The sequence below is a fragment of the Vibrio sonorensis genome (assembly GCF_001854765.1).
Taxonomy (GTDB): Bacteria; Pseudomonadota; Gammaproteobacteria; order Enterobacterales; family Vibrionaceae; genus Vibrio; species Vibrio sonorensis.
The window spans coordinates 57,672-115,342 of the sequence record NZ_LJJE01000124.1 but is presented as its reverse complement, the minus strand read 5'-3'; the positions used below and the strand labels follow the sequence as shown (position 1 = coordinate 115,342).

General features: G+C 43.6%; 54 protein-coding genes and 6 pseudogenes (2 of these 60 cut by a window edge). 24 read left to right on the top strand and 36 right to left on the bottom strand.

Annotated elements, in window-relative coordinates; all coding sequences use genetic code 11:
- The 7 genes from BLO31_RS22290 to BLO31_RS22260 all read left to right on the top strand — a co-directional run.
- Window positions 1-358, top strand: the final stretch of a protein-coding gene (locus BLO31_RS22290; protein WP_070972200.1) for an MFS transporter. The gene continues 806 nt to the left of window position 1, outside the view; the window shows 358 of its 1,164 coding nt (coding positions 807-1,164); its start codon lies beyond the left edge, outside the window; the stop codon is at window positions 356-358.
- Window positions 359-1,073: 715 nt separating this feature from the next.
- The gene (locus tag BLO31_RS22285) at window positions 1,074-2,339 is read left to right on the top strand and encodes a Rid family hydrolase (protein ID WP_070972125.1); all 1,266 of its coding nucleotides are present in this window, start codon (window positions 1,074-1,076) and stop codon (window positions 2,337-2,339) included.
- A 166-nt stretch (window positions 2,340-2,505) separates the two neighbouring features.
- Window positions 2,506-3,114, top strand: a complete 609-nt coding sequence (locus tag BLO31_RS22280) for a CPBP family intramembrane glutamic endopeptidase (RefSeq protein ID WP_070972122.1) — start codon at window positions 2,506-2,508, stop codon at window positions 3,112-3,114.
- Between the two features lie 33 nt (window positions 3,115-3,147).
- Window positions 3,148-3,612 carry a GNAT family N-acetyltransferase gene (locus tag BLO31_RS22275; protein WP_245688558.1) on the top strand — a complete coding sequence of 155 codons (465 nt, stop codon included), beginning with the start codon at window positions 3,148-3,150 and terminating at the stop codon, window positions 3,610-3,612.
- A 362-nt stretch (window positions 3,613-3,974) separates the two neighbouring features.
- Window positions 3,975-5,315, top strand: a complete 1,341-nt coding sequence (locus BLO31_RS22270; RefSeq protein WP_070972119.1) for a methyl-accepting chemotaxis protein — start codon at window positions 3,975-3,977, stop codon at window positions 5,313-5,315.
- Between the two features lie 41 nt (window positions 5,316-5,356).
- Complete coding sequence (locus BLO31_RS22265) at window positions 5,357-5,926, top strand: methyl-accepting chemotaxis protein (RefSeq protein ID WP_175443277.1); 570 nt, start codon at window positions 5,357-5,359, stop codon at window positions 5,924-5,926.
- A gap of 337 nt (window positions 5,927-6,263) precedes the next feature.
- Window positions 6,264-6,680 (top strand): GNAT family N-acetyltransferase, encoded by a 417-nt coding sequence (locus BLO31_RS22260; protein ID WP_070972113.1) that lies wholly within the window; start codon window positions 6,264-6,266, stop codon window positions 6,678-6,680.
- A 31-nt stretch (window positions 6,681-6,711) separates the two neighbouring features.
- On the opposite strand, the gene BLO31_RS22255 is transcribed toward BLO31_RS22260, so the two are convergent.
- From BLO31_RS22255 to BLO31_RS22215, 11 genes and pseudogenes are all read right to left on the bottom strand, one after another.
- Window positions 6,712-7,011 (bottom strand): type II toxin-antitoxin system RelE/ParE family toxin, encoded by a 300-nt coding sequence (locus tag BLO31_RS22255; RefSeq protein WP_070972197.1) that lies wholly within the window; start codon window positions 7,009-7,011, stop codon window positions 6,712-6,714.
- Window positions 7,012-7,018: 7 nt separating this feature from the next.
- Window positions 7,019-7,261, bottom strand: coding sequence for a type II toxin-antitoxin system Phd/YefM family antitoxin (locus BLO31_RS22250; protein ID WP_070972111.1), 243 nt, complete (start codon window positions 7,259-7,261; stop codon window positions 7,019-7,021).
- A 154-nt stretch (window positions 7,262-7,415) separates the two neighbouring features.
- Window positions 7,416-7,988, bottom strand: a pseudogene (locus tag BLO31_RS22245) (methyl-accepting chemotaxis protein); the annotation flags it as partial.
- A gap of 47 nt (window positions 7,989-8,035) precedes the next feature.
- On the bottom strand, window positions 8,036-8,593 hold the full coding sequence (locus BLO31_RS22240) for a HAMP domain-containing protein (protein ID WP_070972105.1): 558 nt from the start codon (window positions 8,591-8,593) through the stop codon (window positions 8,036-8,038).
- Window positions 8,594-8,637: 44 nt separating this feature from the next.
- Window positions 8,638-9,063: a type IV pili methyl-accepting chemotaxis transducer N-terminal domain-containing protein gene (locus BLO31_RS22235; protein WP_070972102.1), complete on the bottom strand. Its 426-nt coding sequence runs from the start codon at window positions 9,061-9,063 to the stop codon at window positions 8,638-8,640.
- A 187-nt stretch (window positions 9,064-9,250) separates the two neighbouring features.
- Entirely contained in the window at window positions 9,251-9,637 is a 387-nt protein-coding gene (locus BLO31_RS24735) for an MFS transporter (protein WP_245688557.1), read from the bottom strand.
- Window positions 9,638-9,764: 127 nt separating this feature from the next.
- Window positions 9,765-9,956: a hypothetical protein gene (locus BLO31_RS24730; protein WP_245688556.1), complete on the bottom strand. Its 192-nt coding sequence runs from the start codon at window positions 9,954-9,956 to the stop codon at window positions 9,765-9,767.
- Window positions 9,947-10,498: an MFS transporter gene (locus BLO31_RS24725; RefSeq protein WP_245688555.1), complete on the bottom strand. Its 552-nt coding sequence runs from the start codon at window positions 10,496-10,498 to the stop codon at window positions 9,947-9,949. The genes BLO31_RS24730 and BLO31_RS24725 overlap by 10 nt, the downstream gene beginning before the upstream one ends.
- Before the next feature lies 1 nt (window position 10,499).
- Window positions 10,500-12,467: a TonB-dependent receptor gene (locus BLO31_RS22225; protein ID WP_070972100.1), complete on the bottom strand. Its 1,968-nt coding sequence runs from the start codon at window positions 12,465-12,467 to the stop codon at window positions 10,500-10,502.
- A 129-nt stretch (window positions 12,468-12,596) separates the two neighbouring features.
- Window positions 12,597-13,544 (bottom strand): helix-turn-helix transcriptional regulator, encoded by a 948-nt coding sequence (locus tag BLO31_RS22220; RefSeq protein ID WP_245688554.1) that lies wholly within the window; start codon window positions 13,542-13,544, stop codon window positions 12,597-12,599.
- 93 nt (window positions 13,545-13,637) lie between these two features.
- On the bottom strand, window positions 13,638-14,561 hold the full coding sequence (locus BLO31_RS22215) for a helix-turn-helix transcriptional regulator (RefSeq protein ID WP_084659995.1): 924 nt from the start codon (window positions 14,559-14,561) through the stop codon (window positions 13,638-13,640).
- Between the two features lie 340 nt (window positions 14,562-14,901).
- Here BLO31_RS22215 and BLO31_RS22210 point away from each other — a divergent pair, with 340 nt between their 5' ends.
- Window positions 14,902-15,891, top strand: coding sequence for a zinc-dependent alcohol dehydrogenase family protein (locus BLO31_RS22210; RefSeq protein WP_070972094.1), 990 nt, complete (start codon window positions 14,902-14,904; stop codon window positions 15,889-15,891).
- Window positions 15,892-15,939: 48 nt separating this feature from the next.
- Here the strand turns inward: BLO31_RS22210 and BLO31_RS22205 are convergent, their stop codons facing one another.
- The 6 genes from BLO31_RS22205 to BLO31_RS22180 are packed head-to-tail and all read right to left on the bottom strand — an operon-like array spanning window position 15,940 to window position 20,463.
- Window positions 15,940-16,725, bottom strand: coding sequence for a heme ABC transporter ATP-binding protein (locus BLO31_RS22205; protein ID WP_070972091.1), 786 nt, complete (start codon window positions 16,723-16,725; stop codon window positions 15,940-15,942).
- Entirely contained in the window at window positions 16,725-17,735 is a 1,011-nt protein-coding gene (locus BLO31_RS22200; protein ID WP_425425324.1) for a FecCD family ABC transporter permease, read from the bottom strand. Before BLO31_RS22200 ends, BLO31_RS22205 begins: the two co-directional genes overlap by 1 nt.
- A 28-nt stretch (window positions 17,736-17,763) precedes the next feature.
- Window positions 17,764-18,615: a heme/hemin ABC transporter substrate-binding protein gene (locus BLO31_RS22195; protein ID WP_070972086.1), complete on the bottom strand. Its 852-nt coding sequence runs from the start codon at window positions 18,613-18,615 to the stop codon at window positions 17,764-17,766.
- A gap of 2 nt (window positions 18,616-18,617) precedes the next feature.
- On the bottom strand, window positions 18,618-19,040 hold the full coding sequence (locus BLO31_RS22190; RefSeq protein WP_070972083.1) for an ExbD/TolR family protein: 423 nt from the start codon (window positions 19,038-19,040) through the stop codon (window positions 18,618-18,620).
- On the bottom strand, window positions 19,037-19,723 hold the full coding sequence (locus BLO31_RS22185) for a MotA/TolQ/ExbB proton channel family protein (RefSeq protein ID WP_070972080.1): 687 nt from the start codon (window positions 19,721-19,723) through the stop codon (window positions 19,037-19,039). The genes BLO31_RS22190 and BLO31_RS22185 overlap by 4 nt, the downstream gene beginning before the upstream one ends.
- 2 nt (window positions 19,724-19,725) lie before the next feature.
- Window positions 19,726-20,463, bottom strand: a complete 738-nt coding sequence (locus BLO31_RS22180; RefSeq protein ID WP_070972077.1) for an energy transducer TonB — start codon at window positions 20,461-20,463, stop codon at window positions 19,726-19,728.
- A gap of 396 nt (window positions 20,464-20,859) precedes the next feature.
- Here BLO31_RS22180 and hutX point away from each other — a divergent pair, with 396 nt between their 5' ends.
- The 3 genes from hutX (at window position 20,860) to BLO31_RS22165 (ending at window position 22,576) form a co-directional block, all read left to right on the top strand.
- Window positions 20,860-21,375 (top strand): heme utilization cystosolic carrier protein HutX, encoded by a 516-nt coding sequence (gene hutX, locus BLO31_RS22175; RefSeq protein WP_070972074.1) that lies wholly within the window; start codon window positions 20,860-20,862, stop codon window positions 21,373-21,375.
- A 29-nt stretch (window positions 21,376-21,404) separates the two neighbouring features.
- Window positions 21,405-21,935, top strand: a complete 531-nt coding sequence (hutZ, locus tag BLO31_RS22170; protein WP_070972071.1) for a heme utilization protein HutZ — start codon at window positions 21,405-21,407, stop codon at window positions 21,933-21,935.
- Between the two features lie 101 nt (window positions 21,936-22,036).
- Window positions 22,037-22,576, top strand: a complete 540-nt coding sequence (locus BLO31_RS22165) for an ATP:cob(I)alamin adenosyltransferase (RefSeq protein ID WP_070972068.1) — start codon at window positions 22,037-22,039, stop codon at window positions 22,574-22,576.
- A gap of 34 nt (window positions 22,577-22,610) precedes the next feature.
- Here the strand turns inward: BLO31_RS22165 and malK are convergent.
- A pseudogene (gene malK, locus BLO31_RS22160) lies at window positions 22,611-23,718 on the bottom strand (maltose/maltodextrin ABC transporter ATP-binding protein MalK).
- A gap of 294 nt (window positions 23,719-24,012) precedes the next feature.
- Window positions 24,013-24,186: a hypothetical protein gene (locus BLO31_RS23980; RefSeq protein WP_175443276.1), complete on the bottom strand. Its 174-nt coding sequence runs from the start codon at window positions 24,184-24,186 to the stop codon at window positions 24,013-24,015.
- A gap of 247 nt (window positions 24,187-24,433) precedes the next feature.
- Here BLO31_RS23980 and malE point away from each other — a divergent pair, with 247 nt between their 5' ends.
- The 3 genes from malE (at window position 24,434) to malG (ending at window position 28,219) form a co-directional block, all read left to right on the top strand.
- The gene (gene malE, locus BLO31_RS22155; protein ID WP_070972064.1) at window positions 24,434-25,615 is read left to right on the top strand and encodes a maltose/maltodextrin ABC transporter substrate-binding protein MalE; all 1,182 of its coding nucleotides are present in this window, start codon (window positions 24,434-24,436) and stop codon (window positions 25,613-25,615) included.
- Window positions 25,616-25,739: 124 nt separating this feature from the next.
- Entirely contained in the window at window positions 25,740-27,317 is a 1,578-nt protein-coding gene (malF, locus tag BLO31_RS22150; RefSeq protein ID WP_070972061.1) for a maltose ABC transporter permease MalF, read from the top strand.
- An 11-nt stretch (window positions 27,318-27,328) separates the two neighbouring features.
- Window positions 27,329-28,219, top strand: a complete 891-nt coding sequence (gene malG / locus BLO31_RS22145) for a maltose ABC transporter permease MalG (RefSeq protein WP_070972058.1) — start codon at window positions 27,329-27,331, stop codon at window positions 28,217-28,219.
- 319 nt (window positions 28,220-28,538) lie between these two features.
- Here malG and BLO31_RS22140 read toward each other — a convergent pair whose 3' ends face one another.
- From BLO31_RS22140 to BLO31_RS22110, 7 genes and pseudogenes are all read right to left on the bottom strand, one after another.
- The gene (locus tag BLO31_RS22140) at window positions 28,539-28,784 is read right to left on the bottom strand and encodes a hypothetical protein (RefSeq protein ID WP_070972055.1); all 246 of its coding nucleotides are present in this window, start codon (window positions 28,782-28,784) and stop codon (window positions 28,539-28,541) included.
- A 144-nt stretch (window positions 28,785-28,928) separates the two neighbouring features.
- Window positions 28,929-29,414, bottom strand: a complete 486-nt coding sequence (locus BLO31_RS22135) for an acyl-CoA thioesterase (RefSeq protein ID WP_070972052.1) — start codon at window positions 29,412-29,414, stop codon at window positions 28,929-28,931.
- An 85-nt stretch (window positions 29,415-29,499) separates the two neighbouring features.
- Window positions 29,500-30,681: an alpha/beta fold hydrolase gene (locus BLO31_RS22130; protein WP_070972048.1), complete on the bottom strand. Its 1,182-nt coding sequence runs from the start codon at window positions 30,679-30,681 to the stop codon at window positions 29,500-29,502.
- Complete coding sequence (locus BLO31_RS23635; RefSeq protein WP_139159087.1) at window positions 30,678-30,884, bottom strand: hypothetical protein; 207 nt, start codon at window positions 30,882-30,884, stop codon at window positions 30,678-30,680. The genes BLO31_RS22130 and BLO31_RS23635 overlap by 4 nt, the downstream gene beginning before the upstream one ends.
- 216 nt (window positions 30,885-31,100) lie before the next feature.
- Window positions 31,101-32,536 (bottom strand): annotated as a pseudogene (locus tag BLO31_RS22120) (glyceraldehyde-3-phosphate dehydrogenase).
- A gap of 425 nt (window positions 32,537-32,961) precedes the next feature.
- Complete coding sequence (locus BLO31_RS22115; RefSeq protein WP_070972042.1) at window positions 32,962-33,999, bottom strand: hypothetical protein; 1,038 nt, start codon at window positions 33,997-33,999, stop codon at window positions 32,962-32,964.
- On the bottom strand, window positions 33,996-34,430 hold the full coding sequence (locus BLO31_RS22110) for a hypothetical protein (RefSeq protein WP_070972039.1): 435 nt from the start codon (window positions 34,428-34,430) through the stop codon (window positions 33,996-33,998). The genes BLO31_RS22115 and BLO31_RS22110 overlap by 4 nt, the downstream gene beginning before the upstream one ends.
- A gap of 119 nt (window positions 34,431-34,549) precedes the next feature.
- Here BLO31_RS22110 and BLO31_RS25065 point away from each other — a divergent pair, with 119 nt between their 5' ends.
- Window positions 34,550-35,278 (top strand): hypothetical protein, encoded by a 729-nt coding sequence (locus BLO31_RS25065; protein WP_342669004.1) that lies wholly within the window; start codon window positions 34,550-34,552, stop codon window positions 35,276-35,278.
- An 80-nt stretch (window positions 35,279-35,358) separates the two neighbouring features.
- A complete protein-coding gene (locus BLO31_RS22105; protein ID WP_342669003.1) occupies window positions 35,359-37,203 on the top strand; it encodes an ATP-binding protein in 1,845 nt (614 codons plus the stop codon).
- 66 nt (window positions 37,204-37,269) lie between these two features.
- On the opposite strand, the gene BLO31_RS22100 is transcribed toward BLO31_RS22105, so the two are convergent.
- Window positions 37,270-37,719, bottom strand: coding sequence for a dCMP deaminase family protein (locus BLO31_RS22100; protein WP_070972036.1), 450 nt, complete (start codon window positions 37,717-37,719; stop codon window positions 37,270-37,272).
- 796 nt (window positions 37,720-38,515) lie between these two features.
- Window positions 38,516-39,414: pseudogene (locus tag BLO31_RS22095) on the bottom strand (AraC family transcriptional regulator).
- A 1,102-nt stretch (window positions 39,415-40,516) separates the two neighbouring features.
- Between BLO31_RS22095 and BLO31_RS22090 the strand changes: the two are divergent.
- Window positions 40,517-40,900, top strand: a complete 384-nt coding sequence (locus tag BLO31_RS22090; protein WP_070972033.1) for a Mor transcription activator family protein — start codon at window positions 40,517-40,519, stop codon at window positions 40,898-40,900.
- A gap of 107 nt (window positions 40,901-41,007) precedes the next feature.
- Here the strand turns inward: BLO31_RS22090 and BLO31_RS22085 are convergent, their stop codons facing one another.
- Genes BLO31_RS22085 through BLO31_RS22075 form a run of 3 tightly spaced genes read right to left on the bottom strand, consistent with a single transcriptional unit; the run spans window position 41,008 to window position 42,784 of the window.
- Window positions 41,008-41,292 carry a hypothetical protein gene (locus BLO31_RS22085; protein WP_070972031.1) on the bottom strand — a complete coding sequence of 95 codons (285 nt, stop codon included), beginning with the start codon at window positions 41,290-41,292 and terminating at the stop codon, window positions 41,008-41,010.
- A gap of 20 nt (window positions 41,293-41,312) precedes the next feature.
- The gene (locus BLO31_RS22080) at window positions 41,313-42,194 is read right to left on the bottom strand and encodes a DUF2589 domain-containing protein (RefSeq protein WP_070972028.1); all 882 of its coding nucleotides are present in this window, start codon (window positions 42,192-42,194) and stop codon (window positions 41,313-41,315) included.
- A 32-nt stretch (window positions 42,195-42,226) separates the two neighbouring features.
- The gene (locus BLO31_RS22075) at window positions 42,227-42,784 is read right to left on the bottom strand and encodes a DUF2589 domain-containing protein (RefSeq protein WP_070972025.1); all 558 of its coding nucleotides are present in this window, start codon (window positions 42,782-42,784) and stop codon (window positions 42,227-42,229) included.
- 139 nt (window positions 42,785-42,923) lie between these two features.
- On the opposite strand from BLO31_RS22075, the gene BLO31_RS22070 reads away from it, so the two are divergent.
- Window positions 42,924-44,303, top strand: a complete 1,380-nt coding sequence (locus BLO31_RS22070; RefSeq protein WP_084659993.1) for an MltF family protein — start codon at window positions 42,924-42,926, stop codon at window positions 44,301-44,303.
- Window positions 44,304-44,322: 19 nt separating this feature from the next.
- Here the strand turns inward: BLO31_RS22070 and BLO31_RS22065 are convergent, their stop codons facing one another.
- On the bottom strand, window positions 44,323-45,987 hold the full coding sequence (locus BLO31_RS22065; RefSeq protein WP_084659992.1) for a mechanosensitive ion channel family protein: 1,665 nt from the start codon (window positions 45,985-45,987) through the stop codon (window positions 44,323-44,325).
- 146 nt (window positions 45,988-46,133) lie between these two features.
- On the opposite strand from BLO31_RS22065, the gene BLO31_RS22060 reads away from it, so the two are divergent.
- Window positions 46,134-47,345 carry an alpha/beta hydrolase gene (locus BLO31_RS22060; RefSeq protein WP_070972019.1) on the top strand — a complete coding sequence of 404 codons (1,212 nt, stop codon included), beginning with the start codon at window positions 46,134-46,136 and terminating at the stop codon, window positions 47,343-47,345.
- A gap of 588 nt (window positions 47,346-47,933) precedes the next feature.
- On the opposite strand, the gene BLO31_RS22055 is transcribed toward BLO31_RS22060, so the two are convergent.
- On the bottom strand, window positions 47,934-49,022 hold the full coding sequence (locus BLO31_RS22055) for a hypothetical protein (RefSeq protein ID WP_070972016.1): 1,089 nt from the start codon (window positions 49,020-49,022) through the stop codon (window positions 47,934-47,936).
- A 197-nt stretch (window positions 49,023-49,219) separates the two neighbouring features.
- On the opposite strand from BLO31_RS22055, the gene BLO31_RS23975 reads away from it, so the two are divergent.
- The 3 genes from BLO31_RS23975 (at window position 49,220) to BLO31_RS22050 (ending at window position 50,587) form a co-directional block, all read left to right on the top strand.
- Window positions 49,220-49,387, top strand: coding sequence for a hypothetical protein (locus BLO31_RS23975; RefSeq protein ID WP_175443275.1), 168 nt, complete (start codon window positions 49,220-49,222; stop codon window positions 49,385-49,387).
- A gap of 408 nt (window positions 49,388-49,795) precedes the next feature.
- On the top strand, window positions 49,796-49,972 hold the full coding sequence (locus BLO31_RS23970; RefSeq protein WP_175443274.1) for a hypothetical protein: 177 nt from the start codon (window positions 49,796-49,798) through the stop codon (window positions 49,970-49,972).
- A gap of 243 nt (window positions 49,973-50,215) precedes the next feature.
- Window positions 50,216-50,587, top strand: a complete 372-nt coding sequence (locus BLO31_RS22050) for a hypothetical protein (RefSeq protein ID WP_070972013.1) — start codon at window positions 50,216-50,218, stop codon at window positions 50,585-50,587.
- 344 nt (window positions 50,588-50,931) lie between these two features.
- On the opposite strand, the pseudogene BLO31_RS22045 reads toward BLO31_RS22050, so the two are convergent.
- Window positions 50,932-54,875: pseudogene (locus BLO31_RS22045) on the bottom strand (PAS domain-containing hybrid sensor histidine kinase/response regulator).
- 95 nt (window positions 54,876-54,970) lie between these two features.
- Here BLO31_RS22045 and BLO31_RS22040 point away from each other — a divergent pair.
- Window positions 54,971-56,061: pseudogene (locus tag BLO31_RS22040) on the top strand (HD-GYP domain-containing protein).
- A 116-nt stretch (window positions 56,062-56,177) separates the two neighbouring features.
- Here BLO31_RS22040 and BLO31_RS24155 read toward each other — a convergent pair.
- Window positions 56,178-57,095, bottom strand: coding sequence for a methyl-accepting chemotaxis protein (locus BLO31_RS24155; RefSeq protein ID WP_245688562.1), 918 nt, complete (start codon window positions 57,093-57,095; stop codon window positions 56,178-56,180).
- 89 nt (window positions 57,096-57,184) lie between these two features.
- Window positions 57,185-57,316 carry a hypothetical protein gene (locus tag BLO31_RS24975; protein ID WP_281182305.1) on the bottom strand — a complete coding sequence of 44 codons (132 nt, stop codon included), beginning with the start codon at window positions 57,314-57,316 and terminating at the stop codon, window positions 57,185-57,187.
- Between the two features lie 289 nt (window positions 57,317-57,605).
- Between BLO31_RS24975 and BLO31_RS22030 the strand changes: the two genes are divergently transcribed.
- Window positions 57,606-57,671 carry the 5' end (the start) of a TetR/AcrR family transcriptional regulator gene (locus BLO31_RS22030; RefSeq protein ID WP_070972007.1) on the top strand. Its footprint extends 648 nt past the window's final position, so 66 of the gene's 714 nt are visible here — the first part of the coding sequence; it begins with the start codon at window positions 57,606-57,608; its stop codon lies off the right edge, out of view.

The window sequence follows — 57,671 nt, the reverse complement described above, 5'->3', positions numbered from 1 at the left end:
AGCTCAAACTCTTGGCCTGATGGTTTTAATCCTTAGCGGAGTAGGCTGGTATGTCATCTGTTCTCACGGCTATCTAGAACCTTGGGCAGTATGGACGATGACAATTCTTACGGGATTGAGCATTGGCATGAATACCGTTGCGGCTTATACACTCGTTATGGGCTTTGCGCGAACGGGTACACAGCCAGCAGTGGACATCGCAGGTTACCAAGCCAGCCAAACATTAAGCCACACACTGATAGGAATGATTGCCATTGGCCTAGCAAGTGTCACCAGTTACGCTTCGGCATCATTACTGGCGATTCCCATTTCAATTATCGCGTTGTGGTTCGTCTACCGATGCAAACAAGTGAACTAGTTAACAAAGGCAGCCATAGACTGCCTTTTATCTATCACTAAAGAGTACAATGAAGTTTCCTTGCGGGAGTTTGTTCTAACCAATTTTTTCTTCCAAACTCTTTCTTCTTTGCGGCCTTTGCGAAACCGACTGAGCGTTAACCAAAATCAATGGTTGGCAGCGGCAATCAAACTGGAACGAAAGCGAGCCACTATCGTGGGATGCAAGGCAGCGTTGACGTAGCTAAAAGGAAAGGCCACAAAAAGCGTGTTTATGCCGACACTCTTGGCAGCGAACCATCTTTGATAAGGGCAAAATCTTATACAGTTCGTTAACAAGAGTCGGACATGAGTGAGAGAGTGAGGAATTTTAGTCATAAATAGAGTGATTTTCTGATTTTATGGACACTCCAGCCAAAGCAATTCTGTGAATATAATCCCACCGTTAAAAGTAAAATCTAACTTGTATTAATAATGTTAATAAGAAATATTCACTATTTTTGAAACATTCTTTAGTTACAAACATTAAAAGCAAACAATTTATTAGTTTAGCGTGAATAAATAACTATTAGATGATTAACTATGCGTAGTATATGACTATATAGTGAATATAGGTTTTGAATTTCGTCACATTCAAAATGTAGAAGTTTAAACTACTATCTTTTCTCTTGCTGAAATCAGACGTGAAATATGAGTATGTTTTAATATATATTCTAAATATAAGGATAAATACTATTATGAGTGGCGGAATTATTAAAGTTTCCAGAAATACAGAAAATGCTCCACTAAGCCAATTTTCTACTCAAACCGTGGCATTTTCTCACTACAACAATATCTCAGCCCAACTACCTGTAAGTCCAACGACTGGCGGTGTTGTAACTGGCACGGTCGAAGACCAAGTTAGACAATGTTTAACCAACATCAAATCGATAGTAGAGAGTATTGACCATGTGATGAGTGATGTCGTCAAACTTAACATTCATTTAAAGAGCGTCGCGGATATTGATGCAGTGGATAGCGTTTATCCTGAATTTTTTAATGAGTATGTTCCAACGCGATCAGTGGTTGCTGTTGATGCGTTACCACTCAGTGATGCATTGGTGCAAATCGATGCTCTAATCTCGAACGGTGAAGGAACCCCGTGCCAAGAACCATGTGATTTAGTCAAGCTTGTACGCAACACTGAAAACGCACCGCTAAGCGCTTCATCAACTCAAACCGTTGCATTTTCACACTACAATAATTTGACCGCTCAGTTACCTGTTGACCCAATGACAGGGGAACTCGCAGCTGGTGGAATCAAAGAGCAAGCGGCACAATGTCTTCACAATGTAAAAGCGGTACTAGAAAGCATTGACGTACCATTTGATGATATCGTGAAGGTTAATGTCCACTTAACGGATCTGGCAAACCTTGCTGCTGTTAACGAGGTATACACCACCTTTTTCCCCGACTCATCGATTGCTAGAGCAGTAGGTTATATGCCGGCCCGCACTGTGACTTCTGTTTCCGAGCTTCCTATGGGTGCACTAGTACAGATGGAAGTTGTGGTGTCTCATGGTGATGGCACGCCCCCTCAAGAAGTTGAAGATCGTCATGGTATTGTTATTCGTGCGAGAAACACCGACAAGGCGCCTAAGAGTGTATTACATACGCAGACGGTGGCGTTCTCTCACTATAATCATATTGCTGGCCAATTACCGATATTACCTACAGAAGATAAAATTGTTGAAGGCGGTATTTCGGCACAAACTATTCAGTGTCTAGATAATATTAAATCCGTTGTGGAGAGTATTGACCACGTTATGGACGATATTGTAAAGGTTAATATTCAACTAAGAAATATCGAAGATATAAATGTAGTTAATGAAATATATGTAAAATATTTTGATAAAGAACTACCGGCAAGAAGCGTAATTGGTGTATTTGATATTCCTATGGGAGCAGATATACAGATTGATGCGGTTATGTCTAATGGAGAAGGTACACCTCCGCAGTTATAATTTGTTAAACCACGTAACTTTAATTAAAGGAGAGGAGCCTAGCGTCCTCTCTTTTCTTTTTCTTTGCATATGGAATTCAGACGCGATATTAAATGATTTTGATCAACGCTGTTAGCAAGCTAAGTGATTATTATACTCTCCATTCCATATATTAATGAGTGTTAATTTGAACGCCGCACTGCGAGCTAGCAAGCTAAATCCGTATCTCTATTATTTAGGCTTATTTGCGATTTGGACAATAGCTGAATTTATCCTGATACCAACCTACCCAACGCTTAACCCAGTTCTAAAGGTGTTAGTGTGGGTGTTGCCTGTATTACTCTTGATATCTTCTGGCGAGAATGAAAAGCTGGCACCGTACTTGGGATTAACGCGTCCTTCCTCATCAAACTTAATGTGGATAGCGGGTTTCGTTCTAGTCACGTTGGTTGCGATTGGATTAAGGCCTGACTATCAAGAAAAACCTAGTATTACTTTTGATGGTTTTGTTAACGCTGTCTTGTTGGCGGGTATTACCGAGGAAACTGTCTTCCGAGGCTATCTACTTAAAAAGCTACAGGAGTCGAAACCTTTTTGGAAAGCTAACCTAATCCAATCTTTGCTGTTTGCTGCGATTCATTTGCCTATCTGGTTAAGAACTGATGCTCCTATCCCAATTGTTGCTCCTTACGTGTTGATGTTAGGAGTGGTATTTGGCATGGTTTACCGCCATAGTCGCAATTTATGGATCGTTGTCGTGCTGCATTCACTGCATAATTTGTGGGTGATAGCTTAATCCGCCTGTTTCGTATTGAGAGAACATACCTTAATGATGAACGTTAGCCTCCAACCTATTGGTGAACACCAGCGACATATCTTAGAAAACTTATTTCCCTTTTACATTTACGATATGTCCGAATATATGGGTTGGGGCCCAAATGGTGATGGGTGCTACCCTTATGACAACTGTAACTTCGATGTCTACTGGCAGCGAGATGATCACTTTCCATTTTTCATTTACTGCAATGAGCAACTTGCCGGTTTCGTTTTGGTGCGAAAGTACCCAAATGATCGAGAAAGATATGATATTGCGCAATTCTTTATACTGAGGAAGTTTAAGCGACAAGGCATAGGTACTGAGGTATTACATCAAGTTTTAAACCGCTTTCGCGGAAAATGGCAGGTGCGTGTCCTCCTTGAAAACCATGGCGCTTTAAATTTTTGGCAAAAGGCGATTAGCAATGTGCAGATAGCGACATCGAAAAATGTCAGCGACTGGATGTGGATTTGGTGATGCACTTTTTGTATTTTAATTTTAGCGGTCGATAAATACCATTGGGCCTATCTAATAGGCTCTATATCTAGAACTACCTTTTATCACTTCCCAATATACCCATGACATGTACTCCAATCTCACCGATATTGAGTGAAATAACGTCTCATTGTTGAGAGTTATTATCATCAAGCCATTTATATGTGATCGAATTTAACCTACTGATAAGGTGGAAATTTATGTGCTTTTCCTCTTGTAGGGGTGCAATTACCTGTATTCATCCGATTTCTTATTGTGATCTGAGTCACCTTGAGGTCATGGGCCTTTGCTATATTTGAATAGTTGCAACCAGTTTCATAAATAAAATAAACGGTAGGTTGGCTATGTTTAAGAACTTAAAATTAGGCTTTAAGGTTGGGATAGGGTTCGGCGTGGTGTTAACACTGCTGTCGGTCGTTTTAGGGGTCAGTGTAATGGCTTTGCAAACCGCTGATGACGGTATTGTAGAGTATCGGGAACTAGCGCGAGACACCAACTTAGCGGGGCGACTGCAAGCGAATATGCTCATGGTTCGCATGAACGTCAAGGATTACCTCATTACCAAAAGTGATAAAGATATTCAGCAGTACCAAGAGTATCTAGACAAAATGAACAACTTCTTGGAAGAGTCGAAGCGGGAGATTCAAAAACCGGAACGGGCACAATTGGTTGCTCAAGTCGACCAATCGATCCTTCAGTACGAGCAAGCTTTTGATAAGGTCGTCAACTTGATTGCAGAGCGCAATGCGGTGGATCAAACGCAACTGGTACCCAATGGCGAAAAGATGCGTGAGCTAATCTATCAAATTATGAACTCCGCTTTTGTCGACGGTGATGCCGACGCTACTTATTACGCTGCCAATGTAATGGAAAAAATGCTGGTCGGTCGACTCTACGTTGTGAAGTTTTTGCAATCGAATAGCGAAATCGACTTTGACGTAGCCATCGAAAACATGCAACGAGCGTTGCAAACTGAAATTGACCAGCTCGATATCAATCTTCAAAACCCAAATCGCAGAGCTTTATTAGGTGAGTTTGTCAAAGCTCATGACAATTATGTTCAAGCGATGAATGACATTCACAACCTTATTTTGGTAAGAAACGATATCATTGAAAACACGTTGGACGTGATCGGTCCGCAGGTTGCACAGCAAGTGGAAGAGGTAAAGCTTTCCGTAATGCGTGACCAAGACTCTCTGGGGCCAGTATTGAAGGCTAAAACGACCAACAGCGTAAAAACCTCTGTGTTCTTATCCGTAGCGGCGTTAGCTATTGGCATCATTGCGGCTTATCTACTCACTATCGCTATTACTCGACCAATAAAACGAGCTGTGGAAGCGGCAAATCGCTTGTCAGAAGGTGACCTAACAGTCAATGTAGGCTCTACGGCAAAAGACGAAACTGGTAGCCTGTTGCGGGCAGTGCAAAATACCGCAAGCAACTTGAAGCAGATGATTTCGACGATTTCATCTGCCAGTCAGGAACTGGCTTCGGCTTCGGAAGAACTTGCCGTGGTTACAGAGCAGCAATCCGAGGGAATCAATCGCCAAGAGACGGAAACCGAGATGATCGCCACGGCAATGAACGAAATGGCGACAACCGTTCACGACGTGGCCGACAATGCCGCAAACGCGTCAGATGCGGCTAACCAAGCGGATAATACGGCCATCAGTGGTGCCAGGTAGTCGATAAGACGATTAACTCTATCAGTATGCTGTCAGATAGAGTGAACCACTCGTCTGAAAAGCTAAACGAAGTGCAGCAAGAAGTAACCAATATCAGTTCTATATTAGATGTTATTCGAGGTATTGCAGAGCAAACAAACTTGCTGGCATTGAATGCGGCGATTGAAGCGGCGAGGGCGGGAGAGCAGGGCAGAGGCTTTGCAGTCGTCGCCGATGAGGTACGCTCTCTGGCAGCAAGAACGCAGGGGTCAACGTCAGAAATACAAACCTTAATCGAACAGTTGCAAAGCGGTACTCAAACTACAGTGGATTCTATGGAAGAAGGTAAGGTTCAAGCGCAGGAATGTATGCTGCTCGCGAATGATGCCAATGAAGCGCTTCGATCGATTACCCAATCCATCACCGTGATCAACGATATGAACTTACAGATTGCTAATGCTTCAGAAGAACAGAGCACGGTCGCCGAGGACATTAATCAAAGCGTGGTTAACGTCAAATGCATTGCAGAAGAAAACGCCGCAGCGTCAGAGCAAACGAGAAGCTCTAGTGCAGAAATTGCCAGCTTAGCAGAAGAGTTAAACGGTTTAGTGGCTAAGTTCAAAGTGGCTTAACTTTTCAAGAATATGCTTCGTGGGGGGAGCATGGGGCGCGAAAGCGCCCCTTTTTTATTGGAAATTGCTCGACTCAATCATTCATATTGGCGCCGAACCTTGGCGTTACGTATTTTAGTTTCTTGGCATCAAATGCTACTTGGCTCACCGTTTTGTTGCTATTTAAACCAAATTCAGAGATATTGAAAACTGGCGTTTTTTCAGTAGGTAAGCATTACTTGGAACCAAGGGGTATTGTTCACAAATGGAGCGAGCCTGTTTACCTATTCCAATCAAATGAAAATATCAAAGCTAATACATCGTGAGCATTTTGAAGGAGTATGCGGTGATAAGAGAAATGGATATCTCAGATTATTCCCAAGTGATTGAGTTGTGGTCTGAAACGGAGGCAATGTTACTACGAGATGCAGACTCTAGAGAAATTATAGAAAAGTATCTAAAGCGAAATCCGAATCTTAGTTTTGTCTCTCTTGATGGTGAAAATATTGTTGGCGCTATATTAGTTGGCACCGATGGGCGTCGTGGCTATGTACAGCATTTGGCGGTTAACCCTAACTATCGCGGCAAGGGTCTCGGCGCCAAACTAATTTCAGCGGCAGTGGAAGCCTTATCAGAGATAGGTATTGCGAAGACTCATCTGTTTGTTGCTAATGAAAACATCAATGCGCAAGCTTTCTATGAAAAACTAGGATGGTTTCCTCGCGACGAAGTACGCATGTTCTCTTTTAATTCTTCGAACTGTGGCAATATCTAGCGGAATTTATGGAAGCACTTAAGCCAGTTGATTAGCTTAAGTGTTTTTGGGGAAGTTGTGATTGTCCCAATACCGCTACAATCAAAATATGCTTTTTGTTTTTTGTAAAGAAAACGGTGTGTTTACCAATTGGGAAATAAAAGCCATTTGGGTAAATGGCATGGCAGCTTTTTCCTAAATCTGGATTATCAGCTAACATTTGAAGTCCAGATGTAAGCGTGTCTTTATAGGCACGCCATTGAGATTGTGAAAAGTTATCAACAGTATAGTTTCTAATCTTGCGCAAATGAGACTGAGCCAATGTGCTCAATAAATATTTGTTTTTGCTCATCATCTAATCACAATGAATCAATAAATCTCTTGCCTTCGACCGTAGCATCATTGTCTATGTCTTCCTGCGCCGATTTGAAGCAGTGTTTGAGGTACTCAACCTTCATAGCTTCTAGTTCTTCAAAGTCTTGGATAGACATGACAACCACCGCGTCTTTACTGTTTTTACTGATCTTCACCGGCTCTCGCTGCGCGCGCAAAAGTAACTCGCCAAAGTTTCGTTTGGCATCATTGGCTGTTAATGTGTTCATAGTAGTTCCCAGTCGAATAACAGTTAAAGTATAGTAAATCACACAAAATGTTCAATTTAATTAAATCGTGCGATTTATATTGGATTCAAGTTTGCTTCATACAAGCAATTATGTCTGTCAAAGCCTCTATCTGCGACAGTACCAACGACTCACATTAGCGAGTTGAGTGCTTTTTACTTAGTGTGAACTCGTCTAAAGTTGCGGTGATGCCTTTTGCCATGTCACTCATATCAACGGCGATCTGAGAGCTGCTAATAATCTTCTGGCTGGTATTTTCAAGCAGTTGGGACAAGCACTCTTGCGCTTCTCGTAACTCATGTATATTTCGTGACTGATTATCGATTTGGTGGGCGATATCACCTTGCAGCGCAACCGTTCGAGAAACGGATTCGGATATACCATTAATGGTGGCTACGGTTTGCTCGCTGGATTTTTTGCTGCTTTCTACTTCGTTTTGCAAGCGTTCAACAGATTCCACAGAAACCTTTACGCGCTCTGTTAAGCTGTTTAATAGAGTACTGATCTCTCCAGTAGACTCGTTGGTTTTACTTGCTAAAACGCGAACCTCATCTGCTACAACCGCAAAACCGCGACCTTGTTCGCCAGCTCGGGCGGCCTCAATAGCTGCGTTTAACGCGAGTAAATTAGTTTGCTCAGCGATGCTTTGGATAACATCGATAATACTGTAAACCTGCTCGGCAACTGAACTTAACTCAGAAATGTTTTCCGACACGGTTTGAGATTCAGAGGCAGCAAGTTCTATAGCAGAAAGATTCATATGGACGGATTCAAGCTGAGCTCCGCCTCTTTCTTACTGGCTTGTGCGGATTCTAAAGTGCTAGATACAACGGAGGAAACCACCTGAAATGAATCGACCATGCCTTCGGAAAGGTCGGTGATTTGTTGGTATTTCTGTTGCTCAGATTGGTAACTTTTATTTACTTCGGTCGCTAAAGATTCGACTCGGCCGGACAGTCCGGTAATTTTCTCTGCACTGACTTTTAATCCTTTAATCACCGATGAAAGGGCATGGCGCATCATCTGAATGTTTTTCGCCAAGCACCCTATTTCGGTTCGATTGACCATTTCATCGATATAGGGTTTTTCTTCAAGGTCGCCGTCGCTGGTTTCTTTACTCACCTGCACTAATATATTTAGCGGATTGACAATGCTACTGCCAATTAACGTGGAAAGAACGAACATGATAATGATTCCAACAGAGGAAATAACGATAACATCCGTTTTGAGCGTTTCTATGTTTTGGTCGGAATACTTGTTGTACGTCAGCACAGCTTTGTGCATCGCTGCCAGTGTTTTGTGGTTGGCGAGCATAAACTCATCGATTTGTGCTTTGCTTGGCGCGACTTGTTGGTTGATCAGGGCGTAGGCGAGGGATTTTTGCGCACTCCATAATGACTCGACGTTTGCAACTGGCTTTTGAATTCTGTAGCACCGCTTTCTATAAGAGTAATTGCGTTACTCATACCGAGATCAGAGAAAGTTTGACCGCCGGACTTTAACGCTTGCAGTGAAACTTCGTAGAGCTTTACGGTCTTGTCATAGTCTAATGGAGCATGTTCAGATTTCTGTTTTTCATAGACGTATAACATGACTTCGCTGGCAAACTTCTTGGTCAGCATTCGTTGTCGGCCAGCGACATTGATCACCGTACCGTCTTGCTTATTCTTGTTTAGCGTAGATATAACGTCTACTCCAACCAATACCATAGTGGTTAAAACCACGACAAATATCGCGAGGAGCTTTTGGCTCACTTTGAGCTTGTTTAAAACTGAATTTGCCATCTGACTATCCTTATTGCCCACTTTATTATTCTTAGTGCATATTAAGAATAGACAGAGATTGTAAAAGCGAAGAAATAGAAACTCCCCCCAATTCTCGTTTGAAGGAGTTTCTAAGTAAAAGTTGAGGTGGATCACGAACCTATTGAAAGGGAAAAAGCGATGAGGCCAGTGCCTGATCGAGAGAGAGTTAGCTTTCGATCAATGAGCTGCAAGCCTGTTGTTGATTTCGGCATAGGAATAGAATCAACACGGCAGCGATAGTAACGGACGAAGCGCAGATAAATAGTGTGGAATAACCACTGAAGGATACCAACCAACCACTGAAAACAGCCATGGCTATGGCAACTATCATATCCATCGATTGGAAAAGAGAAAAATCAACACCGGACTGAGTGCCTTTAGCCCAAATCATCATTTGAGTGTAAAGTGCAACGTACTTCGCCGCGACAAGAGAAGAGTTGAACACATAAAGACTCTTTAAAACAAGCGCGCTGCTTTCACCGCCATCGGAGAGTAACCAAAAGCCCATATATACAAGCGCTTCTATCATCAAAAAGAGGATGATTAAACGCATGGGCGCGATATATTTTAAAACCCATCCACTTAGGCTACACCCAATAAGCCAGTAACAACGCCACTGCCGGCAATCAAAAGCCCGAGAGACTCAAGTTGAACACCTTTGTCGACGAGAAAGGGCATCATCATTGATAGCATACTTCTAGTGCCCAATAGCTAACAAAAGTTAACGCTAGACCTAGCAATACTGTTGGGTTTTTGAGTGCTTTGACAACAGACGGAAACTCCTGTTTTTGCTCTGGAGAAGGTTGAACGCGCTTGCGAAGTAAAACCGCAGTAGGCAAAGTGAAAACAGCAACGGTGAGTATCAATAACAAGATGGCGCTTTCCCACCCCCAGATCCCATAGCTGTATATAAATAGGCCGCCACCAATAGTCGCGCAACGTAGCTACCACCCACCTGCATGATATTTCCATAACGTCGATTGTTGTGGGTCAGCCTATCCACCGCTAATCCATCAGTCGTGATATCGGCGAAAGTCGAGCAGAGTGCCAATAGCAAGATAGTGCAAAAAAGGGTGAAAAAACTGTGGTTTATAGACATAAAGTACAAGCCTAACAAGGTAAGCAAAATCAGGGCTTGTGCTGATAGAATAATGTGGCCGTGCGCAGAGTAGTAGTTACTTCGTTTTCGATAACGTTCTACGATTGGCGACCATGCAAACTTTAATGCCCAAGGCAACATAGCGACGTAAAACAAACCGATAGAATAGGTAGAGACTCCCTCGGAACGCAACACTGCAGGGATCCCCTGCAGTGTAAACATACCAATCACGCTTTGAATCGTATACACGCCTGCCATTATTAACAGGGTGTGGCGCAAAGGTAACTTTGGCGCGGTTACTGCTTTTTCAAACATATTACCAATCCAAGTTTACCTTGATACCAAACTCGCGACCGTTAGCATAGTTGCTCATAGTCCCCATCTGGCTTGCATAAGAGTACGTTTTGTAACTTTCGTCTGTGACATTGTTGCTAAATAGCTTTACGGTTACTCGGTCATCGTATTGATAGGTCAAAGCGAGATCAACGAGCGTATACTCTGGCTGAGAAAGTGTATTTCTCTCGTCAAAGTAGATTCGAGAGTTGTATCTTGCGTAGCTACCAAGAGACCACTCCCCGCCCAGTACTTCTGTAGGTAAATAGTACTCAATGGCACCCACCAAGGTGGTGTCTGGTGCGTAAGGCAGTGTTTTCCCTTCTAACCCCGTTTCAGCCGAGTCAAATTCAGATTGCCCAAAAGTAGCGCCTAATGACAGCAACAAGTCATCAGTTGGATAGTAAGCGATATCAAGTTCCAAACCCTTAGAAACAGCTTCTCCGTGATTCCCTAACGCCTGACTGCCAATATTTCCCGTATAGAGCTGAACATCATCGGTTTTAATCCAATATAGTGCACCAGAGAACTGGAAGCTGTTATCGGTGTTCGTAGTTCGCCAGCCCAGTTCGCCGTTAACCGAGTTCTCCGAATCATAGCCTCTGCTGTCTAGATCACTTCTGGGTACCGTATTAAAGCCGCCAGGGCGGTGACCACTTGTAATAGACGCAAACAAGCGCGTATTAGAAGATGCTTGCCAACCAAGAGATACCTTTGGGGAAAGCACACTTTCGCTCTTTTCGACATTGTAAGCACTGATTCGCCAAGCGGGATTACCCGAATAATCAGACTCGGCTTTTAGCCTTTCCGCCCTAAGACCTAGAGTGAAATCGAGATTGTTAGTTAGTGCGTAAAGCGCTTGTCCAAACAAAGCAATACTGGTGTCTTTTTTGTCGTTAATGGCACCACTTGCGTTGCCTTTGAATGCTTTGGTTTCGTAGTAGGCACCGACAACCGTGTTAAGGTTTTCAGTGACTTGACTGTTAAGCCTTAGTTCTTGACTGAAAGTGTCTTGATCTTCATGCCATATACCGCCGATATAGTTGCGATAGACATTTCTATTTTGCCAAGCGGTGATGCTGGTTAGTTCCGATGCTCCGAAATCGTAGCCTAAAGTCAAAGCGTAAGTGTTTACACGGCGCTCTAACTCTGGAATCGGCATACTGGTTTGCTTTTTGTTGTAGTCTGACTCGGTTAAGTACCACTCTTCATGACTATCAAGTTTGTCTGTCGCGATGGCGAGAGAGGCGGTAAATGGTCCGCCACTTGGCCTAAAGTGAAGTCGTGCACTGGCGCTTGTTTCTCGTGTGTCGTTTGCGTCTTTGGTATTTGAAGGAAGGTGGTCGATAAATCCTTCGTCTTTAAGCGCTCTTAGATTAATGTCAGCAAACACGGATTCACTTAGTTGTCCTGTGGCTGATGCATCTAGGGTTTGATTTGTACTGCTATAGGTCACTCTGGCAGAGGCTTTGTTTTCACTCGCTTTGTTTGTAACGATATTGATGATCGCACCTTGTGCGTTGCCACCGTACAAGGTGCCCTGTGGGCCCTTTAATAACTCAACTTGCTTAACATTGATAAGTTGTTGGGTTAAAAAAGCGCTGTCTTGCTTTACGCCATCGACATAGACCGAGATGGTTGGCGAATAGTAATCTGGAGAGCTGATGCCTCTAATCGTGGTGTTGGAGTAAAGTCGGCTACCACGGGTTTGGATCACTAGGCCGGGAAACACTTTTTGCAAGTCTTCTACACTGCTGACTCCGGCTTTTTCGAGTTCGTCAGCGGTTTTTACCTCCACCGAACTATCGATGTTTTGTAGGTTAATACCTTGCTTACTCGCCACAACAGTTACGGTGTCGAGCGGTGAAGGATCGTTAGCGTATGCAGAAGAAACAGTAAGTAAAGAAGTGGCGCATGCAATAGCAGTGGGGGTAAACCTTTTTTTATACATTGTTAGTTCCCTGAAGTTAAAATCGATGGGTATCATGCGTGGGCACAGATTAATGCGCTAACGACATCAGACATAAAAATGGCCGTAAACGACATTTTTACCAAAAGCTGAACGACCAACCTTAGCGAGTTACCTAAACTGGTTGGAATAAAAGGAAGGGGTACATCCGAGCTCTTTTTTGAACGCGGCAGCAAAATGACCGTGATTGGAATAACCGACTTCTTGTGCGATATGAGAGATCGAAAAGTCGTGGTGTGTGATTAGCTCAATGGCTTTCGATATGCGTTGTTGAATCAAATACTGATGAACAGTGGTGTCTAACTCTTTTTTAAACCAATGTTTAAGTGAAGTTTCATTGGTGCCGACTCTTCTCGCCAACTGAGCAATAGTAGGAGGCTGAGCGAACTCATGGTTTAAAATTGCGATCGCTTTTTCAAATACGTGATGGTTATCGAGCTTCTTCAGGCGGTTAGAATCCACGATATAGCGCATTGTGTCATTGACAAAGATATGAGCGAGGTGTCTTTGGACGATGCAATGTGGGTTGTTGTTCTGCGATAATTTTACCGCCATCTGATAAAGCGCCGGTGTGGCCTGTTTCATCCACATAAAGGGTTCTTGTCGATTTAACAGAGGCATCACGCTTTCTCCCAAATCCATAGCTTCCATCAAAGCTACAAATACGGTTCTGGGGATTTGCACTGATAACAATTGGGTATGCTTGGGCTGATAGCGACAGATGCCATTTCTGGTGTCGGAGTAACATAAAGAAATCGCCATAGAGGGCAGCACGCGAGGCGTTCTTAGACTGTCAATTTGGTAGTAGACGGCGTTTCCCAAGTTCATCATCACTGTCACTTCGTCAAATGGATCGGGACTTGCCGAAGCAAGTTCAGTTGGTGACGGGAAGCGACCAGCGAAATAGCTTAAAACCATCTCTTCACTGACCACATTTGAGCGCAGCGAAAATTCACATTCTCGATGGCTAAATTTAATTTCACCATCGGATTGGACTGAAGCTTCTACAAGTTCAAGGTCAAAAGGAATTTGGTAGTAGGCCATAACCGCTAAAATCAATACTCATTCAAATGAGAAAGATTATCAATTAGCTATTGTTAAGTCTATAGATCTATACCTGATGCAGTGTTGAACTTATAAACGTTGATTGATTTAGCGATAAGAAATCAGCGCCTGTTTGCGATATTGAAGAGGGTTTAACCCATATTGTTGTTTGAACAGCTTAGAAAAATGAGATGGGCTAGAGTATCCCACTTTTAAAACGATGTCCGTCACGGGTTCATTTCCCATCCTTAAGTTTCTCGCCGCTATCTCCATGCGTGTTTTCTGTAAATGTTTAGAAAAGGTGGTGTTAAACAAGGATTTAAAACCTTGCTTTAGGCTCGTTTCATTTGTGCCCACCGCTTGACACAACGATTTGATGCACCAGTTACCGCTTGGGTTATGGGTAATCAAATTGTGTGCATTTTTTACCTTACTGATTGTGCGAGGAGTCAATTGACACTCAGACGTTTCTTGCAAGCAGCATTGGGTAGGTTTTTGCAAAAGTAGCGACAAACACTGATACGCTTTTGAAGCAGCAAGCAGTTCCATGCTGAAGTCGATGGCAGAGGAGTGGCAGCACTCTCGAATCTGTTCCAGTAGTGAGGAAGAGTTGGAACATGGATTCATAACGATTGCATTGTTTGAGGCGTTGTTCCCAATTGAAGCCAATGAGCAATTCGATGTTAAACGCTGGCGAATTTTTTCCAAGTTCGAGCATTGAAAAGTGATATGTATTAGTTCTCCACCTTTGCTTAATAAACGCCCGTAACCGTGGTCACCATTAAGGGTTAAAACAGACTGGCCCTCTAGTACTTTAACAACGCTGCCATTTGCTTGTTGCCACGTCACCGAATTACCTTTAATCAGGTAAATTAGCTCAATACTAGAAGTGGTTTCGACTTGATTTGCTGCTAGTTCATAGACGTGATGAAAACGTAGATGGCGAATATGGCACCCAAGGCCGACTTGGTTTACATCGACAAGAGTTTGGCTGGACGCAAGGTCGGATAGGTGTGGGTCGTTGAGTTCCATAGGTGTGAGCTACTTCCTTAGGTGATGGCCTAGCGCTCAAATGCATGCAGTGTTTTATTTGTATTTATTTGCTGAATATTTTGCAGGGTATTCGAATCGGTGGCTGCTCAATTTAGAAATGATTTTGGGGTTTGGAAAACCGGATTTGAGTGATTATCGATGCAGAGCAGAATTAATGAAGCAGTAAACATTGTGTTTCGCTGACCATTGCAAAGTTTTCACCTTAACCAGTAAGATGGTTAAGTTAAAATCTGTTGTAATTTCAATATCAAATGGCGCTTTGTCGTTAAACAAAAGATGAAGAATGTTTGTCGCCAACAGCTACCACTAGAGTGAACGAATGTCAGATATGCTAAAAAACACTAGAGTTATTCAACAGAGTTTTGGTCAACCTAAAGACGTCTTGTCGCTTGTAAGGTTGCCATTAGCACCGCTGGAAGAAGGGCTGGTTAGGGTGCAAATTGAAGCTGCCAACATAAACCCTAGTGACCTGTTGTCTATTTATGGTGTCGGTCAGTACAAACACTGTCACCAACCTCCTCGAACACCGGGTTTTGAAGCGGTTGGAAGAGTGCAGGAGTCCAATTGCCCCAAGTGGAAGAAAGGCAGCCGAGTAGTGGTTGCAACAGGCGGTACTTGGCAAAAATATATCGATGTTTCACCAGATAACCTTTTTGGTGTCCCTGAGTTTGTAACCGATGGTTACGCATGTCAGTTGTATATCAATGCTTTAACGGCTTGGGTACTTACCACTAAAATCGCAAGATTAACCGCGCGCGATGTCGTGGTCATCAATGCTGGTAGTTCCGCCATAGGAAAGATCTTTGCCCAGCTCTCCGCTTCGCTGGGTTACACCTTAATTGTTGTTACGTCACAAGAGAGGGACTATCCCTATCAAGCAAATCATGTCATTAGTTCTAGTGACGATCTCTCTTACCGAATCGAGAAAGGTGAAATTCCGGCCCCAAATGTGGCTTTTGACGCCATAGGTGGCGTTGATGGCGAGAGATTAGCCGATTGCTTGTGTAGCAAGGGAAGGTTTATCAACTATGGCACGCTTTCTTTAAGCACATATGGCACGGAATTTTTTAAAAAAGTCGAACATAAGAATTTAAGCTTTAGCACCTTCTTCTTGCGTTATTGGGAAGAAAAAGTGGGAAGAGCAGAGCGCCGTAACGGATTTATTGAGATGTTAGAACACTTTCTTACCCATGGAATTGAGCTAAATGTTGGACGCCGTTATCCGTTAAGCCAGTTTCAAGACGCGCTAAAGCTTGTTGAATCAAGTGCCGGAAAGTTAAACGGAAAAGTGATTTTAAGTGTAGAGTAAGAACCCAAACCAGCAGCGAGGAACGTGTAGAGCTGGTTTAGAATGATTTTAAGTGTTTGCGGGTAATACCATTGGAAAGCCTAATGTTGGATGCGGCGAAATGAGTGAAGGGTATCCGTACACCTTTTCTATAAGGTCGCTTTTCAAAGCTTGCTCTGGGGTGGCATCACAGACCAGTTTACCATTGTGTAAGATCACCATTCTGTCTGAATATTGCGACGCGAGATTAAGATCGTGGAGAACGACAACAACTGCCGTATTTTCAAGGTCTGCGGCTTGCCTTGCCAGCCGTAGCGTATTGTGCTGATGGGCGAGATCTAAGGCGGATGTGGGTTCGTCTAACATCAATATTTTTTTGTCGCCAGATTGGTCTAGTTGTAATAGTACACGCGCAAGGTGTAAACGTTGTTTTTCCCCTCCAGAAAGCGATGGATATAAGCGTTTCTTTAAGTGAAGAACGTCGGTTTTTTCCATGTAATAACGCGCTTTTTCAACTAACTCTTTTTGACTGAGCTTGAGTGGAATTCCACCTAATTCGACGACTTCATGCGCTAAAAAAGGAAAAGTGAGTGTACTGTGCTGGGGTAAGATCCCGAGGTGTAACGCGAGATCTTGTTTACTCCACTTTTCTCGATTTCGATTGAAATACGTTATCTTTGTCTTACTTTCTATATCGTTGCACAACACTTTAAGCAATGTACTTTTACCTGCACCATTAGGGCCAAGCAAAGCCGTAACTTCTCCACAGCGCAAAGAAATATCGATGTTGTTCAATACTGTTCGATTGCCAAATTCAACGGTGATGTTTTGTCCGGAGATTGCTGTTTGAGTCATTACAGAATTCGCCCTCTTTGTTGAAACAGAAGATAGAGGAAGAAAGGAGCGCCGATTAATGCGGTAACAATGCCAACAGGTAATTCTGCTGGAGCAACCGCAACACGAGCAAACATATCAGCGCCGGTTAATAGCAAAGCACCAAGTAATGCGGATACAGGGATAAGAGCGCGGTGATCTGGCCCACAAAGCAATCGTCCTAGATGAGGGATAACCAAACCGACAAATCCAATCATTCCACACACGCTGACGGTAATACCTACACCAGCGGCAGTAACTAGAATGAGTTGCCTTTTTAGCTTCTCAACGGGAATGCCTAAGTGCGCCGCTTCAGACTCCCCTAATAGTAGAGCATTAAGGGCCATGGATTTACGCCAAAAGACAGCGAGCAAAATGCAAAAGGTGATTAGGCACATTATTATGGCCGCGGTGTTTGCGCCTGCAAGCGAACCCATGGACCAAAGAGTGAGATCACGAAGCATTTGGTCATCGGCGACGAAATTCATGTAACCAATACCTGCACCCGACAGGGCACTAATAGCGACACCTGCAAGCAACATGACAGTCACCGATGTCCCCATTTTTCCGGTTCCCAGCCGATAGACAAGTATGGTTGTAACAGTGCCACCAATAAAGGCAAAGAGTGGAACCGCCAAAACTTCGACAAGCTCAGGAAGAAAATGTGAGAACCGACCGTATAAAACAATCGCAAACGCTGCCCCGAGTGCAGCGCCTGCCGAAACACCTATAATACCCGGTTCAGCAAGTGGGTTGCGAAACAAACCTTGCATAACGGTACCGCAAATCGCGAGGATGGCGCCCACTAGGATGCACAATAGAGTGCGAGGAAAGCGTATCTCGTGGATGACCATATTGATATGCGAAGCGATCTCTTCAGATTTGAACACCAGACTTTGCAGACTTTGACTAAAACTGATGTTCATTGGACCTACGGTGACTGAACTGATTGAAATAACAAAAAGCGCTGATGAAAATATCAACAGCGCAATAGGGAGGGGGAGACGTTGTTGCACGGGCTTAATCCTCAGTACAGCAACTGATTAAGCGCTCTGCCTCTTGAAGACTTTTTAGGCCCAAGCCACCTACTAGGGCGTGACCATCAATAGTAATGACGCTCTTGTTTTGACCCGCTGGTGTTGCTGCTAAAACTGGCAACGCTTGGATAATCGCTTCTGCTCCACCGAGTTTTTCATGGCTACGACCACTCACTAGAACAACATCGGGTTGCATCTCAATAATCGCTTCCGCCGATAAAGGTTTGTACGATTTTAGAGCACTAGCTGCAGGGTTTAACCCGCCTGCAAGTTCGATAATCGCGTTGGGCGTTGTATCGCTTCCCGCTACATTTGCAGGTCGCCCTTCGTGAATCAACAAAAAAAGAACTTTTTTCTTCTCTGATTCTGAAGGCGCTTTGGCGCTCAATTGAGCCAACTTTCCTTCAACGTTCGCTTTGAGTGTTTTTGCTTTTTGGCTTGAATCAAGTATGCGCGCAATATCGTCGATGCGTTCTAGCAAACCTTCAGGTGTTGCTAATGTGTTTACGACATCAACGTTTATGCCAGCGGATTTCAGTTGATTGAGAGCCGCGTCTGGCCCCATCTCATCAGAGCCGATTAAACGCGTCGGTTGAAGTACAAGTAGGCCTTCGGCAGATAGGCGACGGTGATAGCCAACTTTCGGAAGCTCTAACCCAGAGGGAAGTTGGCTAGTTACATCGACAGCTACAAGTTTGTCTTGAGCACCTAGTGCGACAAGTAGTTCAGTAACGGCGCTACCCGCACTAACGATTCGCTCGTTTGCAAAGGTAGGCAAACTGATCAGTGTAATCGATAGCGCCCATATGGCGAGCAACTTAGTTGTTTTCAACATAGTTAAGGCTCCTTAGTTGGTTCCTCAGTAAGAAGTTGTGTCGCTTGTATGCCGTTTTCTTGTAAAAATGCCATTAGTTTGACCAGATATTGAATATCAGCCGTCTTATCTGCACCGATTACAATGGGATGTTTTTCACTTTTATGTTGCTCAATCAGGGCAATTTTAAAGTTTTCCCAGTCGATGTATTGCCTACCATCTATGGCCCAGTGAGGTTTTTCCTCAAGGATATTGATGGTAATCGACTTTTTGTCTACTTCCGATACAGACTCCGACTCCGCGGCGGGCAAATCCACTTCTAAAGACTCAAGCTTGACCGCCGCAGTAAGCATCAAAAATACCATCACGATAAAAATGATGTCGAGTAACGGCGTTAGGTCTGGAGTCAAACCTAAGCGGTTACTGTCTTGGGGAGACTTGATCATGATGTAGCCTCAACAGGCTGTGCATGTGAAGTAGTTTTGTCAGTTAACTTGTCAGAAACTGCGACACCTTCAAGCCACAAGTTTACATAGTTTAACGTGTGCTCAAGTTTGGCCATCACTTTGTCTGCCCATAGCCCTAATAGCTGTGCTCCAGCAATTGCAGGTAGCGCAATAAGTAGGCCTGCCGCCGTTGTGCGCATCGCCAGTCCTAAACCATCAGCGAGGTCGTTAGGTGTGATGTTACCTGTTGATGCAGCGACACCTTTAAACATCTCAATCAAACCCAATACCGTACCCAATAGGCCGATGAGTGGGCTTAAAACACCGATGAGCGTTAATAGGCGTAACCCCGAGTTTAACTGGTGTCTTTTTTCTTGTAGCCACATTCCAGCCGCGTCTTCTCTTAACGCTTTGTCAAAATTGTGGTGAGCAAGAACCATAGCAACGCCTTTATATAGAAGTGGGCGTCTTGGTGCTAATTCGTCTGCCAAACGTTCTATAGAAACGCGATCTGTTGGTGAGATGTGGTTAAGTTCTGCTCGTACCGCTTTTCTACCCACGCCCAAGCTGATCACTACCTGAAACAGCCTTTCTATGATTATCATGGCAGTAAGTGCTGAGCAGATGATGAGTGGCCATGCCATTAGGCCAAGTTGTTCTTGAATTTCGTTTAGTTGTTCCATGACTATTCCAATTTAAAATCAACGGGGACTATGACCCGGGATGCGACTTTCTTTCCACCGCGTGTTAGTGGAGAAAACTTCCACTTTTTAAGAGTCTTAAGTGCGGCTCTATCTAAAATTTTATGTCCAGATGAGGTAATAAGTATTTGTTTAATCTGCTTACCGTCTTCGTCTAACCAAACTTCAAATTCAGCTTTACCTTCCATACCACGTCGAATTGCCCTTTTTGGGTAATTGATTTTGGTACGTTTTAGGTAAGTCGGTTGAACAAGTGTTGGTTTATCCGTTGCGCCTTGTGTTACCTGTGCAACAACGACTTGCTCTTTGCTATCAATTTGTTTTTCGGCGTCGACTTTTTTTTCAGTGACCTCTTCCTGTTTTTTTACCGGCTCTTTTTTCGGTTCAGGCGGCTTGGGCTCTGGCTTTTTCTTAACCGGTTCCGGCTTAGGCTTAGGTTTAGGTTTAGGTTTAGGCTTTGGCTTCGGTTTGGGAACTGGTTTTTCAATTTTTGGTTTTGGTGGTGGTGGTTCAACAGGTGGCGGCTCTTGAACGGTTTGCTCTACCACTGGCTCTGGTTGGGATGGTGCAGCTTGTGCCTTTGTAACAAAACTAACAGATACAACTTTAGATTCCGCACCGGTCGATACGGAAATTATGTCTTCTTCGTCGAAGATAAACACAAGGGCGGCATGCAACGCTAACGATACTCCACCTGCGACCGCGTACCTTTTTAAATTCACCTTTCCCTAACTCCAATTATGAAATCTGGTTACTTTGGGCGTGGATTATTACGCACTCTGCAAACAAGATCAATTATCAATTGCATTATCATTACACTCATTTTAAGATCCTTTTCGTCTTATCTATATCTGACGCGAAGCTAATGACTTCAATTGGTTAGAGTGAATTGAAGCATCCCGTTTCGGTTTAGATTAAGAATCTTGTCTTTATGCTGTATGGCAAACTATACGTGCTACCCTTTTCATAATTGTGAAGTGCTATATTGATTGGCAGCTGTTAATCTAGAGCTAGTAGCACATAATGCCTGATGTAGATTGGGGTTAGAGAATCGGCCGCTACAGAAACGTTTGAGTATTGAAGCGGGAAAATTCTTAATATGGAGTAGTTTTATTGTAATGAACACGGATAACCTAAAAAACCAAGTCGCCGAACTTTTAGAAAGTGAGCCTAAGTTGCTCCCGGTGGAGATGGCAGAAAAGTTAAGTGTGAGTGAATATCTACTCGTTGCGCATTTACCCAGTCATATGGTTACGACAATAGATGGCAGTCATGCTCAACACATACTAGAAACGTTAGCAGATTTTGGCCCCGTAACGACGATTGTTCATTCATTTGGTTCTATCTTTGAAGTAAAAGCCTCATTTCCACGCGGTAAGATAGCTCGTGGTTATTACAATCTCATGGGTGAGCATGGTGAATTACACGGCCATCTTAAACTCGACAATATCGACAATATCGCCAATATCGCTTTTGTCTCTAAGCCCTTTATGGGGCGAGAAAGCCATTATTTTGGATTTTTTTGTCCACTCGGAAACAATATTTTTAAAGTCTATCTAGGCCGTGATGAACAGCGCCGGCTTATTCCTCAGCAAGTAGAACGCTTTAAAAACATGCAAAATAATTTTAAATAATAAAATTCCCAAGAAAGTAGGAGTCACCAATGGAACAAGAGGTTAAACAAGAGCGGTTACAGGGGCGATTGGAGCCTGAAATAAAAGAGTTTCGCCACGAACGCAAAACGATACAACTGGCAACAGTAGACGAAGATGGACGTCCCAATGTCAGTTACGCTCCTTTTGTTCAAAATCAAAACGGTTTTTTTGTTTTGATCTCTGAATTGGCCCGTCATGCTCGAAATCTTCAAATTAACCCATATGCGTCGATAATGTTGATCGAAGATGAAGACACCGCCAAACAACTATTTGCGCGTAAGCGGCTAACCTTTGACGCTGTTGCGACCATTGTGGAAAGAGATACTGAGCAATGGCATACCACCATTGGTCAAATGAGGGACCGTTTTGGAGATATCATTGATGGGCTTAGTCAGCTTGAAGATTTTATCTTGTTTAACTTTAGTGCGGAGCGCGGTCTTTTTGTGAAGGGGTTTGGACAAGCCTATCAAGTCTCTGGAGATGATATGGTCGACTTTATTCATCTTGAGCAAGGACATCGAAAACTAAGCCAAGACTAATACGACAGAATTTTCCCCGGGTAGTCAACTCATTACTATCCCATCTTATTGCCTTGATTTTCTGGTTGGATATCAAGGCTTAGCAACCCCACGAGAGAGCCATGAAGCCAGTAAGCAAGGATATCGGCGAGATTTGTTACCCTTTTATATATGAAGAAAGCCCGGTATGTGATTTTGAAATTGCCGCCGATGAACTCTGTACTCGTATTGGATTAGTACTCACCATGGAGCTAGACCCAAAAGTGAGAGATATTCTTAGTCGAATGCAGCCAAATGTCTATCATCTTAACGGTTCTGTACGTGGAAAATTGGCCATCGAGGAAGAGACATTAGATGAGCTTAAGTCTGACTATGATGAGATGAAAGCTCTTCTGGGAGGAGGGTTTCAAGGCTTTGTTTTACCTGGCGGGCACCCAGTGGCCGGCGAGTTGCACTTGTGCCGAACACAAGCTAAAAAAGTGGTGCGAGCATTGGTGGCGGTCGAGCATGCGGGCAAGAAAAATCCTGCTCCGATATTGTTTAGATATGCCAACCTTTTGGCCAATGTGCTCTACACCTTGGCCTCTTATACCAACCGCGTAACTCATACCCGTGAAGTTGAGTTTGTGACAAAGAGTTATCCAATGCCAAAGCGCAAATAGAAACAACCCCAGCTTAGCTGGGGTTTGATTTAATCTATACGCCGTTTTCTTTGTATAGCCTTTGGCATGCGGGGCCATCACTGTGAAACAAGTGACAGCGGTGGGCAGGAATACCGATAGACAACTTATCGCCGACTTCCACCGCTAGTGTGTCGGGTTGGCGGTAGATGAGGTCTGCATCGGCAGCTTCAAAGTGCATGTAGACTTGAGTTTCATTGCCCAGCTTCTCAACGATCATGACTTCGCCCTCAATCACGGCATCGCTTCTTCTGCGGGGAGAAGGTGTTCAGGGCGTACGCCCAGAGACATGCGCTCGCCGCGTGTCACGGTCGCGCCACTAACCGGTACCCAAAACGATGTGCCATTTGATAGCTGAACTTTGACGCGCTCTGCTTCTACCTCATCGATAAACACACTCATAAAGTTCATTTTTGGCGAACCAATAAAGCCCGCCACAAATCGGTTTTGAGGGTAGTGATAAAGTTCTAAGGGTTTGCCAACTTGAGAAACAAAACCGGCGTCCAACACGACAATCTTATCCGCCATGGTCATGGCCTCAACCTGATCGTGAGTGACGTAAATCATGGTGCAGCCAAGCTTGCGTTGCAGTTTAGTGATCTCAGAGCGCATTTGCACGCGCAACGCTGCATCGAGGTTTGATAGGGGCTCATCTAACAAAAACACATTGGGTTGTGAAACCAAAGTTCGACCGATTGCAACACGCTGACGCTGACCACCCGATAGGCTTTGGGCTGTCTATCTAGAAGGTGTGTGAGCTGCAATATATCTGCGGCGTGTTCAACACGTTGATCGATTTCTGATTTTTCTGCTTTGGCGAGTTTCATACCAAAAGACATGTTGTCGTAAAGGTTTAGATGGGGATAGAGGGCATAAGATTGAAAGACCATTCCCACCCCTCGTTGGGAAGGTTCGATATCATTCATTCGCTGTTCGCCAATGTAGAGATCGCCAGATGTAATATCTTCTAAACCCGCTATACAGCGTAGTAATGTCGATTTGCCACAGCCTGATGGGCCGACGAACACGACAAATTCACCTTCTTGAATTTCTAGGTCTACGTTTTTGGAAATCAAAACGTCACCATATGCTTTACATACGTTTTTTAACGTGACACTCGCCATTTAGCTCGTCCTCGATCATTTTTTATTATATTACTGCCGATTGTAAAAGTTATCATGGTGGCGGTAATAGTAGGAATAGGCAGAAGTAACAACTGTTGCTCTGTTCGCGTTCATTTCACCCTATGAGCAACACCATCTAGATGCGATAAGCGTATCGTGGCACTAACCGCATGTTATATCAAATAAAGAAAAATGGGTGATCCAGCCAATTTGTCACACCCATTTCAACGCCAAGCTTATACGGTGTATCCCCGCTAGCCGCTGACAATCTCCCTCGCAATTAAAAACTGCGTTTTATCGAGTGGCTAACACACCAATAAGGCGGCCTTGTAAGCCAGTGCGCCCAACATGAACGACTGGAAAGGGTTTGTCTCTGTTGGGCTTAGTTTGGCTATTTACCGTCTGCTCAACATCATCCTGAACGACTTTTTTATGGGGGGAGTAGTAAGGGAGTAGGGCAGTAAGCATAAAGGCAGTATCAATGGATCCAGTTCAAAGTATTACACAACAGCTAAGTTAGCTCGTTCACAAAAACCAACTTAACTGTGATCCCCGTCTCTAGACCTAACGATTAGGATCACGAAAATACGCCATAATGGTAGGGGCGTAGAGAGTAGGAGGATGAGAGCGGCCCCGTTTTAACTCATCATAGATGTCGAAATACGGTAAAACCTTCTGGTTTACCCTACACACAAATATAAAAAGGATATGGAACATGAAAAACGCCCTTAGCACTATGGCGCTAGGTACTCTAGTTGCTCTTGGCTCTTTTGGTGCGAATGCTGCTATCGAAGAAGGCCAACTAACAATTTGGATCAATGGCGACAAAGGTTACAACGGACTGGCCGAAGTGGGTAAACAGTTCGAAGAAGATACAGGTATTAAGGTAACGGTTGCTCACCCCGACGGTTTACAAGACCGCTATCCGCAAGTCGCGGCGACGGGTGATGGTCCAGATATTGTTTTTTGGGCTCATGACCGCTTTGGCGGTTACGCTGAAGCTGGTCTTCTCGCTGAAATCAAACCTTCAAAAGAAGTAAAAGAAGGGATTGTAGATTTTGCTTGGGACGCCGTCACTTACAAAGGAAAACTTATAGGCTACCCAGTCGCAGTTGAGTCGTTGTCTCTTATTTACAACAAAGATCTTGTACCAACACCACCTAAATCTTGGGAAGAAGTTGAAGCGATCCACAAAGAGCTTCAAAAAGAGGGCAAATCGGCCATTATGTGGAACCTAAAAGAACCGTATTTCACTTGGCCCCTCATGGCGGCAGATGGCGGTTACGCATTTAAATACGGTACCGATGGTTACGATGTTAAAGACGCTGGTATTTCTAATGATGGTGTAAAAGACGCGATGAACTTCGTTAAATCTCTGGTAGAAAAAGGCGTGATTTCATCAGATATGGATTACTCAGTCTCTGAATCGGCGTTTAATCAAGGTAAAACCGCAATGACCATCAATGGCCCTTGGTCTTGGGGCAATATTGAAACATCTGGTATTAATTACGGTGTAACCACATTACCTAAGTTTAATGGTCAATCTTCAAAACCATTCGTAGGCGTGCTTTCTGCTGGTATTAGCACGGCATCACCTAACAAAGATTTGGCGATCGAGTTTATCGAGAACTACCTTCTAACTAACGATGGTCTTCGCAAGGTCAACGACGACAAACCGCTTGGTGCTGTTGCACTGACTTCGTTCCAGCAAGAGCTAGGATCTGATGCGCGTATTGCGGCTACGATGGACAACGCGATGAATGGCGAAATTATGCCGAATATTCCTCAGATGAACGCATTTTGGAGCAGCGCTAAAAATGCAATCATCAACATTGTTGATGGACGACAATCAGTGGATTCTGCACTGGCAGATGCTGAAAAACAGATGACTAAATAGCGGCTGGTCGGCCTATTTAGTGACGAGGCTGTCCATCCCTTGATAGGGCAGCCTCAATATTTTTCGGGAGAAGGTGACTTCTTCTGGTTTGAACAACTTTTGCAAATTCGCTAGCAGGTTTAATATGCAGTCAGTTCAGGGTTCAGGTGCTATGACATCTCCAGCAACAAGCTTGCCGTCGAGTAAGAAAACATTTATCAAGTGGTCGGTATTGTCCGCTGTGGGGCTGGTAAATGGTTACGCTTCGATCTTAATGTATTCACGTGGTGAGCTTGCTTTTGCCATGCTTACCATTTTCCTCACCGCGTTGGCGCTTTATATATTTGGAAGTAAGAAAACTTACGCGCATCGCTACATCTATCCGGGCATCGCAGGGATGATTCTGTTTATCATCTTCCCTCTCGCTTACACCATTGGCCTATCGTTCACAAACTTCAGTGCAAAAAACCAACTTTCATTAGAACGAGCGCAAACCGTTTTATTGGATCGAACTTACCAAAGCGGTGATAGTTACTCGTTTAACCTCTTTAATACTGATAACGGCTACAAAATTGCGATAGAAAAAGATCAGCAGCTTTATGTAACAGACACCTTTCAACTAGAGCAACTATCGACAATTGGTGACTTAGATTTATCTCCTGTTGAACAAGTTGAAGGCAGTAAAGAGCCGATCAAAACCATAGTGAAGAACAGAGCCGAGATTGGTGCTGTCGATCTCCATCTACCCGATGGCGAAGACATTCGCATGAGTGGCCTGCGCAAATTTGCCGCAGTAGTCCCACTTTTCACTCTGCAACAAGATGGAAAGACACTGAAAAACAACGAAACTGGTGAGCTACTTCGTCCCAACATGGATAAGGGCTTTTACCAGCCAGTCGACGCGAAAGGCGAGTTTGTGGGTGATACCATTTCCCCAGGATTTGTGGTCGGTATTGGAACGGAGAACTTTGAGCGAGTATGGAAAGACGAAGGAATTAAAGAACCTTTTGTCAGTATCTTCATATGGACCATCATCTTCTCTGTATTAACCGTTATCTTCACTGGCGTAATTGGATTAGTGCTCGCTAGCTTGGTGCAATGGCAAGCGTTAAGAGGTCGTTCTATATATCGAGTGCTACTCATCCTTCCTTATGCGGTTCCTGCCTTTATCTCAATCTTGATCTTTAAAGGCCTGTTTAACCAGAGCTTTGGTGAGATAAACATGGTACTCAATGCGCTGTTTGGTCTTAGTCCCGCTTGGTTCTCAGACCCAGTGATGGCTAAGTCTATGGTTTTGATAGTGAATACGTGGCTCGGTTTCCCTTACATGATGATTCTTTGTATGGGGTTGCTTAAAGCGATACCCGACGATCTTTACGAAGCGTCTGCCATAGATGGCGCAAACTTTGTGCAAAACTTCACGCGCATCACTATGCCTCTGATGATAAAGCCATTAACGCCACTGTTGATTGCCAGCTTTGCATTCAATTTTAATAACTTTGTACTTATCCAACTGCTGACTAAAGGCGGGCCGAATATGATTGGCACCTCAGAGCCGGCAGGCTATACCGATTTACTGGTAAGTTACACGTTCCGCATTGCATTTGAAGGCGCTGGTGGACAAGATTTTGGCCTTGCCAGTGCTATTGCCACGTTAATTTTCCTACTTGTAGGTGCATTAGCCTTGGTTAACTTGCGTTTCACTAAATTATCTCAGGACTAAGGAGGCTCAATATGGCTATGGTACAAGGTAAATCTATGAAGTATCGCGTTTGGGCTGCTCACATCTGCATGTGGTTGTTCTTGGCGGCGATTCTATTCCCACTGCTAATGGTAATAGCAATATCCTTTCGTGAAGGTAACTTTGCTACAGGGTCTATTATCCCAGAAAACCCGTCGTTGGATCACTGGAAGCTCGCATTGGGCATTTCGGTTGAGCACGCAGACGGCAGCGTGACGCCTCCTCCGTTCCCTGTAATGACTTGGTTGTGGAACTCCGTGAAAGTGGCAACCATTACTTCTGTGCTTATTGTTGCGTTATCAACCACATCGGCTTATGCATTTGCTCGAATGCGTTTCAAAGGGAAGAACACCATCTTAAAAGCGATGATGATTTTTCAAATGTTCCCTGCAGTTTTGGCATTAGTGGCGATTTATGCTTTGTTTGACAAGCTTGGCCAGTACATTCCATTTTTAGGACTCAATACCCATGGCGGATTGATTTTTGCCTACTTAGGAGGCATTGCGCTGCACGTTTGGACAATAAAAGGATATTTTGAAACCATAGATAATTCGCTGGAAGAAGCGGCCGCACTAGACGGAGCAACACCATGGCAGGCCTTTAGGCTCGTGCTGTTGCCGCTGTCGGTACCCATTTTAGCGGTGGTATTTATCCTGTCCTTTATTGCAACCGTAGGTGAAGTTCCCGTCGCATCTTTGTTGCTTTCTGATGTAAATTCATACACACTAGCGGTCGGTATGCAGCAATACCTTTACCCGCAGAATTATTTATGGGGTGATTTTGCTGCCGCAGCGGTTTTATCTGCATTGCCAATTACGGTTGTATTCTTACTTGCGCAACGCTGGTTAGTCGGAGGATTAACTGCTGGCGGTGTGAAAGGATAATAATAAGAAAGGCGACCTATACGGTCGCCTCTTTTGTTCTTCTGCTTAACAGTTTTGGTTTGGCCGCCGATCAGTTAAGAAGAAAGCAATCTGGCGTTACGCATAGCTGGCTGTTAGCTTAGATTCCTTACTATCCAGAAACTAACAGTTTTTGTAACCAAAGCCTGGGGCCACCCAGGCTTTTTTATTTCCATATTGCTGAGTTTCATTATAGTTTTATCAACGAGGTCGCAAATGTTACTCGAACAAGTCTGCGAGTGGTGATTCAAAAAGAAATGTAACAAGAAGTGAAAATTGCAAGTGGTTGCTATTTTATAAGCTACAACTCGCGATTTGAAGGTGCGCAACCAAGGTATTGCAATAGAACATAGATGCTTTCTTCTGACATGGCGACCTTTCTAAATAGGTCTGCAAAAACGTCGTCTCCGCCAAAACAAGTTTGAATATAGTGATTGATTTCTGAACTTTTGTACCCTTCCACATAAAGCGCTCGAACCCATTGATACTCAACGGATTTAGGGTTGTTCAGAGTGTTCTCACTTAACTTGGTATCGCTGATTTGCACCTAACCGGCCTGCGTTAAATTTTCAATGGCCGCATTTAATCAGACAAAAATGAAACAAAGATGACAATCTCAATTGAGGTTTGACCAATTGAACAAGGGTCACAAAAAAGAGGGCCGATGCCCCCTTAAGAGTGGATAGACAAACTACTTTAGATATTTAACATGCGCTTCCATTTCTTCGCCTATCTGTTTTCTCATCTTCATAAGGCGAATGGCAGAATCTCTCAGTTCAATATCTTCATTGGTAACGGGCACCCATTCAGGAACAGAACTCGGTTGCCCATTTTCATCGACTGCCACCATGATAACGATACAGTGAGTGGTGAGTTTGTTTTCTAATACTTTGGGGTCGCTTGCTTGAACATCTATAGCGATATGCATAGAAGAGTTACCGGTATAAATCACTTTAGCGCTGACTTCTACAAGGTTCCCAACGTGAATAGGTGCAACAAAACGTATACCGCCAGCATAGGCAGTAATACAGTACTTGCCACTCCAAGCAGCAGCGCAGGCATAGGCTGCCAAATCTATCCACTTCATTGCTGCGCCACCGTGCACTTTACCACCAAAATTCACATCGCCGGGTTCAGCGAGAAAACGCAAGGTAATATCTCTTTGACCAGAACTCATAGGCCAATCCTTCTTTCATTGTTATTAGAGTTAATAACAAATATTTAACCAGTTAGTCTCTTAAGTCTAGCGAAAGTGAGGCGTTTTAGTTATTTAACGATTTAGCTTCCATTACCGTGTAGATGCCTTTCATCATTTGCTTGAAGTAAGGGTTATAAGTCAGCCTAGCGTGTATCTTGTTTTCTTCTGTATAACCCCATGCTGAATACCAGACATCTTCGCCGTCTTCACACTGTTTTTGTTTTTCTTCACCTTGTCCATTGGAACAAATGGTAAGTTCGCCTGTTTCACCATAGAGAGGATTTTCTGGTGAAAACAACAGTCCCATGTGTGAACCGTTGGAAATCCGCTTCTTTGGTAGGTTCATGGTGTATGAGTGGGCTCGCTTATCTTTTATTGATGCATCTCCCAACCACATCAGATAGTTGGACCGGTGCGTGAATACCGAGTTGAACTTGTCGAGCACATATTTTTGGTCGATTACACCGTCTCCTTCACTCATCGTGATAAAGACAGGTTTTTCATATTCTCCAACGTCACAAAGTGCTTTTCGAACCTCTACAGAACTTTGATAATAAGCGGCCGCCGCATTCATTGGCAGTGAGTTGTATCTCAACGGATTATCTTCAGGATCTTGATCTGCCCAGTTAAAAATCCACTGTGCGTATGGCGCTAAACTCACTAGTGAGGAGCTAGGTTCAAATGCAGGCGAAAAGAGCAGTAACCCTTGGATGGAAGGATCACTAAGGGCAATTGTTGAAACCAAGTTTGCACCAGTGGAGTAGCCTCCAAGCCAGACGTTTTTGTAATCGCGTTTAAGAAGTTTTGTATGATGAGCTACGGTTGCTTGCCAATCTTCTAAAGTCGCTAATTGTAAGTCACCCACTTTACTACCGTGACCGCTGAGCAATATAGTGCGAACAAGGTAGCCGTTTTGGGCTAAGTTTGTCCCTATATCGATAAAAGAGTATGGGGAATCCCCTAGGCCGTGTGCCAGTAAAACCGCGCTGCCATTTGGGCTTGTGGGAACAAATTCCCTAGGGGCATTGAGAAGTAGCTCTGATTCTGGATCGTCACTTATAGCGAGTCTGTTCTCGCGTAACCAAGTAATAGTATCTGATCGGTATTGTGCGAAAGTGTCTTGCTGATAGCTGGGCAAGGAAGCTGACGCAGAATACTCTGGGGCTTCAATTTCTGCACTGCACCCGAGTGTCGTTAAGGTCGCTGCAATAACCAGTATCGGTAATATTTTTGACAGTGATTTCATCTGGAGTGATTTGAACGGGAAACCTCTTCCCATTCTCCATCAATGACATGGGGCTGAGCCGCTTGATAAGCATAAAAGTGTTTACGCGCTTTTCGCTGGGCCAACCACGCTAGCAGAGTTACTGGGACTATCATTATAAGGCTAAAAGCGAAGGCGAACGCTGCCATAAAAATTGCTGACACGGCGATGAGAAGTTTTTTCATATTTGTCTTACCTAGTAATTGGCAAAGTACAAAACTAGCGCATAGAAGATGAACCAAATATGAACCGAGGGGGCCCAGACGTTTACTGGCAAGAAAAAAGCCGTTTAGAAATCTAAACGGCAAAAGGGGGTGAATCATTATTATAGTTCGAATATTACGTATTGCGCCTGAGACGAGAGAGCGAAACCCGCATATTCGTTGTTGTGGAGTCGTAATCTATTTATGAGGGTAAGTCTTGTACCTTACGCCCATCATTTGTTCCATACAGTGGACCACTTGGCAACTGTAGCCAAACTCGTTGTCGTACCAAATGTACAACACGCAACGATTGTCCTGTGCAATGGTGGCTGCGCCATCGACCACTCCCGCAAAACGAGAGCCGACTAGGTCACTGGAAACGACTTCTGTCGAATCGGTGTAATCGATTTGAGCTGAAAGTTCTGAGGTCAGGGCCATATCGCGCAAGTATGTGTTTAGCTCTTCTTTACTGGTCCCTGACTCTAAGTTCAGATTGGCAACCGCCATAGAAACATTTGGTGTTGGGACGCGAATGGCATTCCCCGTCAGTTTACCCGCGAGTTCTGGAAGGCTTTTGCAACCGCTTTTGCCGCTCCGGTTGAAGTGAGTACCATGTTGAGAGAAGCACTGCGACCTCGGCGCTCGCCCGAATGGAAATTATCAATGAGGTTTTGGTCATTGGTAAAGGAGTGAACGGTCTCAATGTGGCCAGAGGTGATCCCGTACTTGTCATTGACAGCTTTTAGAACTGGCGTGATGGCATTAGTGGTACAGCTTGCTGCCGAAATAATGGTATCTTCAGGCTGAATGACCGATTCATTAACACCAAATACCACATTTTTGATATCACCTTTGCCAGGTGCTGTTAGCAAAGCTTTGGCGGCACCATTACACGCGATATGCTGGCTCAAACCTTCGCTGTCGCGCCATACTCCAGTGTTGTCTACGATCAGCGCGTCTTTGATGCCGTAATCTGTGTAATCAATGTCTTCTGGCTTGTTCGCATAGATGATCTGGATGTAGTTTCCGTTGGCAATGATGGCTTTGCGTTCTTCATCAACAATGATGCTTCCGTTAAATTGGCCGTGGACAGAATCGCGTCTCAATAAGCTTGCGCGTTTTTCCAAATCCCCTTTTTTACCGCCGCGAACCACAATAGCTCGAAGTCGAAGAGGGTATCCGGGGCCACTTTTTTCTACTAAAAGGCGCGTGAGAAGACGACCAATACGGCCAAATCCATATAATACGACATCTTTTGGCGTATCCACTGTTTGGCCGTTCATTGCTCCTAGCAAAGAGGTATGCAAGAAGTCTTTAACACCGTGGTCGTCATCTCGATTTTGCCAAAAAGCGTGGGCGAGTTGCCCTACATCGATGCGACATGGTGACAGTTCCATATCTGCTAACGCTTTGATTAACGGTAAGGTTTGGTCTGTGGTAAGGGGGGTTCCAGTGTAATGTCGAGCCAGTCGGTGTGTTTTTATAATGTCGATGGTGGCGGCGTTAACTAAGGTTTTTCCAAAGAGGATGACTTCGACGCCTTTCTCTCTGTACAACTGACCTAAAATAGGGGAAACGGTTTCTGCAATCGTTTGGCTGGTTTGCCAGTCGAGTAGGTGTTTCTCAGGACTCATTGTTAATTAGTACCTTTCACGTTTTGGGGGCTGACTCTGCTAGGGTAGGTGGCAGAGGATTATCGATAGGCGAAACAATTGTTTGAAGACTATTTTCAGAGATGGAAAGACAAGGGGAGCTGTCTTGTAAACTCTTACAATACCCTAAAATACAAGCTCTGCTATCGCTGTAGTGCTGTTGTAATTTTTATGTGACAGGATTGTAAGGTTAAATATCTTATTCTGCTAGTAAAATTAATTGTGGTTAAAAACACTACTTTAGGCGATATTTTGGCGACTTTAATCGCGTAAAACGCGCCGATGGGTGTATTGACTTTTTGAAAAGTCGTCGCTTATTTTGTGTCTAAAAATACTAAGATCGCAAAAGCGTTGAAATGAGTGAAAGCGATTTCAATTAAGAACTTTAGTTAAGTCAGTAGACCAACTTAAAAAGTAAACGTTAATCCGAGTGAGAAAAGATTAACACTGGTGACAAAAGGTTTCGCGGGATTTTGTGGGACAGCAAATTGACTGGTGATCACATGATCGGGTCCGTGGAAGTATTGCCATTCCAAATTTAGGTTGATGTTAGGGGTGACATCATATCTGGTTCCGACCAAATAGGAATTGCTTTGGTTAGTACGTCTTCCCTGCCCATAAGTGATATAAGGAGTCCACTTCTCTATGTTGTAAGCTAAGCTCGTGTACCAATTGGCGTGAAATTCATCAGAAAGGATCACTTCAGCGTCGACTCTCAAACGATCGAAATTCAAGCTTGTGCCCAGTGTAAACAATTGGAGATTAAATCGGCTGGGCGGCCCAAAGTCTGATTGCTCGGCATTGGTATTCAACCAAGCGGCGTGGAGCTGGTGATCTAAGAAATAGAAGTCGGTGGTTAAGCCAACACTGCCATCGGCTTTAAATGTGAAGTTGCGGCGATACATGTTGACCGTTTTTTCTCTAGGTAAAGAGAAATAGGGAGAGATAGTGTAATAAACGCTGTCGCCAATGCTGCCATTCCAGGTATAAGAAGCGCCAGTGTAATAGGTAATGCCAAGAGTATGGCTGTACACTTCCGCCGGAAGTCTAAGCCAAGGGTATCCGCTTGAGACAAAGTAAGACTCGGAGTGCATAAAGAGTGGCACTCTCAGGCGGCCAGCGGTTAGCTTACTGTTTTGCCACATTACCTCTACATATGCGCGCTCAATTTCGGGATCTGAAAAATGGTCTTCAGGTCGCTTAACCACTTGGACACCTGACTTAAAAAAGGCGTTTGGCTGCCAAACTAGCTGAGCGCCAACGGTTGAATCGCAATCAAAGCACAAGTCCTCGGTGATTTCACGATTCTGTATGACAGGTATGTGTGTGTCAGTTTTGGCAGCTGAGAAAGTACCAAATCCGCTGAGGCTTAGGTTGGTGTCATTGGGCATCGCACTTAAGCTAAGTGGTATGCAAAACAGGATGATGAGTAGAATCCTTTTCATAGGCTTCCTGAGCTGTTTAAGGTATACAAAACTCTCACACCTTGAGGGAGAAGAGAGTCGGGAACATAAGCGATGCCGTTAGGATGCTGTTTGAGCCAGGTTTTAATTAGCTGAGCATCTTCTTTTAACAGTTCATCAGGCGCACTGGCTTTACCTGAAAAGCTTTGTCTGGCCCAAATGGCATTCATTTGGCTAGGCGATTTTTTTAATAGTGAACGGTAAAAATCTTCTCGATATTTAGAAGATTGAGGGAGATCGAGTAAAAGAGTCGGCAGGCCATCGATATGAGCTAATCGGCCGCGAAAAAGCATCTTTGCTTGATTGTCGCGAAGTGTCGCAAAGTCCTCATTAAGAGTAATAATGTGGAAAGGATGCGCCAACGTCGTTATTGGTAACCCCATTAGGGCTAAATAGATTAACAATCTAAACAAATTTGCTCCGGTAAAATGTCCTAACCTTGAGTCAATTCAAAAAACAATGCATAAAGTTCCATAAGAATTAGCTATTATTAACCATAGGCTAGAGTTAACTTGATTCAAGGAATGAATTAATGTCACTGAGCAATTTTTCGATTAAATCACGTCTTTTGGTACTGTGTCTGGTGCCAACCGTTGTGATCATTGGCTTTGCAGTAAACTCTGTGATCCGTATTCAAGAGCAACTTCATAGCTATACGGTCATCGATGAAAAAGCTCGTACTCTCAATCTCCTTTCCGTGTTATCCGGTCATATCTATCAAGGTGTCACAAAGCGCGTAGAAGGGTTGCCTTCTCAAACCTCCGTCTCTTTAGCGACAGAGACAATTAAACGTATCGAGAAAGTGTCGCATGTTCAAGGACATAACCATCATAGTGGCGAATATAATCCTCAAACTTTGCAGCACTTAGAAGAAATCAAAGAGCTGTTACCTGAACTAAACAATGCCAGTCCTCAAGGTACGGTAGAAATCGCAAGGTTAATGTACGAGATTCTGTACGATATCTACTTTGATATACAAAAGATTGAAAGCCACGATGCAAACGTGGCGATTCATAAGCTCGACTTAGTTCTCAGCGACCTTAGCTGGCTTTACTACTGGATGGAAAGAGAGGCGTGGCTGGCACGTGAGTTAAACGTATTGGGATGGGACTATTCTGATTTTGCACCTCAGTACTTCCGGATTAACGAGCGTCAGCAGTTCTATTTAGACAAATACATTACGAAAGTGCCAGTTCCGATCAGGTTAAAGAACTGCTTGCGCTGTTTTCTAGTCGAGATTTTCGCCGTGGTAGCTATTTAAGAGCTCAAATACTGAGTAATCGAGCTACACCCGAAGAGATAGCCACCATCGGCAGTGCTGTTGAGAAGCGCAATCAACTGGTGCTACGCCAGCTCACTAACTTTAGCGATAGCTTGCGCTCGCAAATCAACAACACCATTAGTAGTAGCCAAAAGAACATGTTTATGGTGACAGTGGCGAGTCTACTCTTGTTTGTCGCCATGTTTGGCTGGGGAACCAGCACCTTATTGCGAATCAATAACAAACTTTCTCGAATTCTCAATACCATGAGCTCAATGCGAAAAAATAATGACAACGCGAAGCAGATTGAGATAGAAGGCAATGATGAATTTACAGAATTTGCACATGAGCTAAACCACATTATTGATGACCAGTACCGCTATCAGCGACAGTTGGTTGAGTCCAAGGAAACTGCCGAAGCTGCAAACAAGGCCAAAAGTGTTTTTCTAGCGAATATGTCCCATGAAATTCGAACACCGTTAAACGGGATAGTGGGCATGACAGAAATCCTCTCCGACAGTCATCTAAATCAAAGCCAAAAAGAGATCTTGTCCGATATAGATGCCTCTTCTCATGCTTTGCTCGTCTTGATTAACGACATTCTCGATCTTTCAAAAATTGAATCGGGAAAACTCACGCTTTCTGAACAAGACACTGATCTCAGAGACTGTGTGTTTGAAACACTTGGCATGTTAAGTGCGAAAGCCATGAAACAGCAAGTAGAGCTGCAAGTGGAATTAAACAGCTCTATACCTGAGTGCGTAAGGCTAGATTCGTTTCGCTTCAAACAGGTATTGATGAACCTGTTAAGCAATGCGATTAAATTTACCAAAGATGGATTTGTGTCTGTAGAACTGTCTTTTCACCGCAATGATGGTCAAGACAGTATCAGTTGCTCGGTGATCGATTCAGGAGTGGGAATAGAAAAACACAAGCTCAGTGACATTTTTATGCCCTTTACACAAGAAGATGGCAGCATTACTCGACGCTACGGTGGAACAGGCTTAGGTTTAACCATTTGCAAGCAGATCGTTGAAGTTATGGGTGGTGATATAACAGTAGAATCGACGCGAGGGCTGGGAAGTTGCTTTGAATTTGTCATTCCCGTGAAAGTACTAAAAGCAGCATCGGAAGAGAAATACAGTTCGCTTTCCGCTCTACTGATAGAGAACGAGTCTAGATACAGTAAGCTAGTTATCGGAGAGTTAGAACGTTATGGCGTACAAGTGACTCGATGTTCGACCATTCACGATGCGCTGCTCTACGAAGACAGTTACGACTTGGTGTTTTACAGCCGATGTAAAGAGCACAGCGCCCACAAACAGATCCCACAGTTGAGCGCAAGATTCTGTAGTGCGGATATCATTCTCCTACAACATCACCTGTTCTTAAGCCCAGATCTCGATGTGATTGCCTCTAACAGCTTAACCCTACCCGTGCTCGGGTTTAAATTGGAATCACTGCTTAAAAAAGCGGTGGGCCCAGGAGCAGTACTTGGTTCATCAGTGCTAGAGGGTAATTTCCTTCCAGACCAACAGACAACGCTGCGTAAAGTACTCATTGTAGAAGACAACTTGATGAACCAAAAGATTGCCAGTTTCTTCCTTAATAAAGCGGGGATAGAGTACAAGATCGCTGGTAACGGATTAGAAGCCGTTGAGATGATCGCTTCCGGCGAAGCGTTTAGTGCCATTCTAATGGATTGTATGATGCCAGTGATGGATGGATTGACCGCGACCCGTAAAATTCGCCAATGGGAATACGACCAAGGCAAAGAACGCTTGCCTATCATCGCCCTTACAGCGAGTGTGCTCCAAGAAGAGATAGACAGTTGTTTTGAGGCGGGGATGGATGCTTACCTACCTAAACCTTATAAATCACAACAGCTGTTCGACATGTTTGACCGATTAAATGTCCCAGTATAAAAAAGAACAGACAGGGGATGCCGCTATCTGTTCTTTTACTGACTAGTTCAAGATGAAGCCGCTAGCTTATTTAGTTCTAAGGTCAATGACTGGTAGCCAATCAACGTTAACACCTGCTTGTTCAAACATATCTTGGCTGACTTTTATTTTATCGCCCCAGCGAGACATAAAGTCTTCAGACTGCTCAGGACAATGCACCGCAGAAATACCCGTTTGAATAATTTTTGCTGCGCAGTTGGGGCAAGGAAAATGAGTCACCCAAATTTCACAGCCATCCAAATCGCGTTTGGCAAACAAAATGGCATTTTCTTCAGCGTGTAGAGTTTTTAAATACTTCATTTCGCGCTCGTCGGTATCTGCGCTATCAGAAATGCCGTGTGGGTAACCGTTAAACCCAACAGAAACAATACGGTTTTGCTTAGTTATTACCGCGCCGACCTGAGTAGAAGGGTCTTTACTCCAAGAGCCGACAAGTTCAGCCATTTGGAAAAAGCGCTGCGCCCATTTACTGATCATCTAGGTTCCCTCAATTAGACCGAAAATACGAATGAGACACATAATAGCCTATATTTCTTGTTGAACACACCGATATATAGCGGTAAAGCCCTCTAAACCCCAGTATGCTAACAGCCAGAAATAGATCAAGTTCGATCTGATTAGTTGAAACACAAGTCTACAAACAGTAGTGCAAAATAGGGGATAGAGTGATCGGCACGGTTTATTGTGAGAGATCTCTTACAAACTTGTGAGTGAAAAGGATTACAAAAACCAAGAGTTAAGCAATTTATTAATTTAAATTTTTGTTTTATATGATTATTATGGTTTTTTAAATAACTGGGCATTTTAAGGGATTTTCTCTAGTCAATTGCCATCGCCGGTGATTGATTTAATCTTAAAGGTGTCAGCAGGATGCAGACATGGAACAGGAAAGACCCAAGGATAGGTCATCTTCAGGAAGAAGATTCGATTGTTAAGGATTAACGGTCGGCAAGGAAAGCAAAGGACATAAGCTGGAAGCTACGTAACTAGGATGGTTGCAACGGAAGGCTGATGGACATTAAAGGACTAAGGCAAAATCGTCAGGATGATGATTACAGGACACCGCTCATGGATACGAGTGATGTGAGTTAACCCGGATGGTTAACGGGCTGGATTGCCGAGGACACCGCTAGGAAGGCGATGATAAGGACAGTGCTGAAGGAATCAGCGTACTATCAAGGAATAGATGCAGGGAGCACCTATTAGTAGCCGGATTGCTGCGAGTAAGACTTGACCCCGCTAGGCGAAAGCTTAGCGGGGTTTTCTTATGCTTCTATTTAATTGCAGTACAAATACTGACGTCGGCTACATGAGTTTCGGGATCGTAGGCGTGATAATATTCAAAGCAAGGTCTTGCATCAGACTCTAAGCCTTGTTTTACAACGTCTTCCATTGCTTCATCCCAAGCGGTCGCATACTGGCTGTGTTCGGTGATGGTAACCCGATAAGTCGCGTATTTTCCGCCTTCAAACTCGGCGAGCTCGACCCCACCACCTGTTTCGACTTTTTCATCTAACAGAAGGCAGATATCGGTGCGACATTTGTCGGCTGGTGTTACCTCTGGATTATCGTGGTAGATAAACAAACACGGCCTATTTGCTAAACCCCTTGCACCCGCCCAACTGTATAGTTGGCCACTGGCAGATTCATAGTTTTCTCCATACGGTCCAGTTACTCGAACATAGCTAGATGCCCCTTGGGAAACGCTTCTATTTTCATCACTCCGCTCCTTACGTTTAAGTTAGAAACATCGTAATCTTCAACAATCTGGGAGGCGTTTCCAGCCTTGCGGAGTGCGTGTCCAATCTTGCTATTTCTCATCATTTGAGTGAATTGAGCAACACTCTCGCAATCGCGTATTGCAGAAGGCGTTAAATCAAAATGCTGACGAAACGCCTTGGCCAAGCTTTGTGAGCTAGCGAAACCATAGTTCAACGCAACCTCTAGAATTGGCGGCTTCTTGTAAAAAAGGTCATCGGCCGCGTGTTGCAAACGGAGTCGACGCAAGTACTCGTTTAGAGTTTCTCCCATCACCGCTTTAAAAATGCGATGAAAGTGATAGGGCGATAAACAGGCTAGTGATGCTACCTCATTCAGGTTTAAAGGCTTATTAAACTCTTGTTCAAGATGCCGTATAACTGGAAGTAGCCGTTTTTGGTAATCGGTTTTCATGCAACATCCATATAAAAAGACCGATCAAAATCATAATGCTAAGCATTAAAAAGGGGTTATCAGAACATCGATAGCGAGAAGTGATTCACACAAAAGATTTATCAGACGCCAAAAAAGAAAAAAGCCAACCGAAAATAATGTCGGTTGGCGAATATAAGTGTGAACAAATCGGTTCACTAACAACGTCAGTTGGCTAGGTGACCCTCGGCTTAACAAGGGTCAATATAAATAAAGCAATCTATGTGCCAAGTTTAATATCGCCTGTTTTTGCTGAAAATAGGTGCTTATTTGACCAAAACAGTACTTTTTGTGGGTAATTGTTTGCAATATGCAAATGCATTATGCAATGAAATCAAAATTGCTAATGGCAGCCTTGTCAGTTATTGGGGGTGGGAATGATTTGTTTCCATGGCTCGTCTAGTAAATCAAGAACTATTTGAAGCATGGCAAAGTAGAACAGATGAGTGTTTAGTCTTATCTGTCGAAGAGCGCTTAAAAATGAACCCGTGTACAGTATTCCAATTAATCACTTTGCTTTATTCTCTGTAATGTTGCAAAAGGGTGGGTTTTTACTATTGAGTTGAATACGAGATTTAACTGTATAGTAACGACAGTCTAGATAGGGCGTGGTTTTGTGTTAGTCACTATCTAGCCGCTCATATAGAGTGTTGCTCGCTTGGAGATGTCAATGAAGTATGAGGTGTTCTCAGTAATTCTTTATTAACAGCCAAAACAAAAAGCGCCTGAGGAGAAGCAGAAAGAGGAACGCCACGATGAAAACATTGTTATCGGCAATATTCTCATCGTGGAATGACCAAACTCTGGATGATCCATAGAGGCGGGGCATGCCGCTTTTTCAGTTTATTATCTATATCAGCCCCTTTTTATGATGATAAGTTCTGCTTGTCTCGTGTTACTTCCCCCTACCCATGTGTCGCGCCGTGCTACGCTATCAATAAAAATGTCTTGATCAATGTGTGATAACCTTACATGAATTGTACGCTAAGTTTCTGATTTTTAATTACTAAGGAGATTTTTCCTTATAGTTCTCAATCTTAAATCCTGTTTTTATTCCCTTGGACTAGGTAATAAGGAAAAGAGAATGAAAACTTCAAATATCACACAAACGTCAATACTGGATAATCTCGATACTACCATTATGCCCAAGCAGGTTCAGGAGCTGATAGAGCTGCTAGGTGTCAATGAAGCCTACGAGTTTATTTGTCAGTTCGGAGGGCAGGTAAAGTACATTGCCAAAAGTCCACAGCGAACGAGCCTGAAAACGGTGATAAAACCTGAGAACTTGGCCGTATTGTGCGCCCATTTTGGCGGGATCACGCTGGAGGTACCTAAACGCGAACACTTTGACCGACAGATACGTAATTTGCAGATCAAACAGGCGAGTGTAGACGGGGCATCACGTTCAGAGTTGGCGCTAAAGTATAATCTTAGCATCCGCCAAATCGGTAATATCAAAAACAAATAACTGATGGGAAAAATCGGCTCAGCGAAGAATCGTCGCTGAGCTATCAAATTGAAGGACAAATAAAAATCCCCACGGTTAAATGGGGATGACATCAAAAATACTAAGCCTTATCGTGGCAAACTGGTTGGTTTCCTCTTAAAACCAATGTGGTAGGCCACTTGTTGGCACACAACGGTATTCTCACCAAATTTGAATACCTTGAATGTAGTATCTTTACCGATCAGTGTCCCTTTCGGGGTGGCATAGAGATATTGATTCAGTTTGTCGATTTGTCGATCCATAAACCCATCATCGTCAGGGTTATGAGGGTTGTAACGCCCGACAACGATTCGTTCTATGTGACGAACCTCCGTTAGATCCAATGTGTCAGTGGTACCGCTGTGTTTGACCATGACTTAATTCCTTATCGTGATTACTTGTTAATCTCCACCTGAAGATCGTTAAGTTTTTCCTTCAACTTGATTTCTGCGTCTGCTTTCGCGGCTTTCATTTCAGCCACTTTGTCTTCGGCTTCTTTTAATGGCTGGCTTGCTCCCGATGCTGGGACGGTACCTGTTGGCGATGTTTGAGTTGATCCCGAAGAGGCTTTAGCCTTCTCCAAGTTCATATTGGCCAACTCAAGCTTTGAAGTGGCTTGCTCCAATTCCTTACGCGCTTTGACCACTTCTTCTGACGCTGTTTTTATGTTGTCTTTTTCTAATAGGGCTTGATTTGGACCATCGACCGATTTCGGCGCCACCGAATCTTGGATAATATCTAATACACGAGATAAACCTTCTGGCGTGCCAGCTTGTGAGGCGTGTACCTGTACATGGTATTTAGCCGAATTGTCGCTCGAACGAGTGTTTTCTTTGTGCGACGCGACGCTACCGGATACGTTTGCTGTGACACTGAAAGGCCCCCATCCAAGCTTGGCTTTTGCAGAAAACTCGCCTTTGGTATCTTGGGTTTCTTTCGAGGACTCGGCCGACTTCACTTCCATATCAAAAGTGATGTCCACTTCGTCAACCATCAAGCTGGGAATATTGACAATGGCCAAGACTGGCACTTCAAGACCAATGTCTTCTTTATCGATGATGTCATTTCCCAGACCATCTTTACCTGTTACCACATGACGGGTATAGGAAAAATCTGCGGTGCGGGTTTTGTCCCCTTCAAATCCGACGTCGCGGATAAAGTTGACGGTGGATTGTGCCAGCATTACCTGCGCGTCACAGGCTGCTTTGAGTGGTGAGCCAATCAAGCTTTCCATTGGAAGGCCTGAAAATTGGTTTTGCATGCTTTCTAAAGCCATACGGATTTCCTTTTTGTTTTAAGACTGAGGCGTTATGCCTCGGGAGATGCTGCCGCAGAGGTTGTTTCTGCAGGCGGCGTATCGGGTTCATCCTCGCTGATGAGGTTTGGTGTAATTTGAGAATTGTATTTGTCGATCACTTTCATCACGCATTCAGGTGCGTCACTGGATTTAAATTTCACTTTAAAATCAATGATGTCTTTATCCCGTCCTGATTGGTCGTGTTGTCGTGGGGCTATGTCTACAAGCAACTGAGAACAGTTTTCTTGTAACCCTTGTTCCAGTTGAGCGCTTTCGACCCCCGTGACTCTGACGGAAAAATCCACTTCCAGTTCATCGAGATAGAGGCCTTTAGCGTCAGTAACGGCGATGAGTGGCATGTTGATCTCATGCTCTTTATCGAGCATCAGCTTGACGATCTTGGGGGTATACACGTCGTTTTTCTGGTCGTAGTCAAAATACTGCTTAATCAGATTCTGATAATGAGACAGGCTCATATCACTGGCGCAGTTGGCGACGTAGTTTAAACCGCGGACGATACCGTCTAGGTGTTGCGGTGAAATGGGTTTGTTTTTGTTGAAAATTCTCATTTGATTCAGCCCTCATGTGTTGATTACGGACCTAGATTAGTGATCGCCAATGGCACAAAGCAGCTGGAATTGCTTCCCTAATCCAGAAAATCGTGCGGTTAGATAGAGTGACGACCAAACCGTGATGTGAGAGGTGAGGATGATGAACAGGTTTTGGTTGAGCCTTTTATTGGCGTGGATGGGCTGGGTAATTTGGGTGGTGTATCCGATGTTGTTGGAACCCGATGTGATCTACTATACGGACGAAAACGACGCTGACGAGTCTGCCTATCAAAGGATTAAAAAATCGGGAGTGCTGAGGGTCGCCACACGACTTAATGGAGTAGGGTGTTTTTATAAACGTGGAAAACTCAGAGGGTTGGAATGCGAGATACTTAAAAACTACGCGGAAGAAATGGGGTGGCACTTACAGTTGGTTTATGAAAGCGATTTGAATGGCTTGTTTCGCGCTTTGATAAACCGCAACGTGGATCTGGTAGCAGCAGATCTCACACCTACACCCGAGCGCGCACAATTTGTTGAGTTTTCAGCACCAATCATGCAAACACGAGAAGTACTGATACAGCGTCAGGATTATCGTGTTTCTAACCTGAGTGGGTTGAAGCATAAAACGGTGTCGGTACGCAAAGGCTCGGTCTATGAGGATGAGCTGAACGCCTTAAGCGAAACAACTCAAATATTTACTCAGTTCTTGTCTACTCGGCTTTCCACTTTGGAAATTATTAAAGGTGTGGCGGATGGGGAGTGGTCTTATACGATAGCTGATGAGCATATCGCACGAAGTCCAAACGCACAGTACTCTTCGTTAGCAGCGCCAATAGTATTTGGTGAGCCACGAAATATCGCTTTTGCATTTAACCTGCGTTCTGAAGCTTTGGTGGCATCGATCAATCAATGGCTTAAATCATCCCGGGCACAAGCGATCATCACCGCCTATCAGTCTCAGCAGAACGAGCTTAGATCAGCAGACTATTTGACAATCAGCCCGTGGGATCACTATTTTCAAAAGTATTCAGAAGCGCCCTTCAGTTGGTTATGGTTAGCGGCTCAAGCGTATACTGAATCCGCATTTAAGGCGGATGCTCGCTCAGCCGCTGGCGCAAAGGGAATTATGCAGCTAATGCGCGAAACCGCAACCGATATGCAGGTATTGAATGTGTTTGATCCGGCGGAAAATATTGAGGGAGGGGCCAAGTACAACCTCTGGCTTTACCAGAACTATTGGAAACAACTGCCACTTAACGAAGCCTTAGCTTTTACCTTTGCGTCCTACAACGCTGGGATCGGACATGTGCTTGATGCACAACGCGTTGCCCGCCATGATGGCGGTGACCCTTATAAGTGGTTCGGTAGTGTGGAGCACTACATTGTTAGATTGGAGCAACAACAGGTATACACCAAGCCATATGTCAAACATGGGTATTGTCGGGGAAGTGAAACGCGTGATTATGTGCAGCGAATTTTCAATCGTTATACACATTACAGAAAGGCGATAGAGAGCCCCCCGAAGGCGCCATGAGCGGCCTCGGGGGAGGACCTTAATTGGTGTTTTTTAGGTACAAGGTTTGGGTCGGATAAGCGAAGTCGACACTATGTTGAGCCATGATCTCAGCTATATCGAATAGCATGGTCTGCTGAATATTGAGAAACGCACTTCTGTCGAGGGCATAGATATAAGCGTGAATATCGATCTGTAAGGAGCAGTTTGCAAACTGAGTAAAATTGACCCTCAATGGCTGTTGTGCGACATTGGGTTGATGCTTCAAATACCGTTTTAGCGCTTCAATTACTTGACTTAATGTTTCCATACTGGTTTGGTAACTTACGGATAAGGTGGTACGGAAATGAAACTTATCGCGACGACTGTAGTTAGTTAGTTTCATGCGCACTAAGCTACCATTGGCGATAGTGATCAGAGTCCGATCTAAGGCTCGAATCTTGGTCGAACGAATACCGATAGACTCGACTGTCCCTGCAACATCTTCAAACTCGCAGTAATCCCCTACCTGAATAGCTTTATCTAGATACAAGATCACACCACCAATAAAGTTCTCCATTGTCGGTCGGATCGCCAACGCGATGGCCATGCCTCCTAAACTCAAGCTGGTAACGATACCATAAACGGGTATGCCAATCCGGGTTGCACCGTAACTGACCACAGTGATGGCGGCGACGAAACTGACAATAGTACTTAGGACTTTAACCATACTTTGTTCAAGAGAGTCTTGAACCCCAAGACTGGCTAAGGTGTTCATCAGACGAAATGCACCCTGATAGATGGCTAAAGCAAGCAACGGCCATATCAGCAGTTCGCAGATTAGGGTCAGTTGGTACATCAGTTTACCCCCAATATTGATCTCGTTGGTCAACAACCACAGATAAGTCTTGATACTGAGTGCCAGAGCGCTCGCGCCGATTACCTCTCTCTTTAACCATTGCTGGTAGCACCAAATCCAATACAAAAGAATGAGAAACGCACAGGTCAGAATCACGAAAAATATCCATTGCCACACTGCCTGATCGCCATAAAGTACAAACAGAGGGTCGGGCAGGGATGAAAGGTAGTAAAACCAATCTGGTGGCACTAATGTACCTGGACTTGACTCGAAAAACTGATACAAATCCATTGCAGAGGGGTCGGCTGCCGGTAGATGCACTATCTGTTTGTAGAACTGTCTCAGGTCGTTGATGCTATCCGGGGCGATTTGATAGTCTCCGAGGGCGTTTTTCGCCAGGTAGATTTGCGTAGCTGGAATTCGCCAACGGGTGGGCATTGGTTCGCTCTGGTGTTCAGGAGCGCCAGGGATCTTAGTTAGGTCAAATGGAGGAACCCGTTTTAGAATTTCATTCAGAAGCAGTACCGATTCTAACCCAATCCTATGGCGTGAAGCGCTGGGATAATTGGCTAGGTTAAAACAGCTCTGAGCGCGTTTGACGAGATCTTCTATTCGGCGCTCTTGCTCAGGGTCAAATGAGTCGGTGAGACTCGGTTCTCTTTTTAGCATGGTTTGCAGTAGGCTTCCTGCCTCTTCGGTAAGCGTAAGAAAACTAGTAAGGGTGGAATATGGACTGCGAGTATCTGCTGGAGCGAGTGGAAAGCCTAAATTAGGCGCTAAAGGTTTGTTGGCCTCCGATGCGTTGGCGGGTAAAAAAACTGTCAACAGGCAAAATACGAGTACGACCTGAGGTGAATGAAAAATCATTAGCGATCTCCGTAACTGAAAAGCATTAAGCTAGGTAGGAAATGTGAAGGTAGGCAGCGGTGGTCGTTTCACTAGGACTCTTTTCCAGCAGGAACTTTAGGCGCAGGTTTGATGAGATAAGATCATCAAACCAATAAGGAATCACCATGATTTTTGAGCGAAAACTGATAATTTGGTTCGCATTACTAGCGCTAACAGGATGTCTGGATCCGCAACCCTACCATCCGAATGACTGTGAAAAATCTAAGTGTAACCGTAGTTCTCTGTATCAAGAATCCGTTCAGGACCCTTATACTTTGGGCTTTGTCGAAGTGGATGATCAGGGTATGTTCTGGGACCGGGAGCAGTTTGAACTGATTAAGCGTCATGCTAAGGAAGCAAGCCGTGACAAAGATTTGTTGATTTACGTCTATGTGCATGGTTGGCAACATAATGCCAGTAATACCGATTCCAATGTTGCAACCTTTAAGAAGCAATTGGCAAAAATGAGCCAAACATTAGATAGCAGTCGCTGGAGTCTATTAGGGATTTATGTGGGTTGGCGCGGACGCTCTGTGGACGTTCCTATCTTAGAATACACGACGTTCTGGGATCGACAAAGTGCGGCCAAACGGGTGGCTGACGGCAGCTTGATAGAGCTGTTTTCATATCTAAATTCTCTTAAAAAGCAGAGTATTACAGACACTAAGCTAGTAACGTTAGGGCACAGTTTTGGAGGGGCAATCGTGTTTACTGCCCTTAATAAACTGTTTTCACAGCAGTTGGTGGAATCAAGTAATGGCGATCAGGTAACCAAAGGAATAGGGGATCTGACTATTTTGATCAACCCCGCGTTTGATGGACTTAAGTACGCACATTTCCATGACATGAAAGATCGCTACAATCATTTTTTCGCTGGTCAAAAGCCCACTTTGGCCATTTTTACTTCCCAAAATGATTGGGCTACCAAGTATGCATTTCCCGTGGGGAACGCCCTGACACGGAGCTTTGAATCGACCCGTTACATGAAAACTCGAATTGGTAAAGAGTCGGTGTTGGTCAACCAAAGCAGTGCTGCCCGAATGGCCATTGGTCATTTTAAACCCTACGTTAGCCACGATCTTGCTGTGTCCTCGAATCATGTCGGTATGAGGAAAAGTCGCGGTGATATGGCGTTATACGCTCGTAGACAGTGGGAACAGGGATTGCGTACTATCTATTTCACTGAAGCTGAGCTGAGCAGTCGATATCAAGATGTGACGCGAGCGCCTTACCTGGTAGTGAGTGTTGAGCCAGAATTGATACCCAACCACAATGATTTCAGCGGTCGGGAGTTTGAAGGGTTTTTACACGAATTTATCATGATGTCAGTGTTTTGAGTTTAGATGTGAACCAAATTTCCAAGGGAAAGTTTTCATTTAGGTAGACTAGCGAGTGACCGATTGCAGACTCGATCACTAACGAGAATAGTGGACTTGCTAAATTGAGTTTGCCTCAAGTTTAAGTTTGTCCAAAGAAGGAAGCTGTAGCTAGAGTACAAACGGTTTCTAGTCGAAGTGGTTTCACCAATCCCAAGGAGAGCAACCACTTTGGCTTATTAGGAATGTTTACTTGTGTTTAATCTTTTAGGCCGAATGTCTAAGGCATCGGTTCAGGAATAGATGGGACAATTGATGAATGCATTTGTCGCAGAACGAGAAATCCAAGGTTTCGGTATAGTGGCACGACGCTGTATTTAGTACGGCAGATCCATACAAGCGCAGGCACTAAAGTAATCTCATTTGAAACTGAGATTGATCGCTGATTCACGGGCTTAGGTAGGGAAACAACAGTTCGGAGTCTTAGCTGGATTATGAACGAAATTCTTAGAGCATTGTATACGTAACATTAACTAAGTAGGAAATAAACGGAAGGCTGATCACCTTCCGTTTTTTTACTGTAATACCTTAGTCTCCGTCAGCTCGCGCTTATTTAAATAGGTAGCGACGATTGATATGAAAATCTTCATTGAGCAGTTCAGCATGATCATGAAGTATCGTCATGAGGCTTTCACCATTGTATATATGGTCGCTCAACCAACGACCAAAAATACCATCGGAGATGTAAGAGTCCGTTCTAGTTCTCTTTTCGATAAACTGATCTTCTTCAGTGAGTTTACCTCGCGCTAAACGATTGATAAAGCTCAGTTCGACACCTCGGATTAACTCGATATCATTTTGAATAGATTCTAGTGAGTTTCCTTCAATAATACTTCGCAGTAATTGAATAGGCGACGTATCAATGTCAGCGTAGAGCGGAAGAAGCTCATCTTCTATATCAACCATAGATGAATGCCTAAAGCCAGCGGACATTACCGTAACTGGTCTAGCTAACGATTGACTTGTTTGAATAAATTCAAACCATCGAGAATCAAATCTAAATTCATCACGAGCATCAAATCTAGCACAAAACACTTTTACCTGAAAAACTTCACGACCCTGGAATAAGTTATTTTCGATATCACTTAACAGTGCACTCATAGGATAATCATTAGGAAGATTTAACATGTCATTGGTATCTTCACTGCCAGCTTGCTTGCCAGCCACTGGATCAACGGGTACCAATTGGATCTCTGATACTTTGGACCAACAGGTGTCACCTTCTTCGTTTACGGAGTAACGAGCTTGCTCATTCAGTGTGGCCAAAAATGTGACCAAACCAACAGCAGCACCACGGCTATGACCACCTAATACCATTTCTACATGTTCATCATTGGGAAGAGCGTTAAGGTAATCGATGGTTTCAAAAACTTGTAACGCACTGACAATGTTTTCGCGTTCTTTGTAACCTTCAATTTTATCGAGTAATACACCTGTTTTTTCAGTGGCAGAGAACAAGCGCTCTAATACAGATTTATCTTTTTTAGTGAGCTTTTCTGCCATTTGTCGCAGCTCTGCTGTACCGACACCACTGCTTACCATTATATGGTCAAACAAAGTGACATCGAATCCAATTTCTTCTATTTGTTTTTCTGCTTCTGTCCCGGTTCCTGAAAACCAAACTAATACACGTTTCATATTTTTCCTTAGCTAAAATAGCGGTTTATGTTCGTTCGCTATTAGAGACAACTTGAAACGGGTAACAAAGAGTGAAGAGTTTCCTGCCCAGATGGCATGAACGGTAGTGGAGTGGGGGAAATTCTCCCTTCTTAAATCCAGATATGGGAGGCTGTAATCATTAAACTCGATGTAAACAACACAAGAGAGTAATTGTTATGGGCTATAATTTTACTGGTTTTTATTGGAAGACGAGAAAGCACTCTTCACTATCGATAGAGCAACACCATGAAGCTGAGCTAAAAGCGCGCACAATGCTGATAAAGGGCAAATATCGCCCGAAAGTCATTATTTTTCGATTGTACTCGATGGAAATGTTTCGCTAACGGGAACGGCAGAGTTTGACGGAGAGAGCGTAACCTTTAATGTAAGTCAAATTAAAGGTTTATAATATTAATGCTGCATTGCAGCCATTAAATACAACCGATTGATTCCTCCACATTATTAACATCTAACCTTCGGAACATCCTGTATAAACTAATATCTGTGAGTGGGTATCTTGGCCAAGTTTCTTAGCGTTTCTCTCTTATGACAACAGCCCATAATTTAATCGAACTATATCGCTATCACTTGTCTATTAGAGTGGGCCTTACCAATTGATCAAAATTTACCATGTAAAGAACGAATGATCCCTACTGATTATTTGGATAAATGTACAAGAGTGAAGCCACCAAGGTGCAAGTGTCGTGATGGAAAACTAGGATAGAAATGAGTGAGCGAACCTAGGAAAGAAAATGGACGAACAAGACTATCGGAGATTACTTTTAATCGTAATGGCTTCTTCACTTCAAGCCAATGGCAAAATATTCCTCGATGATTTACTCATGTTCGGCGCAGATCCAGAAGAAGTGGCCGAGATCGCCGTTATCGCGCAAGAAGCGGAGCAATACAGAAAAGCGATGATCAATTAGAGTGTTAGAGCTTAGTCGTCTACGTGACCCCTCAATTAATATTCAGAGAAAACACTGACAGCACACGCCTAACAAGAACTCCACCGCATTAATCACTCAACCTTTAGTAAAGGTAGCTAGATTTCGTTGAGCTGAACCCAAAGATTACCAGATTAACAAAGCCTATCACTTCCTCCCTGTTTAATATTGTGTAATGGTAATTTTTATAAAATTAACAGGTTGTTAGGAATTAAAGAGGTAAGAATGGGCTCTCTTAAGTTAGCTTTATCATCAGTTGTAGTGGTTCTTTATTCTAATCTCGCGCTTGCTACTGATTGTCAGAGCGCTAGCGCTCAAGTATTAGAGTATCTAGCCAAAACTTCGAACGTTACTGTTGATGCGATTGCAGTAGATAAAACATTTTATCAACAAGAGTTTTCGGTCGATGTACTATCAATTTTCAATGTAGTGGTTGAGCTTGAAGAAGCACACGCTATAAAGCTCAGAGATGAAGATGTGGTGGACCCTATAGTTTATTTTGATGAAGAGGAGCTAGAGCCGAAACTGAGAAGCGACGCCACGGTAAAAGACTTCCAAGCCCTTGTTTATAAGGCTTGCAGTAAGTTTAATAGTTAAAGACTATACTCCACTTGTCATAAAAGTACGATCAGATAGGTGGCATCTACAGACAGTATCAGTTCAACGTTGGTCAAAAACACAGACTTTAGATTCAAGGGATTCTGGCGCCTAATTGACAGAACTATCATTGCAGTTATAGAAGAAAAAAGTCCAAAGGCAAAAGATCTATAGAAACACTATGTGGTGGTATATCAATTTGGACTGAAAAGAATCTAGACCAGTTATAATCTGACATGTACCGAATCGAAAAGTGGGTAACTGTCAGATCGGGTCTGAATTCGCACACTGAAATAGCGATATCTCGCTTTGATATTAGCATCTCGTTGTGTAAAGGCTGTTTTTTAGTGTGGTTTGGGAAACTGAGTCAACAAGTGATCGGCAAGCTCAAACTCAAACGCTTCTATTGCATCGATAAGTTGCTGTTTTTGCTCGTCTGTCCACATATCACAGTGTTTCGCGTCTTTGATTAAGTTTACGGCGCCTACGTCGTAGTTTTTTACTAATGATACTAAGGTTTCGTATAGCGCTTCCGCTTCATCACATTTGCCCTCTGGTTCGGTTGGGCGTACTTTCTCCCATTGACCATACTGCTTTTTTAACGTGTGAATGTACTCTTTGCAGGCATCCAAATCATGAATGGCATTGATGTCGCGATTTTTGATGCGGCTTTCCAATACCGCTGCCATTTTAGATAGCTCAAATACGCCCAAGTTCGCAGCACTTCCTTTCAGCGTATGCGCGAGTCTCTCGGCCAGCTCCCAGTGTTCTTTTTCAATTGCATCTTTAAAACTAGGGTATTCATTAATTTGCAATTGTATAAACCGTTTTAGTATTGAGTAGTAGTTTTTTTCATCGCCACCTATGTTGTCTATGGCTTGCGCTAGATTGATTCCGTTTATTGTGAGAGTCTTGTTTTCACTATGCTTTGTGTTTGTGAGTGTTTCTGATTGGTCACCAGCACCGCCTAAATACTGCTCTAGTATTTGGTACAGTGTATCTATGTTTATTGGTTTAGCTATGTGACCGTTCATCCCAGAATCAAGGCACTGTTCGATATCTTGTTTCATTGCATTCGCAGTCATCGCTATAATTGGAATACTCTGCCATTTTTTATTGGATCTTATTAAATTGGTTGCTGTTAGCCCATCCATTATTGGCATTTGCATATCCATCAATACAAGATCTACAGGGTTTTGTTCAAGGTAGTTAAGTGCTGCCTCCCCATTGTTTGTTATCTTAATTTTGGCTTGGGTTGGCTGAAGCAGGCCTAGCGCAACTTCCTGATTAATTTCGTTATCTTCGACAATCAATAGTGTTTTATTACGCAATATAGGAGGCTTGTGATGAGAGGAGCAAGTGGGTCTAACTGCATGTTCAATACCAAAACTATCCATGATTGCATCTAGGAGATTCGATGGATTAACGGGTTTGATGATCAATCCATCCACTAGCTTTTCTTGTCTGTCTGAAGAGGCTTCTCTTCCATATGCGGTGACCAAAAACCTCTTAACGTCATCGTCGAGCTTTTTGTTCTTTGCCGCCTGAAAAAATTCAAGACCATTCATACCAGGCATGTTCCAATCGACAAACCACATATCAAAGTGTTTCTTTTCAATCTCATCCATTGCTTCATAGGCATTACTGACAGAAGTGACTTGAAAATGCATGGCATTGAGTAGCGATAACATGATGCTTCTTGCGGAATCATTGTCGTCAACAACCAGTACTTTTTTACCTTCCAAATGACTTACGGGTCCGTAGATGTCTCGCATTTTTGCTTCCTGAAGTCCAAAGGTAGCGGTAAAGCTGAAATCGCTTCCTGAGTCTAGAGTGCTTTCTACACAAATTTTACCTCCCATCTGTTCTACGAGTTGTTGGCTGATACTTAACCCCAGTCCAGTGCCACCAAATTTTCGTGTTATCCCGCCATCTGCCTGAGAGAAAGGGTTAAATAGTTCGGGGATTCGCTCTTTTTTGATACCAATACCAGTGTCTACAACTTTGAACTGAATAGTGACACTGTTTCTGGTTAATGAATCGACAGCGGCGGAAACAACGACCTCGCCTCGCTCGGTAAACTTAATGGCATTTCCACATAAGTTGATTAGTACTTGTCCTAGACGCAGAGGGTCTCCTATTAGGTTATTGGGTACTTTCGGATCGATATCTAGAAGAAACTCAATTCCCTTTTCTTGTGCTTTAAAAGAAACAACGTGAACTAGATTTTCGAACACTTCATCTATGTTAAAGTCGATAGATTCAACAGTTAGTTTTCCAGCTTCTATTTTCGAAAAGTCCAAAATGTCATTAATGATCCCCAACAGGTTTTTGGCAGATTCGTTAATTCGATTGAGGTACTTACGTTGAGATTGATCGAGTTTGGTGTTGAGTGCCAAATGAGCCATACCAAGAATGGCATTCATTGGTGTTCTTATTTCGTGGCTCATGTTAGCCAAAAACTCTCCTTTGGCTAGACTCATGCGTCGGCGGTTTCCTTCGCTTGCCGCAGCTCTGACTCCATTTGCTTGCGCTCTGTCATATCCAATAAGATCCCAACAATACCGCCAAATTCCCCTTGGACATTGTTGAATGAAGCTTCAAACACCAGTATTTCTCTTGGCTGTTTTTGAGCATCTTCCAATGTCAGTTCATAGGTTTTTGAAGTTCGCTCTTTAATGAGTGCCTTATGGGTTTCAGAAATGAGTTTAATTACGTCTTTAGAATGGAACAGCTCTTTTGGACTTTTACCGATAATTTGCTCTTCGGGCAATCCGACGAGTTCAATGAACTTAGCATTGATAGTTAGAAACTGATCTTTTGGAGATAAACAGTACATGGGGTTTGGGGTCGCGTTTAAGATCTCTTGATTGAGCTGCGATTGCTCCAGTACTTTTTGCTCGGCTTGTCTTTGAAACTCTATGTTTTGAGTTAACTGAACACTGACTGCTAAGTCGTCCAAAATTTGTACTAACCACTGATATTGTGTTTCTGACAGGTTTTTTGACGTTGCGAGTTCTAATAGTCCGATTGGTTTGTCATTAACGCAAAGCGGAAAAAAGTAAATTTCATTTAATTTAAGTAAGCCATGACCTACTTTCGCGGTGTATTTATCGCCGAGTGACTTCATACTATAGGGCTTACCTGACAATAATACACTCATCTGTGTAGTAGTGGTGTCGGTTATATTTGTAGGGTTTTCAGCATCGTTGCCCGAACCACCGACGCGAACGAGTTTGTTGTCTTGATAGAGATAAAGGCTGACTTGATGGATGGGAAACCGACGAAGTAAAAATTGTCCGACCTCATGGCCTAATTCTGTGATGGACTGGCTTGTGCGCAAAATGATATTGAAGTCTTTCACCAGTGTATTTTGGTTCAGTTGCAACGAGATATGATGAAATACCGTGTTTAAACTTTGAATAAACTGTTGCAGTTCGGCGTAGGCTTTATGTTTGATGGTAAAATCGAAATCCTTGTTCTTTACTTGTTCTACTACGGTGTTTTGGAGGAGGGTGAGGGGTTTGATGTAAAGTCGCCACAACAAAACAAACGAGAGGATGATGCTGAATATTAATACCGCCCCCAAACCACTATATATGTTTGTCTGTTGCCGCGATTTTTCTTTTGCTCTTTCAATGTTTGATAGGATTCGAGTAAGGATAGACTGATGAGCCGAACCAATCGCTTTCATAATTTTTGATTTTTCAGAGAAGTATTCTTCGCCATACAAAAGTGACTGGGCTAGCGTCATTTCAGTTTTTAGTGCGTTTTTATCACTTCCAAGATGACGGGGTTTATCACGTTTTATCGCTTCGAACGCTGCTCGTTCAAGTTTAACGAGTTCGTTACTTAGCATGAGTGCGTTTTTTAGGTCTAGATACTCAGTACTGCTGATTCCCGATTCACGAATTTTATCTAACAGGGATATGCTCTCGCTCACTTCGCGGTCAAAATGAGATTGTGTGGAAATTAGGTCCCAGTATTCGTAATCACTGTGTTGGGGTGTTTCTACTCTTCCTTCTCTGACATCCAAAACGTGATCAAAGAGTCGTTTCCAGTATTCGTTTCCAGTTACCGCATAGGCTCTAGCAAACTTTGAGAGATGATCTGAACTCTGCTTCAGTTCTTGAGACAGTCGATAAAACGCATATAGGTCAGTCTGATACTGCTCTACTTCTTGTCGTAGTTCGGAAAGTCGCTGGGTAACGACTAGCATGCTGGTGGCGCAAACCCCCATTATTAAAAAGAGCCCGAAAAAGAGCGAACGTATGGTGTAGGTAGGCATCCGTAACTTCCTCTGAACAGAGTACTTTTATAAAAATAAACTACTATCTAAAGTAAAGTGTAGAAGAAAACCGATCGATTTCGTGAGGATGGCTCATGCCTCTTGAAGATTTAAGTGATTGTACGGTACTAATCGTTGATGACTCGACAGATAGTCTAGCTCTGATGGCTCAGGGTTTGGGCGATTTGTATCACGTCAAAGCAGCAAAAACAGGTGAATTGGCTTTTCATATTTTAAAAAAATTCCCTGTTGATCTCATCCTGCTTGATGTTGTGATGCCTGAACTTTCAGGTTACGACGTTATTCGCCAGCTTAAAAGCGACTTGAGGTACAACGATATACCCGTTGTATTTCTAACTGGGAAAAGCTTACTTGCAGATGAAAAGTTAGGTTTTGAACTTGGCGCGATCGATATATTCATAAACCCGTTAGCATACCTTTGCTGAGAGCGAGAGTAAAAACGCATCTACAAAATAAACGCTCTAAAGACTTACTCTTAAACCAGAATGTAAGGCTTGAACGTGAAGTGGTAAAACGCTCTCATGATGTCGATAAAATGCAGGACGCTGTGGTTTTTGCTCTGGCCAGTCTCGCCGAGACTAGGGACCCAGAAACAGGCAACCACCTAATCAGAACTCAACACTATGTCAAAGTGTTGGCAGAGCAACTAGCGAAGGAAGCCGACTATCAAGCTTATTTGTCACCCAAGATGATTGATACCTTTTTTAAAGCGGCCCCTTTACATGACATTGGTAAGGTAGGCATCGTTGATTCTATCTTGTTAAAACCGGGGTCACTCACGAAGGATGAGTTCCAGATCATGAAAAGCCACCCAGTATTAGGGCTGCATGCTCTTGAAAAAGCAGAGCAACTTTCTGGTGCGCACAATGATTTGATTACGGTTGCAAAGGAAATTGCTTATGGCCACCATGAAAAATGGGATGGCAGTGGTTACCCAAATGGACTGAGTGGCTCAGATATCCCTCTTAGTGCAAGGTTGATGGCTTTAGCTGACGTGTATGACGCATTGAGATGCAGAAGGGTATATAAAGAGCCTATGAGTCATTTTGAAGCCAAAGCAATTATCATGGATGGAAACGGAACGCATTTTGACCCCAAGGTCATTGAGGCGTTTCTAAGTCAGGAAGACTTGTTCATTAAGATTGCTGATGAGTTCAAAGATTGAAAGCAATTTACTCCCTTTCTAACGATAGCTACCGCTTAGATAGCGGGAGCTATTTACACTCTCACGCGGCAAAAAACCAGCAATGGGCTAGCAACCCTACTAGCCCATCGATTCAATTACTGACCATTGGCGGTTGTGACCAAGTAGTTAAGCGAGTCGTTCTGATCTTCTACTTTTGCGGTCACAAGGCTGATACCTTCTTTGGTCTCCTGAGAAGATTCTACCGAAGAGGATAGGGTATCCATAAGTGTAGAAATAGCACTGGCAGAATTATTAATGCTTGCATTAGACTTTTGAACTTGGCTCGTGATTCGATCTGCCGCTTGGCTTGAAGTACTCGCCAAAGTTCTCACTTCATCCGCCACTATGGCAAAACCGCGCCCTTGTTCACCAGCCCTTGCGGCTTCGATGGCAGCATTAAGGGCAAGCAAGTTAGTTTTATCGGCAATGTCTTGGATATTAACCAGCTCAAGGTCTATCGAGTCACTGACTTGTTTCACCTCTTTTAGCACGGCTTCAACTTTAGCGAGCAGTTCGACACCTTGTTGAGCGACTTTTTCTGCTTCTACCGACTTTTGAGAGATCTCTTCTAAGCTGTTGTGAATCTCTTTAGCATTGGAGTTCACCTCGCCAATTTTGCTCGTAATTAGGGAGATAAGATCAGACTGATTATTACGCGCCTCTTCTATCTCTATTTCTTGAGTTTTTACATCGTGTACATCAATCAAGGATCCTGCCACTCGCACACCTTGTCCCGAAGCGTCGCGCTTTGTACCACCGACGGCTCGAAACCAGCGCCAGCCTTTGGTCTTGTGTTTGAGTCGATAAACCACATCGTAAGGTGTACTTCCACTTGTGTCCGATACGTGCTCGACAAACTTGGCTGTCGTTTGGTCTCGGTCCTCTGGGTGGAGAAGCCCATACCAACTGTCCATGACATCGGGAAAGTCAGATTCTGAATGGTATCCGAGTAAGCGACGAAACTCTGGCGACCAATACCATCTGCTGTTCGCGTCTGTAGCGTCACCATTAATGATTTCGCAATCCCATAAGCCGACACCGGCGTGATTTTGATACAGGCTGAGTTGGGCCTCGCTATTTTGGTGTAAACCGATTCGGGTGTTTAGATCGCCAAGTTTTTGGTGAATGGAAACAATTGATGGGCGTAGCTTTTGGGGATTGAACTAACCTCAATTTCTTCATTGTTATGGATCTGCTCTAAAGCGATCTCTAGTTTTTCTGTTGTGCGGAACATAAGCCTTCCTATTTCGAGTTTTAGCCAACTAGTTTTTGTATTTAATCTTTTATATCTAACTAAAAAGCTTAGACAGCTCTGTTTTTAACAGCAAGAAAATGAGTCTTATTTCATATGACTGAAATACAAGATAGCAACGATCAGTATTGTTACTAGTACCAGCTAGTGGTTTTCGTTGTCTAATACTCACTCTCGTCTATTGATCTTAAGATAAAAGTGAAGATGCTATTGATTTATGTCGGTTTGTGATCAATTATAATTGTAGTGTTTTCACATTTGGGGTAGGTAGATGAAAATCACCAATAAAAAGGCAAAAGTCCGGAAGAAAATTATCCAAGCCGCTGTAGAGCTAATG

What these genes read in the sequence shown, in the direction of transcription:
- BLO31_RS22285 (WP_070972125.1), top strand. Translation starts at nt 1,074, where the DNA reads ATGAGTGGCGGAATTATTAAAGTTTCCAGAAATACAGAAAATGCTCCA.
- BLO31_RS22275 (WP_245688558.1), top strand. Translation starts at nt 3,148, where the DNA reads ATGATGAACGTTAGCCTCCAACCTATTGGTGAACACCAGCGACATATC.
- BLO31_RS22270 (WP_070972119.1), top strand. Translation starts at nt 3,975, where the DNA reads ATGTTTAAGAACTTAAAATTAGGCTTTAAGGTTGGGATAGGGTTCGGC.
- BLO31_RS22260 (WP_070972113.1), top strand. Translation starts at nt 6,264, where the DNA reads ATGGATATCTCAGATTATTCCCAAGTGATTGAGTTGTGGTCTGAAACG.
- BLO31_RS22255 (WP_070972197.1), bottom strand. Translation starts at nt 7,011, where the DNA reads ATGAGCAAAAACAAATATTTATTGAGCACATTGGCTCAGTCTCATTTG.
- BLO31_RS22250 (WP_070972111.1), bottom strand. Translation starts at nt 7,261, where the DNA reads ATGAACACATTAACAGCCAATGATGCCAAACGAAACTTTGGCGAGTTA.
- BLO31_RS22240 (WP_070972105.1), bottom strand. Translation starts at nt 8,593, where the DNA reads ATGCTCGCCAACCACAAAACACTGGCAGCGATGCACAAAGCTGTGCTG.
- BLO31_RS22235 (WP_070972102.1), bottom strand. Translation starts at nt 9,063, where the DNA reads ATGGCAAATTCAGTTTTAAACAAGCTCAAAGTGAGCCAAAAGCTCCTC.
- BLO31_RS24735 (WP_245688557.1), bottom strand. Translation starts at nt 9,637, where the DNA reads ATGCGTTTAATCATCCTCTTTTTGATGATAGAAGCGCTTGTATATATG.
- BLO31_RS24725 (WP_245688555.1), bottom strand. Translation starts at nt 10,498, where the DNA reads ATGTTTGAAAAAGCAGTAACCGCGCCAAAGTTACCTTTGCGCCACACC.
- BLO31_RS22225 (WP_070972100.1), bottom strand. Translation starts at nt 12,467, where the DNA reads ATGTATAAAAAAAGGTTTACCCCCACTGCTATTGCATGCGCCACTTCT.
- BLO31_RS22215 (WP_084659995.1), bottom strand. Translation starts at nt 14,561, where the DNA reads ATGGAACTCAACGACCCACACCTATCCGACCTTGCGTCCAGCCAAACT.
- BLO31_RS22210 (WP_070972094.1), top strand. Translation starts at nt 14,902, where the DNA reads ATGTCAGATATGCTAAAAAACACTAGAGTTATTCAACAGAGTTTTGGT.
- BLO31_RS22205 (WP_070972091.1), bottom strand. Translation starts at nt 16,725, where the DNA reads ATGACTCAAACAGCAATCTCCGGACAAAACATCACCGTTGAATTTGGC.
- BLO31_RS22195 (WP_070972086.1), bottom strand. Translation starts at nt 18,615, where the DNA reads ATGTTGAAAACAACTAAGTTGCTCGCCATATGGGCGCTATCGATTACA.
- BLO31_RS22190 (WP_070972083.1), bottom strand. Translation starts at nt 19,040, where the DNA reads ATGATCAAGTCTCCCCAAGACAGTAACCGCTTAGGTTTGACTCCAGAC.
- BLO31_RS22185 (WP_070972080.1), bottom strand. Translation starts at nt 19,723, where the DNA reads ATGGAACAACTAAACGAAATTCAAGAACAACTTGGCCTAATGGCATGG.
- hutX (WP_070972074.1), top strand. Translation starts at nt 20,860, where the DNA reads ATGAACACGGATAACCTAAAAAACCAAGTCGCCGAACTTTTAGAAAGT.
- hutZ (WP_070972071.1), top strand. Translation starts at nt 21,405, where the DNA reads ATGGAACAAGAGGTTAAACAAGAGCGGTTACAGGGGCGATTGGAGCCT.
- BLO31_RS22165 (WP_070972068.1), top strand. Translation starts at nt 22,037, where the DNA reads ATGAAGCCAGTAAGCAAGGATATCGGCGAGATTTGTTACCCTTTTATA.
- BLO31_RS23980 (WP_175443276.1), bottom strand. Translation starts at nt 24,186, where the DNA reads ATGCTTACTGCCCTACTCCCTTACTACTCCCCCCATAAAAAAGTCGTT.
- malE (WP_070972064.1), top strand. Translation starts at nt 24,434, where the DNA reads ATGAAAAACGCCCTTAGCACTATGGCGCTAGGTACTCTAGTTGCTCTT.
- malF (WP_070972061.1), top strand. Translation starts at nt 25,740, where the DNA reads ATGCAGTCAGTTCAGGGTTCAGGTGCTATGACATCTCCAGCAACAAGC.
- malG (WP_070972058.1), top strand. Translation starts at nt 27,329, where the DNA reads ATGGCTATGGTACAAGGTAAATCTATGAAGTATCGCGTTTGGGCTGCT.
- BLO31_RS22135 (WP_070972052.1), bottom strand. Translation starts at nt 29,414, where the DNA reads ATGAGTTCTGGTCAAAGAGATATTACCTTGCGTTTTCTCGCTGAACCC.
- BLO31_RS22130 (WP_070972048.1), bottom strand. Translation starts at nt 30,681, where the DNA reads ATGAAATCACTGTCAAAAATATTACCGATACTGGTTATTGCAGCGACC.
- BLO31_RS23635 (WP_139159087.1), bottom strand. Translation starts at nt 30,884, where the DNA reads ATGAAAAAACTTCTCATCGCCGTGTCAGCAATTTTTATGGCAGCGTTC.
- BLO31_RS22115 (WP_070972042.1), bottom strand. Translation starts at nt 33,999, where the DNA reads ATGAAAAGGATTCTACTCATCATCCTGTTTTGCATACCACTTAGCTTA.
- BLO31_RS25065 (WP_342669004.1), top strand. Translation starts at nt 34,550, where the DNA reads ATGTCACTGAGCAATTTTTCGATTAAATCACGTCTTTTGGTACTGTGT.
- BLO31_RS22100 (WP_070972036.1), bottom strand. Translation starts at nt 37,719, where the DNA reads ATGATCAGTAAATGGGCGCAGCGCTTTTTCCAAATGGCTGAACTTGTC.
- BLO31_RS22090 (WP_070972033.1), top strand. Translation starts at nt 40,517, where the DNA reads ATGAAAACTTCAAATATCACACAAACGTCAATACTGGATAATCTCGAT.
- BLO31_RS22085 (WP_070972031.1), bottom strand. Translation starts at nt 41,292, where the DNA reads ATGGTCAAACACAGCGGTACCACTGACACATTGGATCTAACGGAGGTT.
- BLO31_RS22080 (WP_070972028.1), bottom strand. Translation starts at nt 42,194, where the DNA reads ATGGCTTTAGAAAGCATGCAAAACCAATTTTCAGGCCTTCCAATGGAA.
- BLO31_RS22075 (WP_070972025.1), bottom strand. Translation starts at nt 42,784, where the DNA reads ATGAGAATTTTCAACAAAAACAAACCCATTTCACCGCAACACCTAGAC.
- BLO31_RS22070 (WP_084659993.1), top strand. Translation starts at nt 42,924, where the DNA reads ATGATGAACAGGTTTTGGTTGAGCCTTTTATTGGCGTGGATGGGCTGG.
- BLO31_RS22065 (WP_084659992.1), bottom strand. Translation starts at nt 45,987, where the DNA reads ATGATTTTTCATTCACCTCAGGTCGTACTCGTATTTTGCCTGTTGACA.
- BLO31_RS22060 (WP_070972019.1), top strand. Translation starts at nt 46,134, where the DNA reads ATGATTTTTGAGCGAAAACTGATAATTTGGTTCGCATTACTAGCGCTA.
- BLO31_RS22055 (WP_070972016.1), bottom strand. Translation starts at nt 49,022, where the DNA reads ATGAAACGTGTATTAGTTTGGTTTTCAGGAACCGGGACAGAAGCAGAA.
- BLO31_RS23975 (WP_175443275.1), top strand. Translation starts at nt 49,220, where the DNA reads ATGGGCTATAATTTTACTGGTTTTTATTGGAAGACGAGAAAGCACTCT.
- BLO31_RS23970 (WP_175443274.1), top strand. Translation starts at nt 49,796, where the DNA reads ATGGACGAACAAGACTATCGGAGATTACTTTTAATCGTAATGGCTTCT.
- BLO31_RS22050 (WP_070972013.1), top strand. Translation starts at nt 50,216, where the DNA reads ATGGGCTCTCTTAAGTTAGCTTTATCATCAGTTGTAGTGGTTCTTTAT.
- BLO31_RS24975 (WP_281182305.1), bottom strand. Translation starts at nt 57,316, where the DNA reads ATGTTCCGCACAACAGAAAAACTAGAGATCGCTTTAGAGCAGATCCAT.